Source organism: Capnocytophaga sp. oral taxon 412 str. F0487, assembly GCF_000271925.1.
Classification (GTDB): domain Bacteria; phylum Bacteroidota; class Bacteroidia; order Flavobacteriales; family Flavobacteriaceae; genus Capnocytophaga; species Capnocytophaga ochracea.
On the sequence record NZ_AJZR01000029.1, the window covers coordinates 1 to 53,308 of the forward strand.

50 protein-coding genes, 2 tRNA genes and 1 pseudogene are annotated in these 53,308 nt (G+C 37.5%); 18 read left to right on the top strand and 35 right to left on the bottom strand.

Annotated features, from left to right (window positions below):
- Positions 1-68 precede the first annotated feature (68 nt).
- The 11 genes from HMPREF1321_RS04730 to HMPREF1321_RS04780 all read right to left on the bottom strand — a co-directional run bounded on the left by HMPREF1321_RS04730 (position 69) and on the right by HMPREF1321_RS04780 (position 9,026).
- Positions 69-146, bottom strand: a tRNA-Val gene (locus HMPREF1321_RS04730).
- Between the two features lie 40 nt (positions 147-186).
- A tRNA-Val gene (locus tag HMPREF1321_RS04735) sits at positions 187-261 on the bottom strand.
- Positions 262-371: 110 nt separating this feature from the next.
- The gene (gene recG, locus HMPREF1321_RS04740; RefSeq protein WP_009421650.1) at positions 372-2,486 is read right to left on the bottom strand and encodes an ATP-dependent DNA helicase RecG; all 2,115 of its coding nucleotides are present in this window, start codon (positions 2,484-2,486) and stop codon (positions 372-374) included.
- A 45-nt stretch (positions 2,487-2,531) separates the two neighbouring features.
- Positions 2,532-3,581: a glutaminyl-peptide cyclotransferase gene (locus tag HMPREF1321_RS04745; RefSeq protein WP_009421635.1), complete on the bottom strand. Its 1,050-nt coding sequence runs from the start codon at positions 3,579-3,581 to the stop codon at positions 2,532-2,534.
- Between the two features lies 1 nt (position 3,582).
- Entirely contained in the window at positions 3,583-5,259 is a 1,677-nt protein-coding gene (truB, locus tag HMPREF1321_RS04750; RefSeq protein WP_009421641.1) for a tRNA pseudouridine(55) synthase TruB, read from the bottom strand.
- A gap of 5 nt (positions 5,260-5,264) precedes the next feature.
- Positions 5,265-5,915 (bottom strand): epoxyqueuosine reductase QueH, encoded by a 651-nt coding sequence (locus HMPREF1321_RS04755; protein WP_002672072.1) that lies wholly within the window; start codon positions 5,913-5,915, stop codon positions 5,265-5,267.
- Between the two features lie 55 nt (positions 5,916-5,970).
- A complete protein-coding gene (locus tag HMPREF1321_RS04760) occupies positions 5,971-6,417 on the bottom strand; it encodes a GNAT family N-acetyltransferase (protein WP_009421646.1) in 447 nt (148 codons plus the stop codon).
- Between the two features lie 160 nt (positions 6,418-6,577).
- Complete coding sequence (gene pyrF / locus HMPREF1321_RS04765) at positions 6,578-7,390, bottom strand: orotidine-5'-phosphate decarboxylase (RefSeq protein ID WP_009421628.1); 813 nt, start codon at positions 7,388-7,390, stop codon at positions 6,578-6,580.
- A complete protein-coding gene (locus HMPREF1321_RS04770) occupies positions 7,380-7,619 on the bottom strand; it encodes a hypothetical protein (RefSeq protein ID WP_002672069.1) in 240 nt (79 codons plus the stop codon). The genes pyrF and HMPREF1321_RS04770 overlap by 11 nt, the downstream gene beginning before the upstream one ends.
- The gene (locus tag HMPREF1321_RS04775; RefSeq protein ID WP_009421632.1) at positions 7,616-8,305 is read right to left on the bottom strand and encodes an SIR2 family NAD-dependent protein deacylase; all 690 of its coding nucleotides are present in this window, start codon (positions 8,303-8,305) and stop codon (positions 7,616-7,618) included. The genes HMPREF1321_RS04770 and HMPREF1321_RS04775 overlap by 4 nt, the downstream gene beginning before the upstream one ends.
- A gap of 430 nt (positions 8,306-8,735) precedes the next feature.
- Positions 8,736-9,026: an HU family DNA-binding protein gene (locus HMPREF1321_RS04780; protein WP_255346883.1), complete on the bottom strand. Its 291-nt coding sequence runs from the start codon at positions 9,024-9,026 to the stop codon at positions 8,736-8,738.
- Positions 9,027-9,212: 186 nt separating this feature from the next.
- Between HMPREF1321_RS04780 and HMPREF1321_RS04785 the strand changes: the two genes are divergently transcribed.
- A complete protein-coding gene (locus HMPREF1321_RS04785) occupies positions 9,213-10,154 on the top strand; it encodes a transcription antitermination protein NusB (RefSeq protein WP_009421649.1) in 942 nt (313 codons plus the stop codon).
- Between the two features lie 75 nt (positions 10,155-10,229).
- A complete protein-coding gene (gene yajC, locus HMPREF1321_RS04790; RefSeq protein ID WP_009421643.1) occupies positions 10,230-10,538 on the top strand; it encodes a preprotein translocase subunit YajC in 309 nt (102 codons plus the stop codon).
- A 78-nt stretch (positions 10,539-10,616) separates the two neighbouring features.
- Here the strand turns inward: yajC and HMPREF1321_RS04795 are convergent, their stop codons facing one another.
- A complete protein-coding gene (locus HMPREF1321_RS04795) occupies positions 10,617-11,306 on the bottom strand; it encodes a PAS domain-containing protein (protein WP_009419714.1) in 690 nt (229 codons plus the stop codon).
- A gap of 371 nt (positions 11,307-11,677) precedes the next feature.
- Here HMPREF1321_RS04795 and HMPREF1321_RS04800 point away from each other — a divergent pair, with 371 nt between their 5' ends.
- Positions 11,678-13,333, top strand: a complete 1,656-nt coding sequence (locus tag HMPREF1321_RS04800; RefSeq protein WP_002672050.1) for a ribonucleoside-diphosphate reductase subunit alpha — start codon at positions 11,678-11,680, stop codon at positions 13,331-13,333.
- Positions 13,334-13,436: 103 nt separating this feature from the next.
- Here HMPREF1321_RS04800 and serC read toward each other — a convergent pair whose 3' ends face one another.
- The 3 genes from serC to HMPREF1321_RS04815 all read right to left on the bottom strand — a co-directional run bounded on the left by serC (position 13,437) and on the right by HMPREF1321_RS04815 (position 15,895).
- Positions 13,437-14,498, bottom strand: a complete 1,062-nt coding sequence (serC, locus tag HMPREF1321_RS04805; RefSeq protein ID WP_009421619.1) for a 3-phosphoserine/phosphohydroxythreonine transaminase — start codon at positions 14,496-14,498, stop codon at positions 13,437-13,439.
- Complete coding sequence (locus HMPREF1321_RS04810; protein ID WP_009421621.1) at positions 14,485-15,450, bottom strand: D-2-hydroxyacid dehydrogenase; 966 nt, start codon at positions 15,448-15,450, stop codon at positions 14,485-14,487. Before HMPREF1321_RS04810 ends, serC begins: the two co-directional genes overlap by 14 nt.
- Positions 15,451-15,613: 163 nt before the next feature.
- Entirely contained in the window at positions 15,614-15,895 is a 282-nt protein-coding gene (locus tag HMPREF1321_RS04815; protein ID WP_002672042.1) for a GNAT family N-acetyltransferase, read from the bottom strand.
- Positions 15,896-16,104: 209 nt separating this feature from the next.
- On the opposite strand from HMPREF1321_RS04815, the gene HMPREF1321_RS04820 reads away from it, so the two are divergent.
- Positions 16,105-16,773, top strand: a complete 669-nt coding sequence (locus tag HMPREF1321_RS04820; protein ID WP_050977208.1) for an alpha/beta fold hydrolase — start codon at positions 16,105-16,107, stop codon at positions 16,771-16,773.
- Between the two features lie 61 nt (positions 16,774-16,834).
- On the opposite strand, the gene HMPREF1321_RS11995 is transcribed toward HMPREF1321_RS04820, so the two are convergent.
- Complete coding sequence (locus tag HMPREF1321_RS11995) at positions 16,835-16,999, bottom strand: hypothetical protein (RefSeq protein WP_009421653.1); 165 nt, start codon at positions 16,997-16,999, stop codon at positions 16,835-16,837.
- A gap of 187 nt (positions 17,000-17,186) precedes the next feature.
- On the opposite strand from HMPREF1321_RS11995, the gene hemN reads away from it, so the two are divergent.
- Together hemN and mscL are read left to right on the top strand one after the other, a co-directional pair.
- Positions 17,187-18,551: an oxygen-independent coproporphyrinogen III oxidase gene (gene hemN / locus HMPREF1321_RS04825; protein ID WP_009419720.1), complete on the top strand. Its 1,365-nt coding sequence runs from the start codon at positions 17,187-17,189 to the stop codon at positions 18,549-18,551.
- 158 nt (positions 18,552-18,709) lie between these two features.
- Positions 18,710-19,093 carry a large conductance mechanosensitive channel protein MscL gene (gene mscL, locus HMPREF1321_RS04830; RefSeq protein ID WP_002672032.1) on the top strand — a complete coding sequence of 128 codons (384 nt, stop codon included), beginning with the start codon at positions 18,710-18,712 and terminating at the stop codon, positions 19,091-19,093.
- 96 nt (positions 19,094-19,189) lie between these two features.
- Here the strand turns inward: mscL and HMPREF1321_RS04835 are convergent, their stop codons facing one another.
- The 5 genes from HMPREF1321_RS04835 to recQ form a co-directional block, all read right to left on the bottom strand.
- Positions 19,190-20,089 (bottom strand): NifU family protein, encoded by a 900-nt coding sequence (locus HMPREF1321_RS04835; protein WP_009421623.1) that lies wholly within the window; start codon positions 20,087-20,089, stop codon positions 19,190-19,192.
- Positions 20,090-20,115: 26 nt separating this feature from the next.
- The gene (locus HMPREF1321_RS04840) at positions 20,116-20,751 is read right to left on the bottom strand and encodes a viroplasmin family protein (RefSeq protein ID WP_009421644.1); all 636 of its coding nucleotides are present in this window, start codon (positions 20,749-20,751) and stop codon (positions 20,116-20,118) included.
- Between the two features lie 88 nt (positions 20,752-20,839).
- Entirely contained in the window at positions 20,840-21,913 is a 1,074-nt protein-coding gene (gene prfA / locus HMPREF1321_RS04845; protein WP_002672024.1) for a peptide chain release factor 1, read from the bottom strand.
- Between the two features lie 113 nt (positions 21,914-22,026).
- Complete coding sequence (gene pckA, locus HMPREF1321_RS04850) at positions 22,027-23,610, bottom strand: phosphoenolpyruvate carboxykinase (ATP) (protein WP_009421640.1); 1,584 nt, start codon at positions 23,608-23,610, stop codon at positions 22,027-22,029.
- 704 nt (positions 23,611-24,314) lie between these two features.
- The gene (gene recQ, locus HMPREF1321_RS04855) at positions 24,315-26,504 is read right to left on the bottom strand and encodes a DNA helicase RecQ (protein ID WP_009419726.1); all 2,190 of its coding nucleotides are present in this window, start codon (positions 26,502-26,504) and stop codon (positions 24,315-24,317) included.
- A gap of 531 nt (positions 26,505-27,035) precedes the next feature.
- Here recQ and gldF point away from each other — a divergent pair.
- The 7 genes from gldF (at position 27,036) to HMPREF1321_RS04890 (ending at position 35,449) form a co-directional block, all read left to right on the top strand.
- Complete coding sequence (gene gldF, locus HMPREF1321_RS04860; protein WP_009421630.1) at positions 27,036-27,755, top strand: gliding motility-associated ABC transporter permease subunit GldF; 720 nt, start codon at positions 27,036-27,038, stop codon at positions 27,753-27,755.
- Positions 27,752-29,440 carry a gliding motility-associated ABC transporter substrate-binding protein GldG gene (gene gldG, locus HMPREF1321_RS04865; RefSeq protein ID WP_009421616.1) on the top strand — a complete coding sequence of 563 codons (1,689 nt, stop codon included), beginning with the start codon at positions 27,752-27,754 and terminating at the stop codon, positions 29,438-29,440. Before gldF ends, gldG begins: the two co-directional genes overlap by 4 nt.
- 1 nt (position 29,441) lies before the next feature.
- The gene (mnmA, locus tag HMPREF1321_RS04870) at positions 29,442-30,635 is read left to right on the top strand and encodes a tRNA 2-thiouridine(34) synthase MnmA (protein ID WP_009421636.1); all 1,194 of its coding nucleotides are present in this window, start codon (positions 29,442-29,444) and stop codon (positions 30,633-30,635) included.
- Between the two features lie 65 nt (positions 30,636-30,700).
- A complete protein-coding gene (locus HMPREF1321_RS04875; RefSeq protein ID WP_009421614.1) occupies positions 30,701-31,975 on the top strand; it encodes a glycosyltransferase in 1,275 nt (424 codons plus the stop codon).
- 314 nt (positions 31,976-32,289) lie between these two features.
- Positions 32,290-32,601, top strand: coding sequence for a hypothetical protein (locus HMPREF1321_RS04880; protein ID WP_002672015.1), 312 nt, complete (start codon positions 32,290-32,292; stop codon positions 32,599-32,601).
- A gap of 132 nt (positions 32,602-32,733) precedes the next feature.
- Positions 32,734-34,032, top strand: coding sequence for a TolC family protein (locus tag HMPREF1321_RS04885; protein WP_034575720.1), 1,299 nt, complete (start codon positions 32,734-32,736; stop codon positions 34,030-34,032).
- A gap of 190 nt (positions 34,033-34,222) precedes the next feature.
- A complete protein-coding gene (locus HMPREF1321_RS04890; protein ID WP_009421648.1) occupies positions 34,223-35,449 on the top strand; it encodes an alpha/beta hydrolase in 1,227 nt (408 codons plus the stop codon).
- Positions 35,450-35,555: 106 nt separating this feature from the next.
- Here the strand turns inward: HMPREF1321_RS04890 and HMPREF1321_RS04895 are convergent, their stop codons facing one another.
- Complete coding sequence (locus HMPREF1321_RS04895; RefSeq protein ID WP_009421638.1) at positions 35,556-36,728, bottom strand: alanine dehydrogenase; 1,173 nt, start codon at positions 36,726-36,728, stop codon at positions 35,556-35,558.
- On the bottom strand, positions 36,728-38,149 hold the full coding sequence (dnaA, locus tag HMPREF1321_RS04900; RefSeq protein ID WP_009421615.1) for a chromosomal replication initiator protein DnaA: 1,422 nt from the start codon (positions 38,147-38,149) through the stop codon (positions 36,728-36,730). Before dnaA ends, HMPREF1321_RS04895 begins: the two co-directional genes overlap by 1 nt.
- 201 nt (positions 38,150-38,350) lie before the next feature.
- Here dnaA and HMPREF1321_RS04905 point away from each other — a divergent pair, with 201 nt between their 5' ends.
- Positions 38,351-38,767 carry an acyl-CoA thioesterase gene (locus HMPREF1321_RS04905; RefSeq protein WP_009417733.1) on the top strand — a complete coding sequence of 139 codons (417 nt, stop codon included), beginning with the start codon at positions 38,351-38,353 and terminating at the stop codon, positions 38,765-38,767.
- 97 nt (positions 38,768-38,864) lie between these two features.
- Here the strand turns inward: HMPREF1321_RS04905 and HMPREF1321_RS04910 are convergent, their stop codons facing one another.
- Positions 38,865-39,692, bottom strand: coding sequence for a purine-nucleoside phosphorylase (locus HMPREF1321_RS04910; protein ID WP_009417762.1), 828 nt, complete (start codon positions 39,690-39,692; stop codon positions 38,865-38,867).
- 90 nt (positions 39,693-39,782) lie between these two features.
- Complete coding sequence (locus HMPREF1321_RS04915; RefSeq protein WP_009421618.1) at positions 39,783-40,598, bottom strand: M48 family metallopeptidase; 816 nt, start codon at positions 40,596-40,598, stop codon at positions 39,783-39,785.
- A 948-nt stretch (positions 40,599-41,546) separates the two neighbouring features.
- On the opposite strand from HMPREF1321_RS04915, the gene HMPREF1321_RS04920 reads away from it, so the two are divergent.
- From HMPREF1321_RS04920 to HMPREF1321_RS04930, 3 genes are read left to right on the top strand one after another with little or no spacing between them, the layout of a single operon-like run.
- The gene (locus HMPREF1321_RS04920) at positions 41,547-42,806 is read left to right on the top strand and encodes a tetratricopeptide repeat protein (protein ID WP_034575722.1); all 1,260 of its coding nucleotides are present in this window, start codon (positions 41,547-41,549) and stop codon (positions 42,804-42,806) included.
- Positions 42,807-42,845: 39 nt separating this feature from the next.
- Positions 42,846-43,634 carry a tRNA pseudouridine(38-40) synthase TruA gene (gene truA / locus HMPREF1321_RS04925; RefSeq protein WP_009421625.1) on the top strand — a complete coding sequence of 263 codons (789 nt, stop codon included), beginning with the start codon at positions 42,846-42,848 and terminating at the stop codon, positions 43,632-43,634.
- A 59-nt stretch (positions 43,635-43,693) separates the two neighbouring features.
- The gene (locus HMPREF1321_RS04930) at positions 43,694-44,218 is read left to right on the top strand and encodes a membrane protein (protein WP_009421613.1); all 525 of its coding nucleotides are present in this window, start codon (positions 43,694-43,696) and stop codon (positions 44,216-44,218) included.
- A gap of 56 nt (positions 44,219-44,274) precedes the next feature.
- Here the strand turns inward: HMPREF1321_RS04930 and rsmG are convergent, their stop codons facing one another.
- A complete protein-coding gene (gene rsmG, locus HMPREF1321_RS04935; RefSeq protein WP_009421657.1) occupies positions 44,275-44,892 on the bottom strand; it encodes a 16S rRNA (guanine(527)-N(7))-methyltransferase RsmG in 618 nt (205 codons plus the stop codon).
- Between the two features lie 46 nt (positions 44,893-44,938).
- Between rsmG and HMPREF1321_RS04940 the strand changes: the two are divergent.
- A pseudogene (locus HMPREF1321_RS04940) lies at positions 44,939-45,904 on the top strand (DUF4421 family protein).
- On the opposite strand, the gene HMPREF1321_RS04945 reads toward HMPREF1321_RS04940, so the two are convergent.
- The 9 genes from HMPREF1321_RS04945 to HMPREF1321_RS04985 form a co-directional block, all read right to left on the bottom strand.
- Positions 45,852-47,003 (bottom strand): class I SAM-dependent methyltransferase, encoded by a 1,152-nt coding sequence (locus tag HMPREF1321_RS04945; protein ID WP_034575723.1) that lies wholly within the window; start codon positions 47,001-47,003, stop codon positions 45,852-45,854. The pseudogene HMPREF1321_RS04940 and the gene HMPREF1321_RS04945 overlap by 53 nt on opposite strands.
- Positions 47,004-47,034: 31 nt before the next feature.
- Positions 47,035-48,123 (bottom strand): magnesium/cobalt transporter CorA, encoded by a 1,089-nt coding sequence (corA, locus tag HMPREF1321_RS04950; protein WP_009421629.1) that lies wholly within the window; start codon positions 48,121-48,123, stop codon positions 47,035-47,037.
- 236 nt (positions 48,124-48,359) lie between these two features.
- Complete coding sequence (locus tag HMPREF1321_RS04955; protein ID WP_009421639.1) at positions 48,360-48,989, bottom strand: class I SAM-dependent methyltransferase; 630 nt, start codon at positions 48,987-48,989, stop codon at positions 48,360-48,362.
- Positions 48,990-49,004: 15 nt separating this feature from the next.
- Positions 49,005-49,292: a YciI family protein gene (locus HMPREF1321_RS04960; RefSeq protein ID WP_009421624.1), complete on the bottom strand. Its 288-nt coding sequence runs from the start codon at positions 49,290-49,292 to the stop codon at positions 49,005-49,007.
- Positions 49,293-49,332: 40 nt separating this feature from the next.
- Complete coding sequence (locus HMPREF1321_RS04965; protein WP_009421654.1) at positions 49,333-50,010, bottom strand: SDR family NAD(P)-dependent oxidoreductase; 678 nt, start codon at positions 50,008-50,010, stop codon at positions 49,333-49,335.
- 1 nt (position 50,011) lies between these two features.
- Positions 50,012-51,487 carry an SLC13 family permease gene (locus tag HMPREF1321_RS04970; RefSeq protein WP_009421637.1) on the bottom strand — a complete coding sequence of 492 codons (1,476 nt, stop codon included), beginning with the start codon at positions 51,485-51,487 and terminating at the stop codon, positions 50,012-50,014.
- Between the two features lie 165 nt (positions 51,488-51,652).
- Entirely contained in the window at positions 51,653-51,931 is a 279-nt protein-coding gene (locus HMPREF1321_RS04975; RefSeq protein ID WP_002666358.1) for a SemiSWEET family transporter, read from the bottom strand.
- An 82-nt stretch (positions 51,932-52,013) separates the two neighbouring features.
- The gene (locus HMPREF1321_RS04980; protein ID WP_009421642.1) at positions 52,014-52,535 is read right to left on the bottom strand and encodes a hypothetical protein; all 522 of its coding nucleotides are present in this window, start codon (positions 52,533-52,535) and stop codon (positions 52,014-52,016) included.
- The gene (locus tag HMPREF1321_RS04985) at positions 52,532-52,975 is read right to left on the bottom strand and encodes a hypothetical protein (RefSeq protein ID WP_009419748.1); all 444 of its coding nucleotides are present in this window, start codon (positions 52,973-52,975) and stop codon (positions 52,532-52,534) included. The genes HMPREF1321_RS04980 and HMPREF1321_RS04985 overlap by 4 nt, the downstream gene beginning before the upstream one ends.
- Between the last annotated feature and the right edge of the window lie 333 nt (positions 52,976-53,308).

Sequence of the window (53,308 nt, forward strand, 5' to 3'; positions counted from 1 at the left end):
CAGATGCTCTGAACCAGCTGAGCTAAGAATCCTTTTTAATTATGAAAACAACAATAAAATCCGAGTTTTGGTGGGTCCTACTGGATTCGAACCAGTGACCCTCTGCTTGTAAGGCAGATGCTCTGAACCAGCTGAGCTAAGAACCCCAAAATTACAATGATAAAAATTTTTTAATTTTAACCTAAGTGGGTCCTACTGGATTCGAACCAGTGACCCTCTGCTTGTAAGGCAGATGCTCTGAACCAGCTGAGCTAAGAACCCTTACGTTTAATTCGGGTGCAAAGGTACTACTTTTTTTTAACTCTCCAAATTTTTTGGTAAAAAAAGTAGAAAAAGATTGCAATGTAGTAAGCATCACCTCTTCAGCTCCTTTATGAAATGTATGTCCAGAGGTTCTTATAGCGTTGTAACTGATAGAGCGTGTGGGCTATGCATTGATTTTGGGGCAACTCTAAATTAGGGTCGGCTTTCAGTAGATCGATAGCTTGAAAGCGTGCTGCTCTTAGTATATCTTGGTCTTTTACAAGGTCGGCTATTTTTAGAGCGAGCACTCCACTTTGTTGCGTACCCATTAGGTCACCAGGGCCACGCAATTTTAGGTCTACTTCAGCGATTTCAAAACCGTCGTTAGTACGCACCATCGTTTCCATACGCGTACGAGTATCGTTACTCATTTTGTTGCCTGTGAGTAATATACAATAACTCTGTTCACTGCCACGACCTACACGTCCTCTCAACTGGTGTAGTTGTGAGAGTCCAAAGCGCTCGGCACTCTCAATTACCATTACGGAAGCATTGGGCACATTTACTCCTACTTCTATTACGGTGGTAGCCACCATTATTTGTGTTTCATTACGTAGGAAGCGCTCCATTTCAGCATCTTTTTCAGTTGGTTTGAGTCTACCGTGTACCATAGAAACCTTATATTTTGGCAAAGGAAAGCTTGCCGTGATATAATCATAGCCTTCGGTAAGATTCTTAAAATCTAACGCTTCCGATTCTTCTATAAGTGGATATACTACATAAGCTTGTCGTCCTTTATCTATCTCTTTTTTAATAAATTCATAAGTCTCTGCACGGTGGTTTTCAAACTGATGTAGAGTTTTAATAGGCTTACGCCCAGGGGGGAGTTCATCTATTATCGAAACATCTAAATCACCATATACACTCATCGCTAAAGTGCGCGGGATAGGGGTGGCAGTCATTACTAAGATATGAGGCGGAATAGTGTTTTTATGCCATAACTTCGAGCGCTGTTCTACCCCAAATCGGTGTTGCTCATCGATAATGGCAAGTCCTAAGTTTCTGAACTGTACTTTGTTTTCCAAAAGAGCGTGAGTGCCTATAAGGATAGAAAGCTCTCCAGACTGTAATTGTTCATCTAACATTTTGCGTTCTTTTGTTTTAGACGAACCTGTGAGCAGTGCTACAGTTACTCCTGTCTCTTTTAGTAGTTCACTAATGTTTTGGTAATGCTGATTGGCAAGAATTTCGGTAGGTGCCATCAAGCAGGCTTGGCAACCATTATCTACTGCTAAAAGCATCGTCATTAGGGCTACGATGGTTTTACCAGAGCCTACATCGCCTTGCAATAAGCGGTTCATTTGGGCATTTGAGCCTACATCGGCGCGTATTTCTTTCAATACTCGTTTTTGGGCATCGGTAAGCGGAAAAGGCAAATGATGGTTATAGAAGTTCATAAAAGCATCGCCTACATCCTTGAAAGGTTGTCCTTGGAACTTCTGTTTGTGCAGAAGATTCTTGCGTACCAACTGCACTTGTATGTAGAAAAGCTCTTCAAATTTGAGTCGTACAGAGGCTTTAGTAAGCAAAGTTTGATCAGTAGGGAAGTGGATATTGCGCATTGCCTCCTGCTTGGAGATGAGGTTCATAGAAGCGAGTATGTTATCCGGTAAATTCTCGGCAAAGCTATTGCCTATTTCTTCAAAAACTGTTTGTACTAATTGGCGCATCACTCTATTGGTAATGTTGCGTTTAGCTAATTTTTCGGTAGAGGGATATACGGGCTGAATACTGCTGTGTCCTGCCTTCTTGAATTCGCTGAGCAAGTCCATTTCGGGGTGAGGCATAGAGAAAGTGCCTCCAAAGAAATTCAGTTTGCCAAAAATCACATAAGGTTCGTTGATTTTTAGGGTTTCACGCAACCATTTAAGTCCTTTGAACCACACGAGCTCCATAGCGCCCGTATCGTCTACAAAGGTAGCAACAAGACGAGTACCTTTTTGGTGAGCCGACTCTACTGTGCGTAGGTTTACTATCTTGCCTACGAGTTGCACCTCGGCATTATTGTTCTGCAATTCGTTGATTTTGTAAAACTTGGTACGGTCGATATACCTGTTAGGGAACAAGTTTAGCAAATCTTGATACTCATAGATACCGAGCTCTGTTTTCAAGAGTTCAGCCCGCTGATTGCCCACGCCACGCAGATAGTTGATGGGAGTATGTAGGATATTCTCTGGAATCATAAGAGCAAAAGTAATAAAAAAATACAAACATCAAGCTCACATTATTTAATTCTTGTTTATAAAAATTACCTCAAATATCTTACTCCAATTCTTACCCGTGATGAAGAAAGTATTACGCCTAGCGTGATAAGCAATGCCATTAAGAACATCTAAATCAGGAGTTTGTTCTACTTTTTCTTTTAATCCTCGTATATCTACAACGCCTTCTATAGCACCATTATTGGGGTTGATAATCATAATACCATCTTTTAGATAAGTATTAGCATATATTTTCCCGTCTACAAATTCTAATTCGTTAGCATTGGTAAAAATAGATTTATTAGTACATAGTTGTAAACTGTCTACTTCTTCAAAAGTGTTAGGATTGAGTATCCAAATCTTTTCTGAACCATCACTTTTGTAAAGTTTATCACTACCGTTATGACAGAGCCCCCAACCTTCTTTACTTTTATGGTAAGAGAAAGTTTTTAACAGTTTTAGCTGAGTATCATATACAAATCCTATATTTTCTCTCCAAGTGAGTTGGATTATTTTATCTCTAAAAACGGTAGCTCCTTCACCAAAATACATTGCTTGTAAAGGTACATTTTTGTACATTTCGCCCGTAAAAGGATTCCATTTGCGTATGGAAGATTCTCGGTATTGCCCTGTGCTTTCTACTAAAGTATCACCTATAAATTCTAAACCTTGAGTATAAGCCTGTTTGTCGTGGGGATATTCATTTAGTATTTTATAAGTATACAATTTAGGAGCTTGTCCTGCCAAAAGTAAAATTTCTTTTCGTACTTTATAAACTTCTCCTTTATCAGTATATACAGTTACTTCTAAAGGCTGTTTACCTAACATTAGGTTTTCAAGTACTATGTTCTCATTAGTAACAACAAGCTCTTGGTGATGAAACTGATAGCTAATCTTTACTATTTTACCTTCAAACTTAGGATTCACAACTTTTATCTGTAAAGTTTCTCCTATGTGGTATTCCTTCTTTTTAGGATGCAGTTCTATATTGAAAGCATCTTGCTTAGGTGGATTTGCATTTTTGCAAGCTCCTATTAATAAGAAACTTAATATGCAAATTAACTGTTGTAATTTCATTCTATCGTTTACTTTGAAAAATATAAGTAATAGTTCCTATTTGCTCTTTTTTGCCTGTTACAGCGTTAAATCTGGCTCTGCTAGCATATAGTAATGAGTTTTCTATAAGGCAATCATCATTGGTAGTTGAATTCATTTTGTCAAGAGCTGTTCTAATAACTCTTCCTGCTTCATCAACTGTAATAATAATCACTACTTGCCCTTCTTTTTCACAAGTAAATACAGGGTTAGGTATATTTCCAGTCCTGCCAGATAAGGCATATTTTACTAAAGTATTCTTATTTACTTTATTATCAGATGAAATTTTAGTTGTTTTTTGAAGAGTATTATCGTCCGATATTACTAAGTTAGACGACATTTTATTATTACTCACCAATTCTTCCTTAGCGCTTTCCATCTCTTGAGAAGCACGTTCTGCCATTATTTCGTCTAAGGTTTTAAAATTCTCAGTATGGCGTAAGTCAGCATCGGCTTGATTATAGGCATTAGTAGTCAGTTTCGCATTCATAGCTTGAGAAAGATCAGGCGCTTCAGTTTGTTCCTCTAATTTTGGAGGTTCATAAGGTAAATCATCGGGAGTGAGTGCCATTTCAATCATTATTTCTTTCTCTCTACTGCTAAGTTGTATCACCATAAGGGTTACTACCGTACCGAAAAGTATCAGTAAGGTAAGCATAATTGCCTTATCAGTATTTGAAAACATCGATAGAAAGTAGCGAAACTCATATTTGATTCCTGAGGTCTTTTTTTTCTTTTTTCGAGGAAAAATGGCTTCTATATTAAGGTCGGAAGTGTGTCGTTGTTTTTGTTGTTTATTAAGGCGTTCTCGCTCTCGCTCTTCATACACATCATTAATAGACTTTTTCCTATTGTTTTGTGTGTTTAAAGTAGATTCTTTTCGAGCGAAATGGTCATTAAGAGTTGTTTTATTCTTATCGATAAATCGCTCGAATACAGTAGTGAGAATAATAGGTTTTGTTTGCATTTTTGGAATATGTATGTTTATAAATTCATCAGGCGTTAAGGCATCATTTACCGAGAAATCACCTATCTTAGTACGTCGCAATGCAGATAGATAGCCACCAGAACCTAAGGCTTTACCAAAGTCGTTTGCCAAGGAGCGTATGTAGGTGCCTTTGCTACAAACCACCTCAAAGTGCAACTTAGGAAACTGACTTGCATCTATATCGAAAGTGTGAATATAGATAGTGCGCTGAGGAACTTCTATTTCTTTGCCGTCGCGGGCAAATTCGTAGAGCCGTTTGCCTTCTTTCTTGATAGCCGAAAATACGGGAGGCGTTTGCGTGAGCTCCCCTATAAACTGCATTCGTACTTCTTCTATCAGTTCAGGAGTGATATGGTCAGTAGGGTAGTGGGCATCTATTTTGGTTTCCTTATCATAGGAAGGAGTCGTAGCCCCTACGGTGATAGTGCCCGTATAAGTTTTTACAGTGTCTTGTATTTCAGTAATCTTCTTGGTAAATTTGCCCGTACAAATCACCAATAAACCAGAGGCAAGCGGGTCTAATGTTCCTGCGTGCCCTATCTTTATCTTCTTGAGCTTATAGTGTTTGAGTATTGCCCATTTGATTTTGTTCACCGCTTGAAACGACGACCATTGCAAGGGCTTATCGATAAGCAAGATACGACCTTCTGTAAGTTCTTCTGGAGTTATCATACTATTCACTTTTCACTTCCGTAGTATTTTTCCCCTATTCGTATTTTTTCTCTTCCGTTGGCTACTCGCCATTTGTTAGCATCGCGCAACGAGAAAGCACAACCACAGTACTCTTGTTGGTAGAACTTCTCGTTTTTGCAGATTTCCATATTACAGGCAGCACCTCCGTTTTTGCGCCAATTGTAGTCCCAATAGGTAAGTCCCTCGTACTTGCTGGCAGCATTTTTTCCTGCTTCATTCACTTGGTTGAGGTCTTTCCAACGAGAGATGCCTAGTGAGGTTGCAATGGTATCAAAGCCGTTTTCGTAAGCATATAAAGCGGTACGCTCCATACGCATATCAAAGCACATTGCACAACGACTGCCCCGTTCTGGTTCAAATTCCATACCTTTAGCACGCGTATACCAGTTATCGGTGTCGTATTCGGCATCTACAATAGGTACGCCACACTTTTCAGCAAAGCGGATATTTTCCTCTTTGCGAATTTCGTATTCTTTTTGAGGGTGAATATTAGGGTTGTAAAAAAATATAGTAAACTCTATTCCCGATGCCTGAATAGATAGTATAATAGAGCCCGAGCAAGGCGCACAACAAGTGTGCAACAAGAGCTTTTTGCCATTGTTGGGTAATACGAGATTCTTGTGAACTAATTCCATAGTATTTTTATTGTTTCCTTATCAGAGGGCAAAAATACAAAGAAATAGTAATATATCAAGATTCTGGTGGGTACATTTGTTTGAGAGCGTTCACATATACCTCTGCGCCTTTGCGTTTAAAGCCTTCATTTTCATAGAGCTTAATAGCTGCTTCGTTAGTAGGCGAGGTAAAGAGCAATATTTCTCCCAAGCCCAACTCTTTGCCTTTGGCGATAAGAAGTTGTATGAGCTGAGTGCCTATTTTTTTACCACGTGCCATCTCGTCTACCACCACATCTTCTATCCAACCTTTATAGCCCGAAATCACTCTGTAGATAGCCATAGAAGCCATTCCGTGTAGGCGACCGTCTTCTATGTAACCCACTACATAAGGCATTTTAGTTTTGTCCTGGAAAAGGTCAGATAGTCGTTGCTGGTAGCGCCTGCTCAACAGTGAAAAAAGTCTGTGAGCGTCATCTTCAATGGTTGGTGTAATGTTGCTTTTATTTAAAAATGTAATCATATTATTTAGTTGTTAGTCATTAGTTTACTAGTTTTTAATCACCATATTCTGCCAAAGTTTTAAACTTGTACAAAGTTGATATACCTATTACTTCTCACACTTGTCATTTCTCTTGCTCCTTTTCATTACTACTCATTTACTACTTATCATTAACCATTAATCAATTAAGCATTAATTTCATCTTCTGTTGCAATTTCTTAGCTTTTTCACCTGCTACTTTGGCAAAGTCTTCGCCCTTAGAAGCGTAGATAATCCCTCTTGACGAGTTGATAAGCAGTCCATAGTAGTTGTTGAGACCGTAGTGGCACACTTCTTCTAAACTGCCTCCTTGTGCCCCTACTCCTGGTACTAACAAGAAATGTTCAGGTATAATTTTGCGTATTTCCTTTAAGTATTCCGCCTTGGTTGCGCCTACTACATACATCAGGTTTTGGCTGTTTTGCCAAGTAAGTGAGGTGCGTAATACCTTTTTGTACAGCTCTTCATCGTTGAGTTTTTGCGTTTGGAAGTCGAAAGCCCCTTCATTAGAAGTTAGAGCTAAGAGAATGGTGTGTTTGTTTTCGAAAGCTAAAAAAGGCTCTACTGAATCTCTTCCCATATAGGGGGCTACTGTCACGCTATCGAATTGCATATCCTCAAAGAAAGCTTTGGCATACATACTTGAAGTGTTGCCTATATCCCCGCGTTTGGCATCAGCAATAGTGAAAATCTCAGGGTGGTGACGGTTCAGGTAGTCAATCGTCTTTTTCAAGGCACGCCAACCTTTTTCGCCGTGTGCTTCGTAGAAAGCTGTATTGGGTTTGTAGGCTACCGCAAAAGCGTGGGTAGCCTCTATAATCGCCTTGTTGAAGGCAAAAAGCGGGTCTTCCTCTTCAAGCAAGTGAGGAGGAATTTTACTCATATCGGTATCCAAGCCCACACATAACAGCGATTGTTTAGCTTCGATTTGCTGGATGAGTTGCTTAGTAGTCATTTTCTTCTATACGGGCGATTTCTCGTTCGTAGAAAGCGATAGCTTCTTCTATAAGGTTCTCGCTTTCAGCTTCTAACTCTTTGGTGTCTTCTTCGTCGAACTCTTCGAGCCATTCTACTTCATCGTTGTCTAAGTTCAGCACGAAGCGCGGATACTCTAAATGCACCACGAACATTGCGTCGGGCATATCGGTGTTGTCACCTAAAATAAATTTCGGGAAGTTACTCATTTCAATTCTTTTATTAGTTCAATAGCTTTGGCTACCCCTGTTGAAGCAACGTCTTTAATTACAGTGATTTTATCTTTACTACTGATGCTTGGGCGTGGGTCTATATAATATATAGGTGTATCTTTCTTGGCACAGTTCATCAATCCAGCAGCGGGGTACACTTGTAATGAAGTACCTACAATAATCACTATATCGGCAGTTTCTACCTCTTCGGCAGCCTTTACAATCATTGGTACATCTTCGCCAAACCACACAATGTGAGGTCGTAATTGTGCTCCACTGGGGCTCAGGTCGCCCACTTTAATGTCGTCAGTACAGTTGTATAGCGTATAGGGGTCATCTACTCCCCGCATTTTTAGCAGTTCGCCGTGTAAGTGAATAATGTGATGGCTACCCGCACGTTCGTGCAAGTCATCTACATTTTGAGTGATGATTACCACGTCGTACTCTTTTTCCAACTCGGCTAATAATAGGTCAGCGGGGTTAGGTTGCACATTTTTCACCTGTTTGCGTAAGCCGTTGTAGAAGTTCAATACAAGTTCAGGGTCTTTCTCAAAGCCATAAGGTGTTGCCACTTGTTCTATATCGTGACCTTCCCACAAACCATCGGCATCTCGAAAAGTCTTTACACCACTTTCAGCGCTAATCCCTGCCCCCGTGAGGACTACTATTTTCTTCTTTTTCATATTGGTAATGTTAGTTATGGTCTTGTCAGAGAATTAATTTGCGCTTTCGTGCGCTTTGCACTTTGCTAAAGTTTCTAATAGCCCGTCGTACTACGACTTGCCTGTTGTGCTACGACTTTTAGCAAAGTAGAAGTCTACTAATTTCCTACTTCTTATCTCTATTTTAGCATCAACTTAACTTCACTTTTCCTTCGTTCATTGTTCGTCTTTTGTTCGTTTTTTGTTCGTTTTTTGTTCGTTTTTCCTATAAGCTTTCTATAAGCTTTCTATAAGCTTTCTATAAGCTTTCTATAAGCTTTCTATAAGCTTCTCCCAAATTAACCATTAATCGTTAACCATTAATCATTAAATAAGGTTTCTATGCTAATTAACTCATCTACTAATAAATAAAAAAAGTCCCTTTCAACTGAAAGGGACTTTTTTACTGCAATTACTTTTTGTTTACTGCTTCAGATAATTCAGCCCCTGCTTTGAATTTTACAACTTTCTTAGCAGGTACTTTAATTACTGCACCAGTACGAGGGTTGCGAGCCTCTCTGGCTTCTTTTTTAGCAACTGACCAAGAACCGAATCCTACGACAGCTACTTTGTCACCTTTTTTTAGAGCCTTTTCAACACTTGAAAAGAACGCTTCAACAGCTTTTTTAGAGTCGGTTTTTGTAAGTCCAGACCCTGCTGCAATTGCATCAATTAATTCTGATTTGTTCATATGATAACTTATAAATACAGTTAATAAGGACAAAGGTAGTAATATATTTCATCATAGCAAGTATAAAACAAGAAAAAATGCGATTTTTAGTAAAAAATTAACATTTTAGGTGCTTTTTTAGCGCTTTTTTTTGGCTCGTTAAACCTTTTTTTCTACTTTTGCACTCTCAAAATAAAGTTAAGAAAGTTCTTACAAATTATGCTTACAAGACGACATATTAGGGCAAAAGTAATGCAATCAATTTATGCAATGCGTCAGAGCCAAAGTCAGGATTTAGACAAAGAATTGAAGTTCTTGCAAAACAGTGCTGATGAAATGCGACACCTATATTTATTAATATTATCACTTTTCATTGAACTGCATTCTTTGGCAACTCATCAACACAAAGTAGCTCAGAAAAAATATTTGGCTACTACTGAAGAAAGAACAGTACATCAAAAATTCTCTGAAAACCTTTTGCTCTTAGCCATCGTTCATAATACATTATTACAAGAAGCCATTGCTGATGCACGTATAAACCATTGGGAAATACACGAAGAGTATGTGCGTACTATATATAAAAACATTGTAGAAAGTGAGTTTTATAAGAAATACAGCAAACAAAAGAGCAGTTTTGAAGCTGATAAATCTTTTTTAATGACTATTTTTGAAGAAATTATAGCTCCCGATGAGACAATATATGAATATATTGAAGATTATAATCTCACTTGGGTAGATGATTATCCCATTGTAAATACCTATATAAGTAGGTTATTTAGAGAAGTGCTCCCTACCTCACCTGATAAATATTTTGTTCCTTCACTTTATAAAGATGAAGAAGAAAAAGAATTTCTTACAGGGTTACTAAAAAAAGCAGTGCTCAATGATAGTAAGTGGGAGAATGAAATTATTAGTAGAATGACAGGTTGGGAGAAAGATCGTGTAGCTGTAATAGATAGTATATTGTTAAAAATGGCTGTTTGTGAAATGCTTAGTTTTCCTAGTATTCCAGTTAAAGTAACACTTAATGAATATTTAGAACTTGCCAAGGAATATTCTACTACTAAAAGTAGTGCGTTTATTAATGGTGTAATGAAAAATGTACATAAAGAACTCGAAGAAAAACAACAAATTAAAAAGATAGGAAGAGGACTTTTATAATTGAAAACCAAAAGCTAAAAGTTCCTAATTACAATTTTCTAAAATAACTAAAAACTAATAATTAAATTAATAAATATGCAACAATTGATGAACAGTGGTTTACTACCTCTTATATTGATAATCTTAGTATTCTACTTTTTTATGATTCGTCCGCAAGTAAGACGACAAAAACAAGAAAAAAACTTTATTGAAGGAATGAAAAGAGGCGATAAAGTAATTACTAAAAGTGGTATGCACGGACGCATTGTAGAACTTACTGATGATACTTGTGTCATAGAAACACTTTCAGGAAAAATCAAATTTGAACGTTCTGCTATTTCTATGGAACTGTCAGCTAAATTAAAAGACGACAAGAAAGAAATTCAAGACAAGAAAGAATCATAGTCATAGAAAGAACCAAAAATGAGAGCGTATCTATTGCAATAGATACGCTCTCATTTTTATTGTGATATTTGCAAAAATCTAATTCGTAGAAAATAATTTTGCAAAGAAACTCTTGCGTTGCATCATAGTTTCTTCTTCGTGATGTTCTTCACTAAATATATCATCAGAAATTTCATAGTCTCCAATGTTAGTATCAGTGTGAGGCATATTAGGGATAGGATCAAAGTGAATTTCTCGCTTGCTTTCGTCCATAATATCCATAATATATTCAATATATGATTTGCCTTGTTTTTCTAAAAAGCCCTTAAAATAACGATTACTGAGCTCCATATCTCCTATTTTTTCAAGTTTAAGGAGCGTTTGATATAAAGGCTCAATATGCTCTGTAATTACATACTTAGGTACTGAATGCTGACGCGCCATAATAGTAACAACATCCCCAATAATATTCCTGCCTACTTCAAAATCGGTAATTACCCAATAATACTTACCCGATTTAGCTAAGTTTTTAATAATAGCGTGAAAGTTTCTCCCCGCCAAAATATTATCCCAAGTAATCTTAAATATGATTTTAGGCATATCGGGGTGACGAATGATGCTATGTGGTTTTCCTAATAATTCAACCGCAGGATAACCACAAACGTCTATAAATGTTTGATTTACGTCAGTAATAGCACCCAACTTATCAGTAGTACTGATAATAGTTTTTGTTTTATCCCACACTACTTCTTCATCAATAGGTATAGGTCTAGTAATTAGTTCTGACATAAGATTTCCTTTTATACTTAACGCTACAAAAGTACAAAAGTTATCTGAAAGAACAAAATATTTTAGATAAAATCGTATTACTATTTTGTTTTAAATATAACAATTCTTTTTAACACGTTGATTTGTAGTAATTAACAGCTATATTTCTACTCTTCTATATCTTCTTATTTTTAATAGTTTTTGCTTTCCCATACATTTAATTTTTATTATTTTAGCTATTCAAGTAATATAAAAGTATAACTGTATGTTAAAAAATTATCCTAAGAGGCTGATTTTGCTATATTGTTAAAAACTTTGTTAATAACTTATTTTGGATAGAGGGTGAAATTAGAATATAAAGCTGTTACTTTGCACCCCGAAAATAAAAAGTTATGAACGAAGAAAAAGACATTTGGTGGCTCAATGAAGAGTCTGAACAAATCCTCAATAGAGGCTATTTACTAAAAGGAGAAAGCGTAGAAGGTGCGATAGACCGCATTACAAGTGCTGCTGCACATAGGCTTTATAAACCCGAATTACAGCCCGCTTTCAAAGAAATGATTACTAAGGGGTGGATTAGTTTCTCATCTCCTATTTGGGCAAATATGGGTACTGAAAGAGGTTTGCCTATTTCTTGTTTCAATGTGCACGTACCTGATAGCATCGAGGGGATTACTCATAAACTTGGAGAGGTGATTATGCAAACCAAAATAGGGGGGGGCACTTCTGGTTATTTTGGTGAATTGCGCAGTCGCGGTTCTGCAGTTACCGATAATGGTAAATCAAGTGGGGCAGTTAGTTTTATGAAGTTGTTCGATTCAGCTATGGACGTTGTATCACAAGGAGGAGTAAGACGCGGTGCTTTTGCTGCTTATTTAGATATAGATCATCCCGATGCCGAAGAGTTTCTACAAATTAAAGATGTAGAATTCCCTATTCAGAATCTTTTCTTTGGTATTTGTGTACCTGATTATTGGATGCAAGAAATGATAGATGGTGATGTAGAAAAACGTCGCCTATGGGCTCGTGTCTTGGAGTCTCGCCAGCAAAAAGGTTTACCTTACATTATCTTTACCGATAATGCCAATCGTAATCGCCCTCAAGTGTATAAAGATAAAGATATGCTCATTCGTTCAAGTAACTTGTGCAGTGAGATTATGTTACCTTCTAGTGAAGATGAATCGTTTATTTGCTGTCTTTCTTCTATGAACTTAGAGCTCTTTGATGAGTGGAAAGATACCAAAGCAGTAAAGTTAGCTGTATTCTTTTTAGATGCGGTACTTTCAGAGTTTATAGAAAAAACAAAGGGTAATTACTATTTACAGGCAGCTCGCAATTTTGCTATTCGTCACCGTGCTTTAGGTTTGGGTGTGTTAGGATATCATTCTTACTTGCAACGCAATATGATACCTTTTGAGAGCTTTGAGGCAACTCAGTTCAATGCCCGCGCTTTTAGATACATTCGTGAAGAAGCTGATAAGGCAACTAAAGAGTTAGCTCATATTTACGGAGAACCAGAAATTTTAAAAGGATATGGTAGACGAAATACTACCACTATGGCAATCGCTCCTACCACTTCCAGCTCGGCTATTTTAGGACAGGTATCACCAGGTATCGAACCTTATTCGAGCAATTACTATAAAGTAGGGCTTTCTAAAGGGAACTTTATGCGCAAAAATAAGTATCTCACTCAACTTTTGGAGGAAAAAGGTCTTAATAATGAAGAGGTATGGCGTTCTATTCGTTTGAATAATGGCTCTGTACAACACTTGCAAGAGTTATCTCAATTAGAGAAGAATGTGTTTAAAACTTTTAAAGAGATTTCTCCGATGGAAATTATATCACAAGCGGCACAGCGTCAAGCATACATTGACCAAACGCAAAGTTTGAACTTAAATATTCCTTCAGCGATGCCTATTCGCGATGTGAATAAAGTGCTTATTGAGGCTTGGAAATTAGGAGTTAAAAGTTTGTACTATCAGCGCAGTCAATCAGTAGCAAAAGAAATGATGATGAATTTTGTAAACTGTAGTAGTTGCGAAGCTTAATACATTTGATTATAAAGTCTTAGAGATTAAATAACATATTGTATAATATAAAATAAGTCCGATATTTGTATCGGACTTATTTTGTTTTCCATATTATTCTTCTTTACGCGGTGCGTTCAAATTCTTTAAGTACATCTACTAATACTTGTACACTTTCTAAAGGCAAAGCATTGTAGATAGAAGCGCGATAGCCTCCTATGATGCGGTGTCCTTTTATTCCACTGATATTGGCTTCTTTACACAAAGCGTCAAAGCGTTCTTTGGAACTTTCATCGGTGAGGTTGAACACTACATTCATTAGGGAGCGGTCTTCTTTATTAGCATACCCTACTACTAATGGATTGCGGTCGATTTCTCCGTAAAGCAAATCGGCTTTAGCTCGGTTGCGTTTGCCTAAGGCTTGCAATCCACCTTGTGCTTGTATCCATTCGAGTACTAATAGGTTCACATATACTGCAAAAGTAGAGGGCGTATTGAACATACTATCATTTTTAATATGCAACTGATAGTCCATCATCGAAGGCAGTTTCCTACTTACCTTGCCCAAAATATCCTTCTTCACAATCACCAAGGTAGACCCCGAAGCTCCTAAATTCTTCTGTGAACCTGCATAAATCAAACTAAACTGCTTGTAGTCTAACGGACGTGAGAAAATATCAGAACTCATATCGGCCACCAAAGGGATGCTCGTTTGAGGCAAACTGTGGTACTCGGTACCATAAATCGTATTATTGGTAGTGATGTGCAGATAATCGGCATCAGTAGGGACGGTTACATTTTTTGGAATATACTTATACCCATCGGCTTTAGAAGAGGCTATCACTTCGGTATTGCCAAAGAGAGCAGCTTCCTTTTGTGCTTTGTTAGCCCAAGTACCTGTATCTATATAAGCAACTTTGGTTTCGAGGAGGTTGTAAGGCACCATCAAAAATTGCATACTAGCTCCTCCTTGCAAGAAGAGTGTAGTGTACGAATCGTCCAATCCGGCGATTTCCAATGCCAATGCACGAGCGCGTTCTATCACGCGTACAAACTCTGGACTGCGGTGTGATATTTCTATTACCGATAAGCCAGTCCCCTCAAAATCTAATAAGGCTTCAGAGGCTTTTTGGAATACCTCAGGTGCTAAGATAGAGGGGCCTGCGCTAAAATTATGCTTTTTCATTTTCCTTATGCTCTGTTTTATATTTTACGATAAAATCTTCTACTTGGCGTTTCAAGATACGCCATAACTTATCTTGTGCGTATTCGCTCGCCCAAGCCACGTGAGGAGTGTAAATCACACGAGGGTGGTTGGCTATTTTTAGTAGAGGGTCGTTAGCCATTGGTGGTTCTTCTTCAAACACATCGGTAGCAAAACCCATAATGCGGTTACTTTCAATGGCTTCGTATACTGCTTGAGGGTCTACTATAGCTCCACGAGCCATATTGATAAGCAATGGTTTTTTACGCAATTTAGAGATGAATTCTTCATCTACTAAATGCTTAGTCTCAGGAGTAAGCGGACAGTTAAGCGAAATGATATCACTCTGTGCCAATACCTTGTCGAACTCAGTATATTCTTTACTGCGTGGAGCTTTACCTTGGCGTTCAGCCCACAGTACTTTCATTCCAAAGGCTTCAGCTACTTTACTAATAGCTTTCCCTATGTTGCCTACTCCTATAATCCCTAAGGTTTTGGTATGCAATTCAAACACCGGTGGTTCAGTAAGGCAAAAACGACCATCTTTTTCCCAAGTACCATCTTCTACACTTGCGTGATAGGTTTTTAGGGCACGCATAGCCGATAGCAACAACAAAAAGAAATGTTCTGTTACACTTTCAGTAGAGTAACCCGCTACGTTTTTCACTTCTATACCCAAGGCTTTCGCAGCCTCTTTATCGATATTATCCATACCCGTAGCAGTAAGGTGAATGAGCTTAAGGTTAGGCAACTGCCTAAGGATACTCTCATCGAGTTTCACCTTGTTCACGATAGCTATATCAGCAGGTTTGAGACGTTGAACAATTTCATCGGGAGCTGTTTTTTGGAAGGCTACCCATTGGGCTATCCCTTTCGGGATATCTACATCTATGCGCTCAGAGAGCGTGTTGCGGTCTAAAAATACGGCTTTCATATAATATATTATTAATTCTTTTTTATCTACATAGTTAAGAGAGTAGGGGAGAGCCCTGCTCTTTTTATTAGAGCGTATACCTTACATACTCTGCCCTCGCATACTTCATCTGTATATAATCAATGTAAAACTAAGTTTTTAATTAACCGTTAATCATTAACTATTAAATCCTGATACCAGCAGGAAGTATGTCTTTACACTCCTTATTACGCTTAAAAAAAGCAATAGCCACAGGGCAAACGGGCACCACTCTATATTTTTTCTCAGCTACTAAGGCTATTACCCCTTTAAAGAATTCATCAATGAGCGCTTCGTCCGTCGTTTCAGGTAGCAATGTTTTGGTAAAGAATATCTTACGCTCCTGAATAGCGTATTCTACAAAGGCAAGTTCACCGTTGATTTTGGCTTGGTATTGACGTGAAAATTCGCTGTCTATTACTTCCATTGTACTATGTTTTTAATTAGTAATATTCGTTATTTGACAAAAATGTTGTACTTTTGCTTCTGTCTAGATAAGAGATAAGAAGTAAGAAATGAGCATTATACCTCATTCACATACCTAACTATCGTTAGTTTTTACTTTTTACCTATAACCTGTTACTCATTTAAAATTTGGTGCAAAGTTACTTATTTTTCGTAAAAAAGCAATATCAAATGAATATAAAAGATAATCTTTCTATTTATTTAATGCCTGGAATGGCTGCCAGCCCTAAGATTTTCGAGCGTTTGCAATTTCCCAACAATTTCCGTGTGCACTTACTCGACTGGATTACTCCCGAAAAAGAAGAAAGTCTAGCTCACTATGCAGGACGTATTGCAGTAGCAATTACCGAGCCTTCTCCTGTGCTCTTAGGGGTGTCGTTTGGAGGAATTATTGTACAAGAGATAGCCAAACAACTGAACGATTATCAAAAAATAGTCCTCATTTCCAGCGTAAAAACGCAGTACGAACTGCCTAAAAAAATGCTCTTGGCACGTTATACAAACCTGCATAAGCTATTGCCCACTCGTACTATCAGCGATTTGGAGTTTTGGAAAAGATTTTCTTTTTCTGAACTGATGACTAAACGAATAGCTCTATACGAGAAATATATAGGAATGCGCTCCCCTGCCTATCTCGATTGGTCAATAGACCGCATAGTGAATTGGCAACAAAAAGAACCTTTACCCCACACAGTTCACATTCACGGAGATAAAGATCCTGTTTTTCCTATTCAGTACATAAAAAATGCTATTGTAGTAAAAAATGGTACTCATATTATGATTATCAATCGGTATAAATGGTTCAATGAAAACCTTTTAAATATATTGCAGTCAAATTAGAAAAGTACAAGATTAAAAGAGTCTTGCTATTTTTTCTGCAAACGAATCTAAACATAGATGTCTAATATTCAATATTCAAATAACTTTTCTTTGCCTTAGGTTCGTTATTCCTTCGTTCATCGTTCGTCTTTTGTTCGTTGTAGAGCCACTGTAGAGCTACTGTAGAGCCACTGTAGAGCCACTGTAGAGCCACTGTAGAGCCACTGTAGAGCCACTGTAGAGCCACTGTAGAGCCACTGTAGAACCTCTTGTTGTTCGTCTTATAATTATTTATCTGTATAGCTTATCCCGTCATTCGTCCCTCGTCATTAGTTTGATATTATTGGCATTACGGTATTAGCGAATCTATATTTTTTTCTTTTCTCTTTTCACTTTCCACTTTTTTTTATACCTTTGCCCCGTTTTTAGTGAAAATGGCAATATCTCTCATTCAAAAATACAATGTAGCTGGACCTCGCTATACTAGCTATCCTACTGTTCCCTATTGGGATAGTAGTACTTTTTCTACTGAAAAATGGTTGGAGAGCTTACGAAAATCTTATGCTGAGAGCAATAGTACCGAAGGGATTAGTCTATACATTCATTTGCCTTTCTGTGAGAGTCTTTGTACTTTCTGTGGTTGTCATAAACGCATTACTAAGCGCCACGAAATGGAAGCCCCTTATATAGAGGCAATACTTAAAGAATGGCAGTTATACACTGATTTTTTGGAAGAACGCCCTCGTATTAAGGAAATACACTTAGGGGGAGGTACGCCTACCTTTTTTGAACCTTTGCAGTTGCGCCGTTTGATAGAAGGTATTTTTGAACGTGCTGATAAAGCTGATGCTCACGAATTTAGTTTTGAAGGTCATCCTAATAATACCACTGAAACTCACCTACAAACGCTTTACGACTTAGGTTTTAGGCGCGTGAGTTATGGCGTACAAGATTATTCGCCTAAGGTACAAAAAGCCATTCACCGCATTCAACCTTTTGAGAATGTACAGCGTGTTACCCAGCAAGCCAGAGCTATCGGCTATACCTCTGTAAGCCACGATTTGGTTTTTGGTTTGCCGTTTCAAACCTTAGACGATGTACTCTTTACTATTGATAGGAGTAACACTCTTCGTCCCGACCGTATTGCTTTTTATAGCTATGCGCACGTACCTTGGATAAAAGGCAGTGGGCAACGCGGTTTTAAAGATGAAGATGTGCCCACAGGCGAAGTAAAACGAGAGCTGTATGAAGTAGGAAAACAATACTTATTGAAAGCAGGATATGCCGAAATAGGAATGGATCACTTTGCTTTACCTACTGATAGTATGTATAAGGCTTTCAAAAATCATCAATTGCATCGTAACTTTATGGGCTATACAGCCTCCAAAACGCAAGTGATGATAGGCTTAGGAATGTCTTCTATCAGCGATAGTTGGTACGGTTTTGCCCAAAACGAGAAAGATTTAGATGCTTATTATGCACGTCTTGAGAAGAATGAAATACCCGTGTGTAAAGGGCATATTCTCAATAAAGAAGATTTAATTATTAGGCGTCATATCCTCAACTTGATGTGTCAGTTTACTACTTCTTGGAACGACGAATCTCTTCAGTTTCCTGAAATAACAGAAGTAATAGCACATCTCCAAGAGATGCAAAACGATGGTTTACTGCATATAGCAGGCAATCATATAGAAGTCCCCGATGAGGGAAAACCTTTTATTAGAAATATCTGTATGGCTTTCGATTTGCACTTACAACGCAAAATGCCTAATACCAAAATATTTAGTATGACTGTGTAAAGTTATACTTAACCATCATAGTGATTGAGTTTTTTAGTTAGTGATGAAAAGGGACAGTTGTGAAATTCGTCCCTTTTCTTTTTGTATTTCCGAAAAAAGTATTATTTTTGCCCCGAATTAAGTAACAAATTATTTTTATAAACTTAAAATGAATCATTATGGGATTTTTAAAAGAATTTAAAGAATTTGCCGTAAAAGGTAACGTAGTCGATTTAGCCATCGGGGTTATCATTGGGGCTGCTTTTGGTGCTATCGTATCATCATTAGTGTCTGATGTTATTACACCTTTATTATTAACACCTGCTTTAAAAGCTACGGGTGCTGAACACTTAGAAGGTTTGGTATGGAATGGAGTAGCTTATGGTAAGTTTCTTGCTGCTGTAATTAACTTTTTCTGTATTGCACTTGTATTGTTTATACTTCTAAAAGGTATCAATAAGCTAAACAAACAGAAAAAAGAAGAAGAGGCTCCCGCTGCACCAGCTGGTCCTACTCAAGAAGAGTTACTTACTGAGATTAGAGATTTATTGAAAAATAAATAAGAAGAATTTCGTGTAACCGCAACACTACACATTTCAAGAATTGTTTAACTAAACCACGCTCCATAAGGCGTGGTTATTTTATTTCAGAAAATGTTCTTATCCGTTAAGAGCGTTTACACTAATATAAGGGTTTTGTAGCTTATCTTTCAAGATGACTTCAATTCCCTTTTTTAAGGTTAGGGTAGAGGAGGGGCAACCACTGCAAGCTCCTTGCAGTATTACCTCTACGTAATGCGTTTCTGGATTGTACGAAATAAACTGAATATTTCCTCCATCAGAGGCTACAGCAGGTTTTACAAACTCATCTATAATAGCTACAATTTGTTTTGATACCTCATCAGTAGTAACCATAGAGAGTAGTCGTTCTTGTGTTGCTTGCTGATGTCGTTTAATTTCAGAAGAAGAAATAAGCATATGCCCTTCTGAAAGATAATTCTTAATGAATTCTCGTATATTAGGGGTAACCATTGCCCACTCTTTGTTATCTTTTTTAGTAACTGAAATATAGTTATCATCAAAAAATACCTCCTCAATAAAAGGAAACTGAGTGAAAAGAGCTTTAGCCATAGGAGCCTCATCAGTCTCCTTTATATGCTTATATTCTATAATAGTAGGAACAAGACGTTTATTAGCTACAAACTTCATTACCGAAGGGTTAGGAGTGGTTTCAGTATATATAGAAATAACCTTCTTTTGTTCACCCTCAGTACTTACAATTTCTCTCCCTGACTGTAAATAAAACAACACTTGCTGTGCCACTTCTTCTTGTACGTCTTTCCATTCTATAATTGGAAATCGTTTTAACGCAATAAAATTACTCGAGATATATACTGTCTTTATAAAAGGAAGGTAAAACAGCTCTTTTGCTAAAGGTGAGTTTTTAGCTTCATCAATATTTTTATACTCGTAACTACCTTTTACTAAGGCTTTATTCGCCTCCAATTTAATAATATCAGGACTCGAAGTAGGCTGTACAGATAGAGTAATATCAGTCATTTATTTTTTAGATTTAAGAAGAAAAGTTAAGAGTCTTTTCTACCAAAGTCCGCAGGATTTTCGCCCCACGCTTTGGTTTCCCATTTGAGAATACGATTAGGATAAGTATTTTCTTGTAGCCATTTTTCAGCACGAGTTATTAGTTCAAATATTTTTGCATTATCAGCTGTCTTTCCAAGCTTAGTTTTACATACTTTTTGTTGTACCCAGCGCATTGCTATTTCACTATCCGAATAGATAGGCATTGTAAGATTGCGTTGTTTTAAGAAAGCCAAAGCGTGTACTATAGCCAAAAACTCCCCTATGTTATTGGTACCATCTTTCATAGGTGAAAGCCTAAAAATCTCGGCTTGTGTTTCAGTATCTACCCCCCGATATTCCATTATACCAGGGTTACCGCTACAAGCAGCATCTACCGCAATAGAAGGCAAAATAGGCTTCCCGATAAGTTTTAATGCTTCTGATGAAAGTGCAGGCTCTTCTATCTTTTTACCTTTATACGTTTCATAATTCCCTGCATAGGCTTTTTGTGCCATTTCTTCCGTAGGAAAACTTTTGTATTTAGCGCTCGGAAAATTATTAACAGCCTTCTTACATTCAGCCCACGAGGTAAAGACCCCCGTTTGGTGTCCTTCCCATACTACATAATACTTCTTTGCCATCTCACAAAATAAATAGGATTGCTAAAAAGAATATAACAGCTACTATCGCTACAATAACAATATTGCTATTTTCTTTTTTAATAATAGTTTAAAAAACATCTCCTTCTTTTAGCTTCTCAGCATTTTCAGCCAATTGAAGTTCATCAATAAGACGTTGTACATCACCATTGATAACATTTTGCAAATCATAAAGGGTAAGACCTATACGGTGGTCGGTTACACGCCCTTGCGGATAGTTATAAGTGCGTATTTTAGCTGAACGGTCACCGCTGGAAACCATTGATTTCCTACGAGCAGAATCAGCTTCCATCTTCTTTGCCAGCTCCATTTCGTACAAACGTGAACGCAATACTTTAAGTGCCTTTTCAAGATTCTTGTGTTGCGATTTCTCATCTTGGCAACGTACCTCAATGCCTGTAGGAATATGTTGCAACTGAATAGCCGAATAGGTTGTATTCACCGACTGCCCTCCGGGTCCCGTAGAAGTAGTACGAATGATTTTCACATCAGCCATATCAAGTTCCACATCAAATTCTTCTGCTTCTGGCAATACAATTACAGTTGCTGCCGAAGTGTGTACGCGCCCTTGTGTTTCTGTTTGAGGCACTCGTTGTACGCGATGTACTCCTGCTTCAAATTTTAAGGTACCATATACATTGTCTCCTGTTACTTCAAAGATAATTTCTTTATATCCGCCAGCAGTTCCTTCATTAAAGTCCATTACTGAGGTGCTCCAGCCTTTACTTTGGCAGTATTTGGTGTACATACGATATAGGTCGCCTGCAAAGATTGAAGCCTCATCTCCACCTGTTCCTGCACGAATTTCCATTACAGCATTCTTAGCATCTTCGGGGTCTTTGGGGATAAGCATATACTTGATTTCTTCTTCTAACTGAGGCAAACGCTCTTTGCTTTCCTCTAATTGTAACTTTGCCATTTCCACCATTTCGGCATCGCTGCCATCAGCAATAATTTCTTCAGCTTCTTGCAAGTTTCCAGTTACGTTTATATACTCATCGCGCTTATCCATCAGTTCTTTAAGGTCTTTATATTCCTTATTGAGCTGGATATAGCGCTTTTGGTCTGCAATAATATCAGGTTGAATGATTAAGTCCGAAACTTCGTCGAAACGTTGTTTTACGATATTTAATTTGTCGAGCATTTTTTATCTTTAAATTCTATTTGGGGTGCAAAAATAGTAATAATATTAGTAAAAAACAAAAATAAAAGGCTGTTCTTAAATGAACAGCCTTTTGAATATGGTTATCTAAATAATTACAATTTAGGAGCTCCAGCAAGGACGTCAGCACTTGCACCTTCAGCAAATTTTTTGTCTTTGAAGTTTTGTACAAATGATTCAGCCAATTCTTTGAGTTTAGCACTGAATTGTGCTTTGTCACTCCAAGTATTTTCTGGGTTCAAGATGCTTTGGTCTGATACACCTTCACAAGATTGAGGTACTTTGAAGCCAAAGATAGGCAATTCTTTGTACTCAACGTTGTTAAGTTTGCCGTTGAGGGCAGCGGTGATAAGAGCACGAGTATCTTTTAAGCTACATCTTTTCATTTTTCCGTTGTAACCAGTGTTTACCAACCATACGTTTACGCCAGTTTCTTTGATTTTCTCAGCCAAACGTTTTCCGTATTCAGCTGGGTGAAGTGGCATAAAGGCAGCACCAAAACAAGCAGAGAAAGTTTTTTGAGGGGTAGTGATACCTACCTCAGTACCGGCTACTTTTGAAGTATAACCAGATACAAATTGATAAGCAGCTTGTTCAGGAGTCAATTTAGAAATTGGAGGCAATACACCATAAGCATCAAAAGTAAGGAAGAAGATGTTCTTAGGATTGTGTCCTATAGAACCTGGCTGGATATTTGCGATGTGGTAAATAGGATAAGAAACACGAGTGTTTTCAGTGATATCAGTGCGAGAGAAATCAACTACACCTTTATCGTCCATAATTACGTTTTCAAGTATAGCACCTTTCTTAATAGCTCCAAAGATTTCAGGTTCTTTTTCAGCAGTAAGGTCTACTACTTTAGCATAGCAACCACCTTCAAAGTTAAATACCGTATTTTCAGGAGTCCAACCGTGTTCGTCGTCACCAATTAAATGACGGTTAGGGTCAGCTGAAAGAGTAGTTTTACCAGTACCTGATAAGCCGAAGAAGATAGCAGTATCACCACCTTTACCTACGTTGGCTGAACAGTGCATTGGCATAGTGTTGCGGAACACAGGCAATTCAAAGTTCATAGCTGAGAAGATACCTTTTTTAATTTCTCCGGTATAACCTGTACCACCAATCAAAGCAATTTTTTTGGTGAAGTTCAAGATAGCGAAGTTAGCTTGGCGAGTACCATCTACAGCAGGGTCAGCTTCAAAACCAGGTGCATTTACTACCAACCAATCTTCTTTAAAAGAAGGAAGTTCGCTATCATCTATACGCAAGAACATATTGTAAGCGAAAAGGTTGCTCCAAGGAAGCTCAGTAATGGTACGAATATTAGTACGGTATTTAGGATCTGCACAAACATAACCATCGTGAACGTAGATTTCTTTGTTAGATAAGTAAGCTACTACTTTTTCATATAGTTTGTCAAATTTTGCAGGTTCAAAAGGAATGTTAATACTTCCCCACCATACGCGATCTTTGGTGATATCATCTTTTACGATGAAACGGTCTTTAGGAGAACGCCCTGTAAATTTACCTGTGTTGATAGCAATAGCTCCTGAAGAAGCTTCAACGCCTAATTTTTTATCCAAAGTTTCTTGTTGTAGTTCGTCAGCAGTTAACTGATAACGAACATTAGCGTTCTTAATTCCGTATTTATCAACGGAAAGTGTTTTTGGTTTACTCATAATGTCTTAAATTTGATATTAATTTAACAATTCTTTTTTATCTAATAGCAATATAAAATTGCTTCAATTTTTGAGAGGTCTCTCAAAAACCGGTGCAAATGTACAAATTAATTTTGATACTGAAAAATATTTTTTAATGTTTTTTTTGAAGTTATTTTTACGAGTATTTATAACACTCTATATACTCCTTATTTACCTGTATTTTCAAGCTCTAATAAAAGATTTTTAGGTTTTATAATAACACTCTAAATCATCTTATCTTTACTTTATTTCCATTTATCCTTCGTTCATTCTTTATTTGCCTCTGTGGCTCGCACTATCATTTATTTGTTCCTTATTCGTCATCTATTCGTCTTTACGTTGCTTTAGTTCCCCCTTTGGAGGAAGCCAGTGAAAGCTGGGTATGTGTAAGGGGGAGGTTTTCTTCGTCATTTCTCTATCTGCCCGTGCGGCTCGCACCGTCATTTGTTCGTCATTTGTTCGTCATTTGTTCGTCATTTGTTCGTCATTTGTTCGTCATTTGTTCGTCATTTGTTCGTCTTTTGTTCGTCTTTTGTTTATCTGCCTGTGCGGCTCGCACCTGCCCGTGTGGCTCACACCGTTTTCACTAAAAAAAGTGTCTGAGAAATTATAGCTAACTCTCAGACACTTTATTTAATCTAACTTACTTATTTTATTATAGGTTAAATGTAAAACTTCTCATATTAATTTGCTACTTCACTAATAAATTTCAATCGGTAGATTCTTAATTCGTCGTCTTCGTAATCACCAGCAAACTCTTTAGAAGCTAATGATATTTTGTCGCTTTCAGCTTCCATAAAGTATTCGTGAAGCTCTTCTTGTTGCTCTTCATCAAAGATTTCATTCACCCAATAATCGATATTCAGCTTGGTACCGCTGTATACTATTTGCTCCATTTCTTTGAGGAACTCATCCATTTCCAATCCTTTAGCTTGGGCTATGTCAGGCAATGGTAATTTGCGGTCTATATTCTGAATGATAAACAATTTCAAAGCTGAGTTAGACCCGGTAGTTTTTACTATTAAATCCTCAGCGCGCACAATGTCATTCTCTTCTACGTAACGCTCAATGAGCTTTACAAACTCACTACCATATTTCTTAGCCTTGCCTTCCCCTATACCGTGTACATTAGTAAGCTCCTGAATAGTAATAGGGTATTTGAGAGCCATATCTTCTAGCGAAGGGTCTTGGAATACCACAAACGGAGGTACTCCTTTTTGTTTGGCTACTTTCTTACGCAAATCTTTGAGCATTTCAAGAAGTACAGGGTCGGCTGCTACGGCATTAGCACTGTTGATATCTTCGGGTTCTTCTTCATAACTGTGGTCTTCAGTCATCATAAATGAAGGTACATCTTTTAAAAACTCTTTTCCTTTGTCGGTGATAAACATCACCCCATAAGTTTCTATATCTTTACGTATGAGTCCGTTTACCATTACCTGACGGAGGAGTGCCATCCAGTAAGCATCGTCTTTTTCCTTCCCAATACCAAAGAACTCTTGTTCGTCAATACGGTGTGCTTTGATAATAGCACTCACTTTTCCAATAAGCGTATTTACAATCTCTTTAGCTTTAAATTTCTGTTTGGTAGCAATAATTACGTTTAGCAATTTCACCACATCGTCTTTGGCTTCTTTCTTCTCTTTTGGGAAACGCACATTGTCATCCATATTGGCACCTTCGCCATTTACCTCGTCAAACTCTTCACCAAAATAGTGCAATATAAATTTACGGCGCGAACTAGACGTTTCGGCATAGGCTACAATATCCTGCAAGAGTGCTTGTCCTATTTCTTGTTCGGCTATAGGTTTACCTATCATAAATTTTTCCAGCTTCTCTACATCTTTATAAGAATAGAAAGCCAAGCAATGCCCTTCACCACCATCGCGACCGGCACGTCCGGTTTCTTGATAGTAACTCTCTATACTTTTAGGAATATCGTGATGGATTACAAAGCGCACATCGGGTTTGTCAATACCCATACCAAAAGCAATAGTTGCAACTACCACATCTACTTCTTCCATCAAGAACATATCTTGGTGTTTGGCGCGTGTTTTGGCATCTAATCCTGCGTGATAAGGCACTGCCGAAATGCCGTTTACTTGCAAGGTTTGTGCGAGGTCTTCCACCTTTTTACGACTGAGACAGTATATAATCCCTGATTTTTTACTGTTCTGTTTCACAAAACGAATAATATCGGCATCTACATTTTTAGTTTTAGGGCGTACCTCGTAATACAAGTTTGGACGGTTGAACGACGACTTAAATACGTTAGCCTCCTGCATTCCTAAGTTCTTCAAAATATCTTCTTGTACCTTAGGAGTAGCCGTAGCAGTAAGCGCTACAATAGGTATATTACTGCCCAAACGCTCGATAATGGTTCTAATATTGCGGTACTCAGGACGGAAATCGTGTCCCCATTCCGAGATACAGTGCGCCTCATCTACCGCTACAAAGGAAATAGGTACTGTTTTAAGAAAGTTAGCATATTCCTCTTTGATAAGCGACTCGGGGGCTACATAAAGCAATTTGGTTTTGCCTGCACTGATGTCTTCCATTACCTCGCGAATTTCATTTTTAGTAAGTGAAGAGTTGAGAACGTGGGCAATACTATCGGTTGACGAAATACCACGCATAGCATCTACTTGGTTTTTCATCAAAGCGATAAGCGGAGAGATAACAATAGCAGTTCCCTCCAAGACTAAGGCAGGTAATTGGTAACACAATGATTTACCACCACCTGTAGGCATAATAACAAAGGTGTTCTCTTTGTTAATCACGCTGGTAATAATTTCTTCTTGATGCCCTTTAAACGCTTCAAACCCAAAGTAGTGTTTCAGGGCATTGTGTAAATCATCTTTTGTCATTTCCATATTAAAAAATCTTCTGTTTTAGTGTTGAGTTTTTCTGTTATTACATTCAGTTTACAAATATACGACATTTTTATAAACCACAAAAATTTTTGATAAAAAAATATTGTCACACTTATAAGTGTTCTTTTATAAAGCTACTAATGGGAAGCCTATATGCTCCTAAAATGCGAGCTTTGTCAGAGCTTGGCTTTTCTTGTAAATATGAAATTTTCTCATTCGATAAACTTAATCCTGCGTGTTTAAAACCGCATTTAGAAGAGTAGGGGAGAAGGGAAAGGTGAAAAGAAAAAATATGTCACATATAGTATTTTTTACTTTTACAACGTTATAAAGGGTAAAGAGAATAAAATTTGCTTTACATTTTTCGCAATAAAAACCAATACTATTGAAAATATGATAATCGTTACTAACTTTTATTGCCCCTCTATGATGCTAATATCATATTATTTTCGTACTTTTGCACGCTGAAAAATCATTAAGAATAAAGGTAAGTAATCACAACTCTTTACTTCTTAACTCTTAACTATAAAAATGTACGCACTATTCAAAAAAGAAATCCGTTATTTCTTCACTTCTCCCATTGGTCTTACTATCATTGGGCTCTTTATTGTGCTTAACGGATTGTTCTTATGGGTCTTTAAAACAGATTACAACATTTTCAACGCTGGTTTTGCCGATTTGTTGCCCTTTTTCCGTCTTTCGTCTTGGGTTTTCGTCTTTTTAGTACCTGCCCTTACGATGAGAAGCATCTCCGAGGAGAAAAAAAACGGTATGTTAGCCCTTTTGTTCACTAAGCCAGTCAGCACCCTGCAAATGGTGCTCGGCAAGTATTTGGGCATCCTCTTCTTGCTCCTTGTAATCCTCTTGCCGTCAGTCTTATACGTATATATGGTATGGGTATTGGGCAATCCCGTAGGCAACTTAGATATAGCAGGCACCGTGGGTTCTTACATTGCCTTGTTTTTACTAGTAGCCACCTTTGCAGCAGTGGGCTTATGGGCGTCGTCTATAAGTAGTAATCAAATCATTTCCTTTGTGTTAGCTGCCTTTCTATGCTTCTTTTTCTTCTTTGGCATCGACCAGCTTATCGCTTTTGTAGCCCCCGATGATTTCGGTGGAGTAGGCTTCCAAACGCATTTCGACGCTATCAGTAGGGGAGTACTCGACACCCGAAATATCGTGTATTTTCTCTCTGTTATCTCATTTTTCATATATCTTACTACCTTATCACTCAAAGCCTACAAACGATGAAAAAACTCTTTCAAAACTCTATTAGCAAGGTAGTTATAGCCTTAGTGTACCTCCTTGCAATTAATTATATAGCCAAACAATGGCACACGCGGATAGACCTCACCCAAGACAAACGTTATACGCTCTCTGAGGTGAGCAAGAAAACGCTTGCTAAAATACAGAATCCTATCGTGATTGATGTATTACTCAAAGGCAATATCCCTACCGAATTTAAGAAATTACAGACTGAAACGATTCAGTTATTAGACGAGTATGCTGCTGCCAATAACAACATTATCGTCAATTTCGTAAACCCGTTGGAAGGGGAGGAGCATCCCGAAAGTGTGATTCAAGAACTGATAAACAATGGCTATCAGCCCCTGCAAATCACTCAGAACGAGGCGGGGAAATCTTCTATTGAGTATATTTTCCCTTGGACAGTAATTAGTGATGGCAAGAAGAGTGAGCGTGTACGCCTCTTTGTGAACAAACTCGGCTCTACCGACCAAGAGCAGGTACAGAACTCAGTACAGAAATTGGAATACAATTTTACCGATGCGCTCTATAAGTTTACCTTAGATAAAAAGAAGAAAATTGCGGTACTCAGAAGTAACGGTGCGCTGGAAGATATCTATATGGCCGACTTCCTCAAAACAGCGCGCGAATACTACTTTATAGCACCTTTCACGCTTGATTCAGTGGCAACCAACCCCGAGAAGACTCTACACGACCTCGAAAAATTCGATTTACTACTCGTGCCTAAGCCTACCGAGCCTTTTACTGATGCCCAAAAGCAGGTCGTAGACCAGTATATAATGAATGGCGGTCGTGCTCTATGGCTGATTGACAATGTTGCGGTTTCCTTAGAAGATATGTACAAAACAGGCGGAATGACTATGGCAATGCCCGTCAATCTAAACCTTACTGATATGTTTTTCCAATATGGTTTCCGTATCAATTACACCTTAGTAAACGATTTGTATTTTTCTGAAATCATAGTAGCTACTGGTGATGGTTCTCAAACCCGTTATATGCCTATCCCTTGGGTATATAATCCGCTGGTGCTTTCAGGTAATAATCACCTTATCAACAATCATTTAGACGCAGTGAGGTTTCAGTTTGCCAATAGCATCGATACACTGAAAAACGGTGTGAAGAAAACAGTTCTTCTCGCTAGTTCGCCTTTCTCAAAAGCGGATGGCACTCCACGTGAAATCAACTTGCGTATCGACCCCAATAACCAGAATAAAGAAGCCTACAAACACGGAAACATTCCATTGGCAGTGCTTTTAGAAGGTGAGTTTAACTCAGTTTATAAAGACCGTATTCGTCCCATAAACCTCAAAGAAAAAGCCGAAAGAAGCAAACCTACTAAAATGTTTGTAGTAGCCGATGGCGATATTATCAAAAACGATATAGATAGCAAAAATAATATTCCCTTAGAACTCGGATTTGATAAATGGACAAACAAATATTATGATAATAAAGCATTCTTGCAGAATGCTTTAAACTACCTCTTAGACGATACTGAGTTTTTGAGTTTGCGTAATAAGAAAGTACAATTGGCTTTCTTAGATAAGGAAAAAGTAGCCGAAAGTGCCAGCAGTTGGCAAGTAAAAGTATTTGTGTATCCATTATTGCTTTTGATATTGGTAATGCTATCAGTATTATATTTTTATAGGAAGAAGAACATAAAGAGAGGATAAAATGAAAAGAGTAGTAGTAGGACTTAGCGGAGGGGTAGACAGTAGTGTAGCTGCCTATTTGTTAAAAGAACAAGGTTATGAGGTAATAGGACTTTTTATGAAGAATTGGCACGATGATTCAGTTACTATTTCCGACGAATGTCCTTGGTTAGAAGATAGTAACGATGCGCTTTTAGTAGCCGAAAAGCTCGGTATTCCATTCCAAACAGTAGATATGAGTGCACCCTACAAAGCCCGTATTGTCGATTATATGTTCAATGAATACGAACACGGCAGAACGCCCAATCCCGATGTGTTGTGTAATCGAGAAATCAAGTTTGATGTCTTTATGAAGCTCGCCCTTAGTTTAGGTGCCGATTACGTAGCAACGGGACACTATTGTCGCAAAGAAGAAATAGAGATTAACGGGGAAAAAATCTACCGATTGCTATCAGGGAAAGATGAAAATAAAGACCAATCGTATTTTCTATGTCAGCTTTCACAAGACCAACTCAGTAAAGCACTTTTCCCTATCGGGGAATTACAGAAATCAGAAGTGAGAGCCATTGCCAAAGCTCAAGATTTGATAACCGCTGATAAAAAAGATTCTCAGGGACTTTGCTTTGTAGGAAAAGTACGTTTACCCGAGTTCCTACAACAAAAGCTACAACCCAAACAAGGCGATATTATTGAAATCTCCAATGATTGGAAAGGATATACTGACTTTGATATGCCACGTACTTTTGAAACTTATGAAGGTGAATTGGAGTATTTGTCACAACGTTTTGTGTATCAACCCGAAGACGGTAAAAAAGTAGGTATCCATCAGGGGGCTCATTATTTTACCAAAGGGCAACGCAAGGGCTTAAATGTGGGAGGAACCAAAGAACCTTTGTTCATCATAGAAACTGATATTGAGAAGAATATCATCTATACAGGACAAGGACACACACATCGCGGATTGTTCCGCAGTGCTTTGTTTATCGCAACCCCTGATGAACATTGGATTCGAGAAGATTTGGCATTAAAAGTATATGAATCGAAAGAGTTTATGGTACGTATACGCTATCGTCAGCCATTACAGAAAGCGGTTTTATATAAAGTCGAAAACGGTTTGTATATTCATTTTTCAGAACCCCAAAGTGCTATTACTGAGGGACAATTTGCTGCCTGGTACAGCGGAGATGAATTAGTGGGTAGCGGTGTTATTTCATAGAAAAAACACCTATTGTAAAATGGTTATAATGTATATTATGTCAAATAACAGATAGGGAAAAAGATATGAGAAAGGTACTTATCATCACTTATTATTGGGCGCCTGCTGGCGGACCTGGTGTACAACGTTGGTTAAAATTCGTAAAATATTTACGAGATTTTAATATAGAACCTATTGTATATATTCCTGAAAACCCAACTTATCCCATCATTGATAATGAAATAGGAAACGATTTGCCTACCGATATACAAATTATCAAACATCCTATATGGGAACCTTATGCTTGGGCTTCGTTATTCTCTAAAAAGAAAACCCAAAAAATTAGTTCAGGTATCATTCCGCGTAAAAAAGTTTCTATTTTAGATAAAGTATTACTTTGGATACGTGGTAACTTCTTCATTCCCGATGCTCGCAAATTCTGGGTCAAACCTTCTGTAAAGTATCTGAATAAGTTTATAAAAGAAAACCAGATAGAAACTATTATTACCACTTCGCCTCCCCACAGCATACACCTTATAGGTTATGAGTTAAAGAAACAAATTCCTCACCTCAAATGGATTAGCGATTTCCGCGACCCGTGGACAACTATTGGTTATTACAAAGATTTACGTCTTACTAAATGGGCAGATAAACGTCAGCATTATTGGGAAAAAGAAGTGTTACAACAATCAGACTTGGTGATTACAACCAGTTTCAAGACGCAAAAAGACTTTCAGCAGCTTACCAATACTCCTATTGAGGTGATTACCAATGGTTACGATGAGGAAAAAACAATCACCCCTCCCCTATCTAATAAATTCCTTATTTCGCACATAGGTTCCTTATTATCAGATAGAAACCCCAAAATGCTGTGGAAAATATTAGCCGAATTAATACGCGAAGAACCTCATTTTGCCGAAGATTTCACACTTTGTTTTGCAGGCAAAGTAAGTGAAGAAATCGAAGAAGATATTCACCATAACGGACTTACACCTTATTATATTAATAAAGGTTATATTAGCCATCAAGAAGCTATTAGTTTGCAAAAGCAATCGCAAGTATTGTTGCTCATCGAAATAGATTCCGAAGAAACAAAAGGTATTATTGCGGGTAAACTGTTTGAATATATGATTTCGGGGCGACCTATTCTCGCCATAGGACCTCATAACTGGGATGTTACACCTATTCTCACTGAAACACAAACAGGTACTTTTGTGGGATATACCGATGCCTCTCAGATGAAAGCCAAAATAGTAGAGTTCTATCATCAATTCCAACATAAAACACTTAAAACTAACCCCAAAGAAGTAGAACAATACAGCCGTAAAGCCCTTACTCAACGGTTGGCTCAACTGATATAAAAAGTTTTCTTATTTATCACATTTTTTTCTATTAATGAAAGATTTTCTACGATAAATAATCTTTTTCTTTTGTTTATTAAAAAATAATATATACCTTTGCAGAGAAATCTCAAAAGATACTTTTTCTGCTTCTTATATAAAAGAAGAGAAAACTATCTCAATAAAATGATTTTTTATATAGAAAACTAAAAAAACTATCTTGGGAAAATGATTTCCTATGTTGGGAACTGGAAAAACTATCTTAGTAAAACGATTTCCTATCTAGGAAACAAATAAAACAAGTAATTATTTCATAAAATTTAATTGACAATCTTATGGCAAAGAAAACTTACTCAACTAATTTAGTCGAATCACAAGTGATGATTGACGGGTTAAAAGGTCGTAATGACAAATTGCCTTTGGGCGTGAAAGCCGAAGACATTACCAAGCTTGAAGAACTCCGCAAGAAGATGGAAACGCTCAACAGCGAACAAGAAAAACTCAAAGCTGACCTCAAAACTAAGACTCAAGAGCTTAGTAAAACTATTACCGAAATAGAAAGTAAAGTATCTTTCATTAAAAAACTCATAAAAATTGATATTCCTCAAACACAATGGAAAGAATTTGGTATTGAGGACAAACGGTAAAAAGAAATACCTTGTTAGGCAGTGCGTCCCAACAAGGTATTTTTTGTAATGATAAATAGTTAAGAACGAATTACTTTGTATATATAATAATTCGGAAACTATACATAAAATCAACTTATTGAATAGAACAAAATGATGAAAAAGTTATTTTTTTTACTTTGTTTACTGCCTTTTTCAGTAGTAGCACAAAAACTGTGGACATTAAGCGACTGTATTCAGTATGCCAAAGAAAATAACCTATCTATTAAACAATCGGAAATAGATTTAAAAGCCACAGATATTGATAAAATGCAAGCCAAAGCAGGTTTCTTGCCCTCGGTGAATGGCAATGCATCTTATAACTTAAATGAGGGAAAAAATATCAATCCTGTAACCAATCAGTTTGAAAATGCTTTCTTTCAATCGGCATCAGGAGGAGTAAGCGTAGACCTTACTCTTTTTGCAGGACTACAAAATTGGCGCAAGTTACATCAGGCGGAACTTAATCGTATAGCTTCTCAATATCAGTTAGATAAAATGAAAGACGATATAGTACTGATGATTATCAATGCCTATGCTGAAGTGTTGAGCAATAAAGAACAAATCAAGAATTTGAAAGCACAGTTAGAAATTTCAAAGGAAAGTTTAACGCGCACCCGTGAACTTATTGGTGCAGGTTCTTTACCTAAAGGAGATATTTATGAAGCCGAAGCACAACTGCTCACACAAGAACAGCAAATAATAGCAACCGAAAACGCTCTCTTTATTGCCAAAATGGGTTTGGCACAATTACTTTTGTTAAAAAACTATCGAGATTTTGATATTGCAGATAGTGCTTTTGAGCAACCTTCTGCTGATATTCTCAATAAAACTCCTGAAGAGATTTATGAGCGTGCCAAAGAGGTAATGAGCGATGTAAAATTAGCCGAAGCGAATATGCAAGTAGCTCAAAATAGTTTGCGTTTATCACAATCAGCTTATTCACCGCGTCTTTCTGCTCAATGGGGTTATAGTTCACGATGGAGTAAGAATCAATCGCAAGATTTTTGGCAACAACTTGATGCTAATAAAGGTATGTATGCAGGGTTATCGCTTAATATTCCTATTTTTAACGGATTTTCAACTTTAGGAACAGTAAAACGTCAGCGATTAAATTTTCTAAAAAGTCAATTCGCTAAAGAACAAGCAGAACTTACTTCTGAGAAGAACATTTATCAAGCCTATAACGATGCTTCGAATGCTAAAAAGCTATATGAAGCAAGTGAAAAGACGGTACAAGCAAAACAACAGGCGTTTAGTTATGCGCAAGAGCGTCATAATGTAGGCTTAATGAATACTTTTGATTTTAGTCAAGCTAAATATCAGTATGAGAATGCTCAAAACGATTTTGTTAAAGCTAAATATCAATATATTTTTAAGCTAAAAGTATTAGAATATTATTTTAGTCATTAATACAAGGTCGATGTTTTTTGCCCAACTTTGGTACTTCCGAACAAGCCTTATTAAAGATTATCTCAGATAAAGTAGAACCTTTAGCTTTGTTATCTATCCAAATACCTGACAATTGGAAAGGTGTAATCAAAGATGCTCGCAACACTAAGTACAAAAGTCATAAAAAGTAAAATTACTAATTTATCTATATATGAAAAAACGCATACTATTCAGTGCTATAACCTTATTTGTTGTAGGGCTACAAGCACAAAACAAATTCAAAGTAACGCCTGATGAGGCACGTAATGGTTCGTATACTATTAGTCCTACTTTGCCTAAAGACGGAATGGTAAAAGCAGGCACGGTTCTTACACTCAAAGCAACTCCTGCCACTGGCTATATTTTTGATAGTGGCTATTACTCTTTACCAGAACAGTGGGGAGCTATGTTTTATGAACAATCTACACCTGAGTTCAAAGTGAAAGTAAACAAAGATATGAATGTAGGAGCTTGTTTTATACCTAAAAAAGCGGAAGCCAACCTAAAAGTAGTGCAAGATATTGTTTATGCTAAACCGGGAGTAAAACCGCTGAAATACGATGTATATAGTCCTAAAGGTAAGCAAAATCTACCTTGTATCGTAATTATTCACGGAGGTGGATGGAGCTCCAATACTGAATCGGTGATGAGAGGTTTGGCACGCGAACTAGCAAACAGTGGCAGATATGTGGTTTTCAACATTGATTATCGCTGGATAGACAAACTTGACGGAGATAGTACTCCTACTCAATTGCACCAAATTATAGAAGATGTGTATGGGGCTTTGTTACACATTGCTGAAAACGCTGCTAAATACGGAGGCGATAGCAGTAAGTTACTTCTTACGGGCGATAGTGCGGGAGGACATTTATCGGCTTCAGCAGCAAATTTTGTAGAACGCATAGGCGATAGAGGTTTTGGTAAAACGCAAGGTGTTTACGAATTTATGCCTACCTATATGCCTAAAGGGAAAACTGTGGCACAAGTGCGCAATGAGTTGGCTAAAGCTATCAAAGCTACTGCTCCCAGCTATGGAGTATTTCGTCCTGAAATGCTCACTCATCGCTTTAAAGACTATCCTTATTTAAATGAAATTGCACCTATCAACAGTATTCCAGAGGCTTCTAAAAGAGCAGTACCCCAATTGTTGTTTAGAGGTTCAGAAGATGAACTTATAAAAGATGAAGAGGTTAAAGCTTACGAACGCGCCCTTTCCAAAGCCGGTCAGAGGGTGGAGTATATACAAGTAGGAGGTGCCAATCACGCTTTCTTCGATTGGAAACCTGATACTAAAACACAAGCAACTTTCAACAAATACGGCAAATACCACGCTCACGAAATGTTGTTGTTCTTTGATTCAGTATTAGAAGATCTTAACAAAACAGAAAATACAAATTAGAAAATAGAAAAAGGAAATTAGAAATAATAGCAAAATGTCCGAGAAGTTAACTCTATAACTTCTCGGACATTTTATTATCAAAGTATTAAGAAAACTTATTCTGTATCTATAAAAACAATAAATGTAAAGGTTTGTAAGGCAATCCGAACCACTCGGAGATGTTGTGATGAGTAATGATTCCGTGATAAGAATAGAGTCCGTTTCTAAAACCTTTGTCTATTTGTAATAGGTTTTCTACACCTCCTTCCTCTCCTATTTTCAGTAAGTAAGGTAATAGGATATTGCTGAGCAAAGTTGAAGCTGTATGAGCATAGCGGGAAGGTAAATTAGGCACTCCACAATGTACTACTTCGTATTTTGTAAAGGTAAGTTGTTCTAAAGTGGTAAGCTTACTGGTTTCTATACAGCCTCCTATGCCAATACTAGCATCTACTATCACAGCACCACGCTTCATTTGTTGTACCATATCTTCGGTTACTACTATGGGCGAGCGACATTCTCCACTCATAGCCCCTATAAGCACGTGGCAATGTGTTAAGGCTTCTCTGAGCAACTGAGGTTGCAAAGTAGCGGTATATACTGAGGAGGGCAAATGTGTACGCAGTTTTCTCAAATCGGTGAGAGAAGGAGCAAATATCTTTACATTGGCACCCAATCCTAAGGCAGTTTTGGCAGCAGCTTCGGTGAGTTCATTTGCACCCAAAAGTACTACCTCAGTAGGCGGTATTCCGGTGATATTGCCGAGCAAGAGTTGGTTTTCTCCTGCAAGCAGTTCAGAGGCGGTGAGTACAGCTGCAATACCTGTGAGCTCATCAACCGACTGCTGTATAGGGTGATTTTCTGCTTCGTCCTTTATATATTCAAAAGCTAAGGCAGTGATTTGCTTTTGTGCAAGCGTCTCGAAGTAAGTTTTATCTTGCGTGTTAAGTTGTAAAGCCGACAACAATACAGATTGAGCATTAAAGTAAGCAAGTTCATCAGTAGTAGGCGGTTGAACTTTTAGCACAATAGGACACGCGAATGCTTCTTGGGTATCGTATACTATTTCGGCACCTGCCTCACTATAGTCGGTATCAGAAAAATGAGCCTCCTCCCCTGCCCCAGCCTCTATTAGTATTTGATGTCGGTTAGCTACTAATACCGCTACTTCATCGGGAGTTAAGCAAATGCGATGCTCTTGAAAGGTGTGCTCTTTGGGAAGCCCTATTTTCAAAGATTTTTCTTCATTGCTTACTGCTAATCGTTCTTCTTGTGGTAATAGTTGAGATAAGGATTCCATCAGTCAGAGAATTTAGTTTCCAAATCACTTACATATTTCTTGAATGCACGGTCGGTTTCTATTAGATTTTCCACCGTTTTACAAGCGTGTAACACCGTAGCGTGGTCGCGCTGTCCTATTTGGCTTCCAATAGTAGAAAGCGAATTTTTGGTGTATTTCTTCGAGAAAAACATCGCCAACTGTCGTGCTTGAACCACATTACGCTTTCTAGTTTTTGAATGCAAAGATTCTATATCTAAGCCAAAGTAATCGGCGATGATTTGCTGAATATGGTCAATCGTCAAATCGTTTCGATTATTCTTCACCGATTTATCAATAATGCTTTGTGCAAGTTCTATAGAGTACTCTTTGCGGTTGAAAGCTGCTTGTGCAATCAGTGAATTACTCACCCCTTCGAGTTCACGCACATTGGTACGAATATTTTCAGCTAAATAAGCGATGATATCCTCGCCTATTTCAGCGCCATCATTATAGAATTTATTTTCTAATATTTTATAGCGCGTTTCATAGTCGGGCGTTTGTAGTTCGGCTGAAAGCCCCCATTTGAAGCGAGAGAGCAAGCGCTGTTCGATATCGAATAAATCAACTGGTGCTTTATCGGAAGTGAGGATTACCTGTTTTCCATTTTGGTGCAGGTGATTGAAGATGTGAAAGAAAGCATCTTGGGTTTTTACCTTCCCTGATAGGAACTGAATATCATCGACTATCAGCACATCGATGAGCTGATAGAAGTGAATAAAGTCGTTAAGTGTATTCTTATCTTTATCTTTGGCTGTGGAAGCACTGATAAACTGTTGGGTGAACTTTTCGGCAGAGACGTATAATACCTTCTTTTTAGGGTATTTTTCTTTGATATCTACCCCTATTGCGTGTGCCAAGTGGGTCTTACCTAAGCCTACTCCTCCGAAGATAAACAGCGGATTGAAAGCCGTACCTCCAGGTTTGTTGGCAACTGCCATACCTGCAGAGCGCGCTAAACGATTGGAAGCCCCCTCCACAAAGTTGTCGAAGTTCTGATGTAAGTTCAGCTGAGGATCAACAGTTATTTCGCGAATACCCGGTATTACGAAAGGATTTTTAAGTCCAGGGTCTTTGGTTTCAGTAGCTAAAGTCAAAGTCTGTTTTGCTAATTCCGGCCGATTAGTACTAGGAAGTTGTTCTTTGGTAAGAGGAGTATCGACAATATATACGAGGCGAGAGTTTACACCTAAGGTAAAAGTCATAGCTGATTTGAGAAGAGAAATATAATTTTCTTCTAACCACTCACAAAAGAATTTACTGGGTACTTTGATTTTTAGGGTGTTGCCCTCTAATTCCACAGGTACGATAGGAGCGAACCAAGTGTTAAATGGTTGCTCAGTAATGTTGTCTTTTATAAATTCAAGACACTTACTCCAGACTTTTTCAGCTGCTTCTTTCATCTTTTTTAGTGCTACTTTTTAGCTAAAAATTTGATTATTAGATTTTTTTACTAATTTTGCCGGTAATAAAACTGTTGTTTTTTCAGTGAGCAAAGTTGTGAATAATTTTTGAATAAAAAAAATATTTAACATTTGTTTTTGTACTTTTATTTTATATGGGAGCACTGTTAATATTTTGTTAATATTTATATCTATCTAAATATGAAAGAATTATATTTTGATTATGTACTGCGTACACGCTATGCAGAAACTGACCAAATGGGGGTAGTGTACTATGGGAATTATCCTCAGTATCTTGAATTGGGAAGAGTGGAGTGGTTAAGGTCTATTGGTTTTACCTATAAGGCGATGGAAGAAGAAGGAATAATGATGCCTGTGGTATCCCTGCAAATTCAGTATAAAAAGCCTGCTTTGTATGACGAACTCATTACTATTCGTACCAAGTTAAAAGAATTACCCTCTACAAAAATAGAGTTTGACTATGAAATTCTCAATGAAAAAGGAGAATTACTCTCTACGGCTAATACTGTATTGGTGTTTGTAGATGCGAGGACTTTCAGACCAGTGCGTTGCCCTGAGAAGGTGCTAAAGCTTATAAAAGCAAAAAGTGAAGAGTAAGGAGTAAAAAGTAAATAATTTGGTAATTTAACTTTGCCAAAGGTTGTAGCACAACAAGCTATTGAAACTTTGGCAAAGTTTACACCACAACTAAAAACTATTGATAGCTTTTAATCAGATTCTTCACCAATAATATCACGTTTGGCATTGCGATATTAGCGGCGTTGAGTACTTCTTCGTGTGATACATCGGGGGAGATGTCGGGACCACCTAAGTCGGTGATGACTGAAAGAGCACACACTTCCATATTCTGATGACGTGCTACAATTACTTCGGGTACGGTACTCATACCTACGGCATCACCTCCTAAAATGCGCACCATACCATATTCGGCTGGGGTTTCAAAAGAAGGACCTTGCAAACCTACATACACTCCTTTTTGGAGCTTGATTTTATGTTTCTTAGCTATCTTTTCGAGCTCGGTTATCATAGCTTGGCTATAAGGTTTGCTCATATCGGGGAAGCGCGCACCAAATAGGTCTAAGTTCTTACCGCGTAGAGGGTGCTCAGGAAATAAATTGATATGGTCGCGAATAACCATTACATCACCTATTGAAAAGTTAGGGTTCACCCCTCCTGAAGCGTTAGAAACAATCAGACGTTTAATACCTAATTGCGCAAAAACGCGTATTGGGAAGGTTACTTCTTGCATTGTATATCCTTCGTAATAATGCACACGCCCTGCCATCATTAGCACATAGCGGTTTTCTATTTTACCGTAAATCAGTTTACCTTTGTGTCCTTCTACAGTAGATTTAGGGAAGTTAGGAATATTGTTGTATTTAATCTCAGAAATCACTTCCACTTCATCTTCTAACTTATTGAGTCCAGAACCTAAAATAATAGCAAATTCAGGAGTGTGCTCTGTGATGTACGACTGTATGATGCGAGCCGTTTCATTAATTTTATCGTAAACTTGTTGCATATCTTTATAATGTTTATTTGTTACCTAAATATTGGTGTGAATAATACTGAAATAAGGGGGAATCGTAGCGATGCTTATCATATCTTTTAGCTATTGAAAATTGGTGACTCCAAACTTAATAGCCTCAGCACGTGCTTTGGGTACTAAGGCAGTAAGGTTTTTGATACGAGAAGCATCAGAAGGGTGGGTGCTTAAAATAGTAGGTGTAGATTTACCATCTTTCTTAGCACTCATACGTTTCCACAATTCAGGAGCCTCAGCGGGGTCATAACCAGCAATTGCCATAATCTGGATACCTATGGCATCGGCTTCTGTTTCGTTGGAACGACTGAAGGGCAACATTACTCCTAAGTTAGACCCTAAGCCGTAAGCGAGCATAAACTGGTCGGTATAAGCAGCGTATTTGCTTGTTTGCAAGGCTACTGAACCTGCAATAGCACCTATTTGTTGTAAGGTAGCAGCACTCATACGTTGTGCTCCGTGGTCGGCTAAAGCGTGAGCCACCTCGTGCCCCATTACCACTGCCAAACCTGTTTCGGATTGTGTAATAGGTAAAATTCCTGTATAGACCACAATCTTACCGCCTGGCATACACCAAGCGTTCACCTCAGGACTATCTACCAAGTTATATTCCCAACGATAATCATCTAAATAGCCTTTATAACCATTGGTATCAAGCCATAGTTTGGCAGCTTTGGCTATGCGTTCGCCTACGCGTTTCACCATAGCGGCATCGTTTGTATTTTTCACTACCTTATTAGATTTTAAAAAGGTGGAATACTGACTAAAAGCCATTGGGAAAACCTGACTATTAGGCATAAAGTTAAGGGTACTCTTCCCTGTAAAAGGGTTTGTCTTACAAGAAAAGACAATTAAAAGGAATGCGATTAAAGTTAATTTCTTCATAAAATTTTATTTGAGGGCAAAGATACAAATAATAATTGAAAATACAATAGTAATATCTTATAAATTTTATTGTTAATAAAAAACAATAATATAATAGGTTAAAAGTATTCTTTTTACAGTGAGACTACGTGACAGAAATTAAACAAAATTGGTTTCAAAATTAAAAAAGAATGAAGGCTATGCCTTGTGAAATGATTATTTTAAGACTTCAACTTTGCCAAAGTTTAAACTTTGGCAAAGTGTATACCGCAAAGGAGACTAATAATCAGTATTGTATATATAGGACTCACATTAATATCATACGTAAAAAGTATTCTTTTTTATAGAGAGACTATACCCGAAAAATTAAACAAAATTAATTTTAAAATCAAAAGAAAATGAAGGTTGATTAATGCAAGCGCTATATGACTTTGGAGAAGCTGAGAAAAAAATGCTAAAATCTCTAAAATAGAGCATATTTTTTTAAAATAAGACAATTAAATTCTTTTTCATCTTTTAGTGAATTAAAAATAATAATTGTTTATATATCAGTTAGATAGAAAATATACCTATCTTATCTTTTAGATGTATCTTAACCGAAGGAAGAGCGAACCTAAGACGAAGGAAAGACGAACAAAAGACGAAGGAAAGAGGTTACTAAGTTGAATCTCAATTGGTAGAAAGAGGTATTTACGTTATTGAGAAAAAAATCATAAAAACGTGATTTTGGCGAAAAAAATGCAATTTTTAGTGTGAGTAACTTTTGAGGAACGTTTATGAGAATTGAAAATAGAGAGATATAACTTTCGAGGAACTTCAACGGACTAATTGTCAGAAGTATGCGGTTGGCACAAGTTTTGTTGCTAAATAAAAAGTTGATAATATTTGGTGCTTTAAAAATAAAGTGCTACATTTGCGACTTCAAATTAGTATATAAAACAAAAAACTGCGTTAAAATTGCAAAACAATATGAGAAAACCATTATTAATGGCTGCTGCCTTACTGATTTCGGCAGTGGCGTTCGGACAAAAAAAAGAACTCAAAGAGATTGAAAAACAAATCCGTAAAGGAGATTTAACAACTGCCAAAAGCGGATTAAGCTCCATTAAAGGTTCTATTGAGGGTACTGAATTTGCACCTCAGTTCTATTTCTTGGAAGCACAAGTGAATGTGGAAGCTGCCAAGAAAAATGAAAATGTATTGGCTTCGTTGCAAGCGGCTTCTTCAGCTTTTGCTAAAGTAAGACAATTAGAAGGAGGCAAAGGCAAATACACAAACCAGTTGCAAACTTTGGCTGATGAGGCTATTAATATTGCAGCTAAGCAAGCACAAGACAATTACGAGCGTAAAAACTACAAGAATGCTTCGGTTGCTTTTGAACAAGTATACCGCCTCAGTCCGCGTGATACTGTATTTTTGTACAATGCGGCAGTAGTATCGGTTGAAAATAAAGATTATGACAACGCTGTGAAACTTTATAAAGAGTTGAAAGACTTAGGTTATGACGGTGCTGAAACACTTTATTTGGCTACTAATAAGCAAACTAAAAAAGAGGAAACTTTCCCTGATAAAAACCAGCGTGATTTGATGGTAAAAGCAGGTACTCACGAAAAAGCTAGAAATGAAAAAACGCCTTCAAAACGTGCTGATATCGTGAAAAATATTGCCTTTATTTACGTAGAGCAAAACAAGACTGATGAGGCGCTAAAAGCTTTTGCAGAAGCAAGAAAAGCTTATCCTAAAGATGCTAACATCATTCTTGCTGAAGCGAATGTTTACTTGCAATTAGACAATAAAGAAAAATTTAAACAACTAATGCAAGAAGCTGCACAGCTTGACCCTAATAATGCTGACCTTCACTACAATATTGGGGTTATCAATATGCAACAAGGTAACAATATAGAGGCTCGAAAAGCTTTTGAACAAGCACTTAAAATTAAGCCTAAATATGCTGATGCTACTTTGAACCTTTCGACTACTTACATTAATGAAGGTAATGCTTTGGTTGAGCAAATGAATTCATTAGGCAATTCGGCTGCTGATACTAAGAAATTCAATGAACTTAGAGACCAAAAAGAAGCTTTGTTTAAAAAAGCTGCTGAAGTATTAGAAAGCTACGTGAAAGCTAATGGCAACGATAAAAATATCTTGGAACAACTAAAGAGCATTTATGGAGCTTTGAGCGACAGTGCTAACTTCCAACGTGTTAAAAAACTATTGGGTGAATAATAATTTAGTATAAGATGTTCGTTAAAAGGTAACAGAGTTATGCTCTGTTACCTTTTACTTTTTATAAAGATAAAAATGCGTTATTTTATAGAACTTTCTTTCTTTGGTAAAAACTATTACGGTTGGCAATCCCAGCCCAAAGCTATTTCAGTGCAAGAAGTTTTACAGAAGGCTCTTTCTACTCTTTTGCGAACGCCTATAGAAGTTGTGGGAGCAGGTCGCACTGATAGTGGTGTGCACGCTTTGCAGATGTATGCTCACTTTGATGTGACAGAAGCGTTGCCCGCTAATCTGGTTCACAAGTTAAATGCTTTTCTTCCAAAAGATATAGCTATTCATCATATATATGAAGTACAGCCTAATGCCCACGCCCGTTTTGACGCTTTGAAACGCACTTATCAGTACCATATTAGCACTCAAAAAGATGCTTTTGCTTATGATTATGCGATGGCATTTACTCTTCCGTTAAATGTAGCGCTTATGAATGAAGCGGCTCAAATACTTTTTGATTATACTGATTTTCAGTGCTTCTCTAAAACACATACGGATGTAAAGACATATAATTGCAAAATATACGAAGCGCATTGGGATAAGGAGGAGAACCAACTCATTTTTACTATTACTGCCGACCGTTTCTTGCGCAATATGGTACGGGCGATTGTAGGAACACTTATAGATGTAGGCTTACAGAAACTTTCGCTTACAGATTTTGAAGATATTATCCTCAGTAAGAAACGTAGTAAAGCAGGAGCATCGGTTCCCGCTTGTGGGTTATATCTCACCCATATAGAATACCCCAAAAGTCTCTTTGTTGAAAAAAAGGATTAAATATTAGCATTATTCAAGAAGAATTACTACCTTTGCAAACTTTTAAAACAAAAACAGAAATGAAATATTTACAGAACAAATATTTAAAGATAGTTATAGCCGTGCTTATCATAGCGTGGGCGGTATATCAGTTCACACAGGGGAATATAGGTAATGGCATAGCGCTTATTTTGCTTTCTCTTATTCCTATTTTACTCTATTTTCGCAACGAATTTATACTTCTCACATTCTTACGTTTGCGCAAGCAAGACTTTGCAGGAATGGAAAAATGGCTCGGCAAAATAGCAGACCCTCAGACAGCTTTACTCCGCAAACAACAAGGCTACTACAACTATATGTACGGTATTATTTACTCGCAAAAGAACCTTACTCAAGCAGAAAAATACTTTCGTAAAGCTCTACAATTGGGACTTACGATGAGTTATGACGTAGCGATGGCAAAATTGAGTTTGGCAGGTATTATGATGCAAAAGCGCAAAAAACGGGAAGCACAGGAGCTCCTCACTGAGGCTAAAAAGCTAGATAAGCAAAACTTGATGAGCGACCAAATAAAGATGATGCAACAACAACTCAAGAAAATTTAAAGCATAAAAAAGGCTGTCGTTTTAGACAGCCTTTTTTATGTTTTGGTTCTAATATTTTATCCCTTTAAATACACTATTTTCTTAGTCTCGAAGAAAGGTTCATCGTAATAACTACTGATATCAGTCAGTTCTGTCTTAGGGAAAGGTGCTAACTCCTCAGTAAGGTCACCGCCTTTTAAGTAAAGAATACCATTGGGGAGGTCGTTTTTAGAAGTCTTCTTAAACTTTCCTTTTACCCAAGGTACAAAGTCCTTCATTTGAGTAACGGCGCGACTTACCACAAAGTCGTAAGTGTCTTTTAGTTCTTCGGCTCTTATCTGCATAGCCGTTACATTGGTGAGCCTTAAAGCTTTTACTACTTCTTGTACTACTTTTATTTTCTTTCCGATAGAATCGACCAATGTAAACTGACAGTTAGGGAACATTATAGCCAAAGGTATGCCAGGGAAACCTCCACCAGTGCCGACATCTAATAGTACTGTGCCATCAACGAACTGAATGCGCTTAGCAATAGCCAAACTATGCAACACGTGTCGCTCGTAGAAATCGTCTATATCTTTGCGAGAGATGACGTTTATTTGAGCATTCCACTTTTCGTATAGCGGTTTGAGCTCTGCAAATTGTTGTTGTTGCAACTCACTAAGTGAGGGAAAGTATTTGAGTATGATTTTCATAGTTGCTAAAAATGTATTACTTTTGCACCCGTTTTTATATATTATAATGAATTTACGAGCCTTATTATTGATTTTTTTGTCGGGAGGTTGCCTTTCGTTCTTTGCACAAGAGCGCGATACTACCTACATTCAACCTTATCCGCAAGAAATATGGCTCAGAGCGTATACTCCTACCAAAATGCTCATACTTACGCAAGGGAAAGAGGCTTATTCACCCAACTACCCATTTAGTTTAGGAGTTGGAATAGGTTTGCGCAAGATATTAGGGCTTAACGTACTTTATGCACAGAACTTATTCCGACTAAAAAATGAAACAAATCTAAAAACTCGCAGTATTGATATACAAGCACATAAATACGGTAAACGCATACTTATAGATGCTTATTATCAAGACTATACAGGATTTTATATCGATAGAGGTAAAGGGAATTATACCCTCTTCCCTACCCTTTCTACCCAGCAAATAGGTGTAGAAAGCACTTACGTATGGCGTGCAGACAAGTTCTCGGCGCGGGCTGCCTTTGAGCAAAGCGAACGCCAAGTGAAATCGGCGGGGAGTTTACTTTTTGGCAGTGGTTTCTATTGGCATCGCATAGAGCCTGATGCTAACACAGAGAATGTGAGTAGCGAGGCTTTTGAGAATTTCTAAATAGGTTTTCACGTGGGCTATGGCTATTCGTGGGTAGCTGGCAAACACTGGTTACTTACAGGGGCATTTATCGGTGGATTGAATTTTGGTAACCAAATGGACATACTGCAACAGCTGAATATTAAGGTTTATCCTACTTCTGTGACGCGCTTTTCGTTTGTATATCTGAAAGATGATTGGACTGTAGCCTTATCGGGAATTTTTAATAACAAGTCAGTTTATCCTACGGATAGCAAACCTATTCGCTTGATTACTCCCAGTGTACAACTATCGTTTACTAAGCATTTTTACCTCAAAAGAAAAAACTTTCTCACTCGATTACCTTCCCTAAAAGTACGACCAACCCCTCAACGGAACGGGTAAAGATAAGATATTCATTACCACCTTCCACGATATGGTATTTCTTTTTAATTTCTGCTACCGATAACGGATAGTTTTTAGAGAGAATACAATATTTACTACCTTTTTTTAACTTTTTAAGATTGATAGGAGTTACCTGCAAAACACGTCCGGCAAAGGGCTTTTTTAGCTGCTCGGAAGTGTATAGATGAGTATTTACGTCCAACTTCTCTACCTCAAAATACTGCGCTATATAGTTAAAAGCTCCTGATTTCAACAAAGCATTATTAGGAATATACAAGTATTGTTTAGGCGCACTATACACCACTTGAGAACTATGCAACACTTCTTCTGTAAATTGCAAAATAGGCTCTTCAGTCTCCAAATTCACACAATGTATTTGTACTTGCGTTTCTTTTTTAGGTTCTTGTACTACCAATACCTCCTTTACTTCATTGCGCAAGGCTACCAAATGAATATGTGTTATCTTGGGTAGCGTATGCAACAGATAACTAATGTCTATCATAGGTGATAGTTTGGTAAGCACTTTATCTGCTTTTTGCAATAGTACAGACTGTAACTCTAAGATATTAGGTGAGAGGTCTTCTAAGAGAAACTTCTTTTGTTTGAGAGCGTCTCTACGAGCAGGATCAAGATAAATAAGGTTGTAATGTGCTGTTGTAGCTTTCAAAAAGGCTTCTGCGCTTCCATTTATAAATGTGGCCTTGTGTCCTAGAACCTGCCAATTATGTTCCACTTTACTGAGAAGTTCCCTATTTTGTTCTACCAACGTAACTTCTTTAAACTTCTCTGAAAGAAAAAATGCATCAATACCGAACCCACAAGTAAGGTCTAAAAAACGTTCTCCGTGCAAGCCTTGTGCCTTGTACTGAGCGGTTACCTCGGAGGAGGTTTGCTCTAAATTAAGTGTTGGAGGGAACAATATACCTTCCGTAGTAAGCAAAAAAGGAAGTTTTTTAGCTGCTGTACGCCTGCCTTCAATCTGTTGTGCTAATTCTTTGTTAGAAATGCCATTGAATACAGGTTTCTTTAGGAGCAATGTTGTAGTTGTCCCCTCGTATTCCCTGATAAAGCGTTGTACATTCTCGTCTAACAAATTCATAGCGCGCAAAGATAGTGCATTTTCACAAAAATCAAAGCCATTTTTTGCGTTTGAAGTAGAAAATCATTGTTACTGAAATACCTATCATCACCAACCATACTAACGGATATGCCCACCATACTTCTAATTCAGGCATATACTTGAAATTCATACCGTATACCCCCACAATAAAAGTGAGCGGAATAAAAATAGTAGAAATAAGGGTGAGCAAGCGCATAATGTTGTTCATCTTGTTACTCATTGCCCCCATATAGGTGTCAGTAAGTCCCCATAAAATATCGCGGTAGGTACTGAGTGTTTCGACAATTTGCACCGTGTGGTCGTGGAGGTCACGAAAATAATGCTTAGTATCGATGTCGATAAGATGATGAGGGGTTTTCTCTATCTTGTTTACTACCTCACGCGAGGGCGTAATTGATTTCTGCAAAAAGATAGCACTCTTTCTCAGCAACTGGATTTCGGAAATCATATCTTCACGAGGGTGAATAATAATATCATCTTCAATGGTTTCAATCTTATCGCTTACTTTATCCAAAATCACAAAATAGTTGTCTACAATAGCATCTAAGAGTCCGAATAGCAAATAGTCAGCGGGGCGTTTGCGTAGACTGCTATCGGCGTTTTGCAAACGTTTGCGTACGGGGTCAAACACGTCTTCGTCTTCACTTTCTTGAAAAGTGATGAGGTAATTTTTGCCCAATAATAATGCTAAGTGCTCTGAAATAAGTTGCTTATCTTTGCCGTAGTACAGCATTTTAATGATCACGAGAATATGTTCATCAAGGATTTCTACTTTCGGACGGTGTTCGGTATCGAGTACGTCTTCCAAAAATAGGTTATCTAAATGAGTATAAGCACCTAACTTTTTTACTTCCTCGATATTGTTTAAGCCGTTTACATTCACCCACGTGATACGGCTATCGATTATAAATTTAAGGGCTTCCTCAGCCGAAGAAACTTTCTTTACCTCACAAGAATGCTCGTTATAGGCACAGACTTCTATATTGAGAGGCTTCTCTTTATTACCGAAATACACCAGACTACCGGCAGGCAAACCTACCTTTTTGGAGCGATTTGTCTTGCGTTTCCTTCTGGTAGTAGAGACTATATTTTTACTCATATATAATTATTATATTAAAATATTGGTTATTAATATTTTATTAAAACATTTTAAAGCTAAAGTATAAGTATCATAACAAAAACGAAAGCGTTAGTAAGCGTAATAAATACTTGTTGCTTTTGTTTAAATTAGTGGTTAATATACTGATTATTAGATTATTTTCACATTTATATACATAGTAAGTAGATACTTTATAGAATATACATTAAATAAAAGATTTATATTTTTATTATAAGTTACTTATATTCAGTAACTATTAATTTATAAAGTACCCAACCTTGCATTCTTTCTTCTTGTATTAAGGATAGTCCTACTGAGTTTAAAAATTGACTAAAATCTTCTGTTCTTTTTAGCTTAGGAAGGTAATAACTAATCTTCGCATATTCACAAGCAATGAGAAAAATACCTTTGTCTGAGAGTATGCGTTTGACTTCCCAAAAAGCCTCTTTGAGGTCTTGCCAATGGAAGTGTGTTTGAAAAGCAGTTATCAAATCAAAAGTTTTATCGCCAAATGAGCTATGCTGAATGTCCTCTAACTGAAAGATAGCCCTTGTATGAAGCTTCTTTGCTTCCTTAATAGCGATTTCGGATATTTCAATTCCCCAAACTTCACTATGAGGAAAATATTCAGTGAGCAGGACAGTTGATTTGCCATTTCCTACTCCTATATCTAATATTTTTCGTGGAGCTTCTGACGGTTTATAAAGTCCTAATGCCCATTGTACCATTGGTATATAAACACGATTAAAAAGTTTCATCATTATTACACCTACAAAACCCGAAGGCTTTTTAGACTGCTGAATTAGGTAATAAAGCAGGAGTATTAAGATTGAGAAAGTAAGGGCTGTTAGAAAAATAATTTTCACTTGTTAATTGTGGTTTTAAGAGAGTACCTTACTGAACTCCTCAGAGAATTTGGTAGGGGTAAACTCAATAACCTGGTAGGTTGCTATTTGGTGCTGATAAAAAGGGTCTTGGGCAATGATAGCTTCTACCTCTCCCCTACTACCAGCCTTGCACAAAATTATACCACCTACACGGGGTACTTGTGCTCCTGAAGCAACAAAATGTCCTGAAGCATAATGCTTATCTAAATAAGCGCGATGTGCTTCTAAATGTTTTTCAACCTCTGAAAGGTCTTTTTGATACGTTAAAATAATGATATACATATTATTAAATATTAGTTTTTATTCTTTACTCGTTAGTATTTTAAGGTGTTGTATTGGCTACTTGTAATACCTTTCCGTTGAATACTTCACCCCCATTCAAAGCAAAATCAGCAATGTAGCGTGCCATTTGCTGTGGGGTGATATTAGCTTTATAATCAGGGAAGGCTTCAGTGAGCATTCCGGTCTGTACGGCTCCTAAGGCTAAGGTGTTGAAGATGATACCGCGCTCTTTGTATTCTTCGGCTAAGAGCTCCGATAAGGTAATAAGAGCACCTTTAGAGGAACTATACGCTGCCAAACCGCCAAACTTCAAACTCCCTTGTATGCCTCCCATACTGCTGATACTTACGACGTGCGAGCCTTTCCTCATAAAAGGCAATAATTTCTGAGTGAGTTGAGCCACTCCGAATACATTCACCTTGTACACTTCTAAAAAGTCAGTTTCAGTAAGTTGTTCAAAGGGTTTATTGATGAGTTTTCCTGCGTTATGAATGAGTATATCTACGCACTGCCATTGTTGCAAATAAGTGACTACCGTTTGTAGGCTTTCTGTCTTTGTAATATCAAAAGGGAAACAATGTACATTAGGCAAATTGAGTGCCTTTATAGAAGCAGTATGCCGCGAAAGGGCTAAAATATTATGCCCTTCCGCAGCCAACTGTTGTACTAGCGCAAAGCCTATACCTCTGCTGGTACCTGTTATGATGATGTTCTTCATATTACCCTAAGAGATGTGTTTCTCCTACAATAAATAAAACAAGGTATCCTATCACCATACTGATAAGCCCTACAATAAGCCCCACTTTCAGCATATCGTTTTGTTTTACTAAGCCTGTAGAGTACGCAATGGCATTCGGAGGGGTAGAAATAGGCAAACACATCGCTGATGATGCTGCCAAAGCTATCCCAATAAGCACTGTAGAGGTACCCCCTATTGCGCTTAGGTTTTCTCCCATTCCTTGACAGATAGTTACCAAAATAGGAATTAACAAGGCTGCCGCAGCAGTATTGGAAATAAAGTTGCTGAGAAGATAACAAATAAGTCCCGATGCAATCAATACTATTATAGGCGACCACGACCCAAAGGGTATGGTATCGATAGCAAGTTCGGCTAAGCCCGATTCATTGATACCTAAACCTAAAGCGAAACCTCCTGCTACCATCCAAATAACGCTCCAATTGATGGACTGTAGGTCTTTAGCAGTAATCACGCCTGTTGCTGCAAAAATACCCATAGGCACTAAGGCAACGGTATTGGCATCAATACCCGTTAGTTCACTGGGGAGTAGCCATAAAAGAATGGTAACGATAAAAGTGCCACTTACTACCCACATACGCCAACCTTGGTGTACTTTTCCTAAAATATGTAAGTTAATTGTTTTTTGAGTAAAAGGGAAGAATTTTAATATAAGTCGCCACGAGATGAAGAGTAACAAAAGTACCAATGGGAACATAAACGACATCCATTCGCCAAAATCAACGCCCATATTCAGTCCTTTGGGGTCGTTGAGAGCTTGCAGAGCAATAGCGTTAGGAGGCGTACCGATAGGGGTAGCCATTCCTCCCAAGTTAGCAGCAATTGGAATACTCATCGTGAGTGCGGTACGTCCTTTGCCACTTGCAGGCAATGCTGCAAAAACAGGAGTAAGAAAAGTGAGCATCATAGCTGCCGTAGCGGTATTACTCACAAACATTGAGAAAATACCCGTAATGAGCAGGAAACCCAATAGCACATTCTCGCTTTTATTTCCGAACGGACGTATCAAATTCTTGGCAAGCAAGACGTCTAACCCCGATTTGGTAGCGGCAATAGCCAAGAAAAAACCACCTAAAAAGAGTATAATCACAGGGTTGGCAAAGGTAGCCATAATCTCTTTACTGCTGAGTAGTTTTCCGAAAATCTCGTTTTCTTCTCCTTTAAAGAAGAACAGACTGTGGTTAGAAACCGTTAAACACATTAGGGTAATGATACCCAGCGAAGTAGCCCACGAAGGGATAGCCTCACTAATCCACATAAGAGTGGCAAACACAAAAATAGCGATAATTCGCTGATGTATCACCGTTAGTCCGCTAATATGAAACACCTCAGTAGGCAAATTCCACACTACAGCAGTTACAATCACTATACATATCAAAGCGATAAGGTGTTTTTTTTCAAAGTGATTGGTCATTACATTTTCTAATTCTTTAGACATAATATTTTGGTAAGTTTAAAAAGTTATTTGCTATTTAACAAACGAATGACAAAGGTATAAAAAAAGAATAATCCACCAAAGAAAAACGATAGTTTTTTATTGATGGATTTATTTATATTTTACTTTCTTTGTTTTAATTGAAATATATCCTATAACTCAATGTATTTAAAGAGAAGTAATAAAAGTTAAAAATCCTAAAACTACCCCCACCAAATTGGGGATAATGAGAATATAATCTGGCTTAGGCTCTTTTGTCCAGCCATACACGACCCAGATAAGACAAGACCCCGCTGCAAACAAAGGTTGCCAAGGTTGTGCTTTGTGCCCCTCTAAGTTGGCCATAATTTGAGGAATATAGGCTACAAATACCGCCACTCCTATAAAGGCTCCTATGGAACCTATAAACAAATTAATTTTTTGCTTGATATTTCTTTTTTCGTTCATAATAATATGGTTTTCTGCAAAGATAGTAATAATTTGCGTATTTTACAAAGAAACTTCAAAAATAATTAGAAAAATTTTTGTTTTACACTCTGCGTAACGAAGCTTGTAATCTACGAATATGAGGGTCTTCTATGTTATCCAAAATAGCTAAAGTATCTCTTGGAATAAAAATACATTTTTCCAAAAGGCTTTTCAGTAAGTTTTCCAATGCCAAAGTATATTCTTGATAAGTAATAAGTTCTTCTATCTGTTCAATAAACGATAAAACTAGTGAATCAGTTGAGAAATCATTAGTAAGTTGCTTTATAAACAAGTTAGTTGAGTAAGAAAGTATACTGATAGGTTCATAAATACTAATTCCTAATTTTTCTTGAATGAGAGCCTCAACCTCTTCTTTGGTTTTTTCCCATTCTTCTCCTTCTCCCATAAGCCGTAACTCATTGATAACCTCCCACAGCTCATTTGTGGTATTATAGTCTCTGAAGTCTTTGCATATAAAATTGGAAGTATAATCTCCTACTTTTTTAGCATTATAGCCTTCTTTCCAAAGGGCTTGTAAGCCTTGAATGTAATAGACAATTGCTTTTATCTCTTCTAAAGTCATTTTATTACACTTAGTTTTTCAGGTTCATTAATAGGAATTCTTAGTCGTAAGCCAAGTTCAGAACGAGCGATTATATGGTTTGTATCCTCAAAATAGGCTTCCTTAAAATACTCGCTATTATCCAAAAACAAAAACCATAAAAGTTCCCCATTTTCTTTATTGATAATGTAAATAAAACCATCTCCTTCCCAACTACATTCACCTCCATAAATTTTATATTGGGCATTCTCTACCATAATTTTCGGATAGAGATTAGAGACATAATCCTCTTCGTTATAAGAAAAATAACTATCTAAGGACGATTTACACAAAATTCTTAGGTGATACTTCTCTTTAATCCATTGTCCCTCCAAAACAAGCATATCACCATTAGGGTAAGTAATAGATTTGATAATAGGATAAGTGTAATTTTCAAGAATGTTTTTGATACGTGGATGCATATTACATTTATTTTTTTAGTACATTTTATGGTTACTAAAATCCAACGACAAAGATACAGAAAAAAAGTATCATATACAAAGATATTTTGGGCTATCTTTTATGATGAACAAATTCATAACAATTATACAAACATACTTAGCATAGAGTTTCACCGAATAATAAATGAAAGAAGAACGAACCTACAGTGGCTCTACAGTGGCTCTACAGTGGCTCTACAGTGGCTCTACAGTGGCTCTACAGTGGGTCTACAGTGGGTCTACAGTGGGTCTACAGTGGGTCTACAGTGGGTCTACAGTGGGTCTACAGTGGGTCTACAGTGGGTCTACAGTGGG

Bases quoted from the DNA above. Each gene is read 5' to 3' on its own strand.
- recG (WP_009421650.1), bottom strand. From the start codon at position 2,486: ATGATTCCAGAGAATATCCTACATACTCCCATCAACTATCTGCGTGGC.
- HMPREF1321_RS04745 (WP_009421635.1), bottom strand. From the start codon at position 3,581: ATGAAATTACAACAGTTAATTTGCATATTAAGTTTCTTATTAATAGGA.
- truB (WP_009421641.1), bottom strand. From the start codon at position 5,259: ATGATAACTCCAGAAGAACTTACAGAAGGTCGTATCTTGCTTATCGAT.
- HMPREF1321_RS04755 (WP_002672072.1), bottom strand. From the start codon at position 5,915: ATGGAATTAGTTCACAAGAATCTCGTATTACCCAACAATGGCAAAAAG.
- HMPREF1321_RS04760 (WP_009421646.1), bottom strand. From the start codon at position 6,417: ATGATTACATTTTTAAATAAAAGCAACATTACACCAACCATTGAAGAT.
- pyrF (WP_009421628.1), bottom strand. From the start codon at position 7,390: ATGACTACTAAGCAACTCATCCAGCAAATCGAAGCTAAACAATCGCTG.
- HMPREF1321_RS04770 (WP_002672069.1), bottom strand. From the start codon at position 7,619: ATGAGTAACTTCCCGAAATTTATTTTAGGTGACAACACCGATATGCCC.
- HMPREF1321_RS04775 (WP_009421632.1), bottom strand. From the start codon at position 8,305: ATGAAAAAGAAGAAAATAGTAGTCCTCACGGGGGCAGGGATTAGCGCT.
- HMPREF1321_RS04785 (WP_009421649.1), top strand. From the start codon at position 9,213: ATGCTTACAAGACGACATATTAGGGCAAAAGTAATGCAATCAATTTAT.
- yajC (WP_009421643.1), top strand. From the start codon at position 10,230: ATGCAACAATTGATGAACAGTGGTTTACTACCTCTTATATTGATAATC.
- HMPREF1321_RS04795 (WP_009419714.1), bottom strand. From the start codon at position 11,306: ATGTCAGAACTAATTACTAGACCTATACCTATTGATGAAGAAGTAGTG.
- HMPREF1321_RS04800 (WP_002672050.1), top strand. From the start codon at position 11,678: ATGAACGAAGAAAAAGACATTTGGTGGCTCAATGAAGAGTCTGAACAA.
- serC (WP_009421619.1), bottom strand. From the start codon at position 14,498: ATGAAAAAGCATAATTTTAGCGCAGGCCCCTCTATCTTAGCACCTGAG.
- HMPREF1321_RS04810 (WP_009421621.1), bottom strand. From the start codon at position 15,450: ATGAAAGCCGTATTTTTAGACCGCAACACGCTCTCTGAGCGCATAGAT.
- HMPREF1321_RS04815 (WP_002672042.1), bottom strand. From the start codon at position 15,895: ATGGAAGTAATAGACAGCGAATTTTCACGTCAATACCAAGCCAAAATC.
- HMPREF1321_RS04820 (WP_050977208.1), top strand. From the start codon at position 16,105: ATGAATATAAAAGATAATCTTTCTATTTATTTAATGCCTGGAATGGCT.
- hemN (WP_009419720.1), top strand. From the start codon at position 17,187: ATGGCAATATCTCTCATTCAAAAATACAATGTAGCTGGACCTCGCTAT.
- mscL (WP_002672032.1), top strand. From the start codon at position 18,710: ATGGGATTTTTAAAAGAATTTAAAGAATTTGCCGTAAAAGGTAACGTA.
- HMPREF1321_RS04835 (WP_009421623.1), bottom strand. From the start codon at position 20,089: ATGACTGATATTACTCTATCTGTACAGCCTACTTCGAGTCCTGATATT.
- HMPREF1321_RS04840 (WP_009421644.1), bottom strand. From the start codon at position 20,751: ATGGCAAAGAAGTATTATGTAGTATGGGAAGGACACCAAACGGGGGTC.
- prfA (WP_002672024.1), bottom strand. From the start codon at position 21,913: ATGCTCGACAAATTAAATATCGTAAAACAACGTTTCGACGAAGTTTCG.
- pckA (WP_009421640.1), bottom strand. From the start codon at position 23,610: ATGAGTAAACCAAAAACACTTTCCGTTGATAAATACGGAATTAAGAAC.
- recQ (WP_009419726.1), bottom strand. From the start codon at position 26,504: ATGGAAATGACAAAAGATGATTTACACAATGCCCTGAAACACTACTTT.
- gldF (WP_009421630.1), top strand. From the start codon at position 27,036: ATGTACGCACTATTCAAAAAAGAAATCCGTTATTTCTTCACTTCTCCC.
- gldG (WP_009421616.1), top strand. From the start codon at position 27,752: ATGAAAAAACTCTTTCAAAACTCTATTAGCAAGGTAGTTATAGCCTTA.
- mnmA (WP_009421636.1), top strand. From the start codon at position 29,442: ATGAAAAGAGTAGTAGTAGGACTTAGCGGAGGGGTAGACAGTAGTGTA.
- HMPREF1321_RS04875 (WP_009421614.1), top strand. From the start codon at position 30,701: ATGAGAAAGGTACTTATCATCACTTATTATTGGGCGCCTGCTGGCGGA.
- HMPREF1321_RS04880 (WP_002672015.1), top strand. From the start codon at position 32,290: ATGGCAAAGAAAACTTACTCAACTAATTTAGTCGAATCACAAGTGATG.
- HMPREF1321_RS04885 (WP_034575720.1), top strand. From the start codon at position 32,734: ATGATGAAAAAGTTATTTTTTTTACTTTGTTTACTGCCTTTTTCAGTA.
- HMPREF1321_RS04890 (WP_009421648.1), top strand. From the start codon at position 34,223: ATGAAAAAACGCATACTATTCAGTGCTATAACCTTATTTGTTGTAGGG.
- HMPREF1321_RS04895 (WP_009421638.1), bottom strand. From the start codon at position 36,728: ATGGAATCCTTATCTCAACTATTACCACAAGAAGAACGATTAGCAGTA.
- dnaA (WP_009421615.1), bottom strand. From the start codon at position 38,149: ATGAAAGAAGCAGCTGAAAAAGTCTGGAGTAAGTGTCTTGAATTTATA.
- HMPREF1321_RS04905 (WP_009417733.1), top strand. From the start codon at position 38,351: ATGAAAGAATTATATTTTGATTATGTACTGCGTACACGCTATGCAGAA.
- HMPREF1321_RS04910 (WP_009417762.1), bottom strand. From the start codon at position 39,692: ATGCAACAAGTTTACGATAAAATTAATGAAACGGCTCGCATCATACAG.
- HMPREF1321_RS04915 (WP_009421618.1), bottom strand. From the start codon at position 40,598: ATGAAGAAATTAACTTTAATCGCATTCCTTTTAATTGTCTTTTCTTGT.
- HMPREF1321_RS04920 (WP_034575722.1), top strand. From the start codon at position 41,547: ATGAGAAAACCATTATTAATGGCTGCTGCCTTACTGATTTCGGCAGTG.
- truA (WP_009421625.1), top strand. From the start codon at position 42,846: ATGCTCTGTTACCTTTTACTTTTTATAAAGATAAAAATGCGTTATTTT.
- HMPREF1321_RS04930 (WP_009421613.1), top strand. From the start codon at position 43,694: ATGAAATATTTACAGAACAAATATTTAAAGATAGTTATAGCCGTGCTT.
- rsmG (WP_009421657.1), bottom strand. From the start codon at position 44,892: ATGAAAATCATACTCAAATACTTTCCCTCACTTAGTGAGTTGCAACAA.
- HMPREF1321_RS04945 (WP_034575723.1), bottom strand. From the start codon at position 47,003: ATGAATTTGTTAGACGAGAATGTACAACGCTTTATCAGGGAATACGAG.
- corA (WP_009421629.1), bottom strand. From the start codon at position 48,123: ATGAGTAAAAATATAGTCTCTACTACCAGAAGGAAACGCAAGACAAAT.
- HMPREF1321_RS04960 (WP_009421624.1), bottom strand. From the start codon at position 49,292: ATGTATATCATTATTTTAACGTATCAAAAAGACCTTTCAGAGGTTGAA.
- HMPREF1321_RS04965 (WP_009421654.1), bottom strand. From the start codon at position 50,010: ATGAAGAACATCATCATAACAGGTACCAGCAGAGGTATAGGCTTTGCG.
- HMPREF1321_RS04970 (WP_009421637.1), bottom strand. From the start codon at position 51,487: ATGTCTAAAGAATTAGAAAATGTAATGACCAATCACTTTGAAAAAAAA.
- HMPREF1321_RS04975 (WP_002666358.1), bottom strand. From the start codon at position 51,931: ATGAACGAAAAAAGAAATATCAAGCAAAAAATTAATTTGTTTATAGGT.
- HMPREF1321_RS04980 (WP_009421642.1), bottom strand. From the start codon at position 52,535: ATGACTTTAGAAGAGATAAAAGCAATTGTCTATTACATTCAAGGCTTA.
- HMPREF1321_RS04985 (WP_009419748.1), bottom strand. From the start codon at position 52,975: ATGCATCCACGTATCAAAAACATTCTTGAAAATTACACTTATCCTATT.